At 65.5% G+C, this 53,932-nt stretch carries 60 protein-coding genes (2 of these 60 cut by a window edge); 25 read left to right on the top strand and 35 right to left on the bottom strand.

Annotated elements, in window-relative coordinates; all coding sequences use genetic code 11:
* Together ggt and ACTJI5_RS12220 are read left to right on the top strand one after the other, a co-directional pair.
* Nucleotides 1–1,480 carry the 3' portion of a gamma-glutamyltransferase gene (gene ggt / locus ACTJI5_RS12225; RefSeq protein ID WP_440860529.1) on the top strand. 212 nt of this gene lie to the left of the window's left edge, so 1,480 of the gene's 1,692 nt are visible here — the last part of the coding sequence; its start codon lies beyond the left edge, outside the window; its stop codon occupies nt 1,478–1,480.
* A 49-nt stretch (nt 1,481–1,529) separates the two neighbouring features.
* The gene (locus tag ACTJI5_RS12220) at nt 1,530–3,359 is read left to right on the top strand and encodes an AMP-dependent synthetase/ligase (protein WP_440860503.1); all 1,830 of its coding nucleotides are present in this window, start codon (nt 1,530–1,532) and stop codon (nt 3,357–3,359) included.
* A gap of 209 nt (nt 3,360–3,568) precedes the next feature.
* Here the strand turns inward: ACTJI5_RS12220 and ACTJI5_RS12215 are convergent, their stop codons facing one another.
* From ACTJI5_RS12215 to ACTJI5_RS12165, 11 genes are all read right to left on the bottom strand, one after another.
* Nucleotides 3,569–4,015 (bottom strand): hypothetical protein, encoded by a 447-nt coding sequence (locus ACTJI5_RS12215; RefSeq protein WP_052187219.1) that lies wholly within the window; start codon nt 4,013–4,015, stop codon nt 3,569–3,571.
* Nucleotides 4,016–4,076: 61 nt separating this feature from the next.
* The gene (gene gloB / locus ACTJI5_RS12210; protein ID WP_310252168.1) at nt 4,077–4,805 is read right to left on the bottom strand and encodes a hydroxyacylglutathione hydrolase; all 729 of its coding nucleotides are present in this window, start codon (nt 4,803–4,805) and stop codon (nt 4,077–4,079) included.
* Between the two features lie 67 nt (nt 4,806–4,872).
* Nucleotides 4,873–5,280, bottom strand: a complete 408-nt coding sequence (locus ACTJI5_RS12205; RefSeq protein ID WP_058536588.1) for a VOC family protein — start codon at nt 5,278–5,280, stop codon at nt 4,873–4,875.
* A gap of 10 nt (nt 5,281–5,290) precedes the next feature.
* Nucleotides 5,291–5,728 carry a VOC family protein gene (locus ACTJI5_RS12200; protein WP_058536587.1) on the bottom strand — a complete coding sequence of 146 codons (438 nt, stop codon included), beginning with the start codon at nt 5,726–5,728 and terminating at the stop codon, nt 5,291–5,293.
* A gap of 9 nt (nt 5,729–5,737) precedes the next feature.
* Entirely contained in the window at nt 5,738–6,175 is a 438-nt protein-coding gene (locus ACTJI5_RS12195; protein WP_058536586.1) for an acyl-CoA thioesterase, read from the bottom strand.
* 9 nt (nt 6,176–6,184) lie between these two features.
* Nucleotides 6,185–6,946, bottom strand: a complete 762-nt coding sequence (locus ACTJI5_RS12190; RefSeq protein ID WP_440860502.1) for an alpha/beta hydrolase — start codon at nt 6,944–6,946, stop codon at nt 6,185–6,187.
* A 133-nt stretch (nt 6,947–7,079) separates the two neighbouring features.
* On the bottom strand, nt 7,080–7,334 hold the full coding sequence (locus ACTJI5_RS12185) for a DUF6356 family protein (protein ID WP_037511175.1): 255 nt from the start codon (nt 7,332–7,334) through the stop codon (nt 7,080–7,082).
* 80 nt (nt 7,335–7,414) lie between these two features.
* A complete protein-coding gene (locus ACTJI5_RS12180) occupies nt 7,415–7,609 on the bottom strand; it encodes a helix-turn-helix transcriptional regulator (RefSeq protein WP_248455779.1) in 195 nt (64 codons plus the stop codon).
* Nucleotides 7,606–8,226 (bottom strand): hypothetical protein, encoded by a 621-nt coding sequence (locus ACTJI5_RS12175; protein WP_440860501.1) that lies wholly within the window; start codon nt 8,224–8,226, stop codon nt 7,606–7,608. The genes ACTJI5_RS12180 and ACTJI5_RS12175 overlap by 4 nt, the downstream gene beginning before the upstream one ends.
* A 190-nt stretch (nt 8,227–8,416) precedes the next feature.
* Entirely contained in the window at nt 8,417–8,797 is a 381-nt protein-coding gene (locus tag ACTJI5_RS12170; protein ID WP_440860500.1) for a VOC family protein, read from the bottom strand.
* Nucleotides 8,794–9,216 carry a MerC family mercury resistance protein gene (locus tag ACTJI5_RS12165; RefSeq protein ID WP_440860499.1) on the bottom strand — a complete coding sequence of 141 codons (423 nt, stop codon included), beginning with the start codon at nt 9,214–9,216 and terminating at the stop codon, nt 8,794–8,796. The genes ACTJI5_RS12170 and ACTJI5_RS12165 overlap by 4 nt, the downstream gene beginning before the upstream one ends.
* Nucleotides 9,217–9,362: 146 nt before the next feature.
* On the opposite strand from ACTJI5_RS12165, the gene thrS reads away from it, so the two are divergent.
* The 4 genes from thrS to ACTJI5_RS12145 all read left to right on the top strand — a co-directional run bounded on the left by thrS (nt 9,363) and on the right by ACTJI5_RS12145 (nt 14,098).
* Nucleotides 9,363–11,369 carry a threonine--tRNA ligase gene (gene thrS / locus ACTJI5_RS12160; protein WP_440860498.1) on the top strand — a complete coding sequence of 669 codons (2,007 nt, stop codon included), beginning with the start codon at nt 9,363–9,365 and terminating at the stop codon, nt 11,367–11,369.
* On the top strand, nt 11,366–12,052 hold the full coding sequence (locus tag ACTJI5_RS12155; RefSeq protein ID WP_440860497.1) for a helix-turn-helix domain-containing protein: 687 nt from the start codon (nt 11,366–11,368) through the stop codon (nt 12,050–12,052). Before thrS ends, ACTJI5_RS12155 begins: the two co-directional genes overlap by 4 nt.
* Before the next feature lie 9 nt (nt 12,053–12,061).
* Nucleotides 12,062–13,213 carry a hypothetical protein gene (locus ACTJI5_RS12150; RefSeq protein ID WP_440860496.1) on the top strand — a complete coding sequence of 384 codons (1,152 nt, stop codon included), beginning with the start codon at nt 12,062–12,064 and terminating at the stop codon, nt 13,211–13,213.
* Nucleotides 13,214–13,336: 123 nt separating this feature from the next.
* The gene (locus ACTJI5_RS12145; RefSeq protein ID WP_310252191.1) at nt 13,337–14,098 is read left to right on the top strand and encodes a sulfite exporter TauE/SafE family protein; all 762 of its coding nucleotides are present in this window, start codon (nt 13,337–13,339) and stop codon (nt 14,096–14,098) included.
* On the opposite strand, the gene ACTJI5_RS12140 is transcribed toward ACTJI5_RS12145, so the two are convergent.
* Together ACTJI5_RS12140 and ACTJI5_RS12135 are read right to left on the bottom strand one after the other, a co-directional pair.
* Entirely contained in the window at nt 14,095–16,596 is a 2,502-nt protein-coding gene (locus ACTJI5_RS12140; RefSeq protein WP_440860495.1) for an ABC transporter permease, read from the bottom strand. The genes ACTJI5_RS12145 and ACTJI5_RS12140 overlap by 4 nt on opposite strands.
* Before the next feature lie 154 nt (nt 16,597–16,750).
* Nucleotides 16,751–17,452 (bottom strand): ABC transporter ATP-binding protein, encoded by a 702-nt coding sequence (locus ACTJI5_RS12135; protein WP_440860494.1) that lies wholly within the window; start codon nt 17,450–17,452, stop codon nt 16,751–16,753.
* A 17-nt stretch (nt 17,453–17,469) separates the two neighbouring features.
* Between ACTJI5_RS12135 and ACTJI5_RS12130 the strand changes: the two genes are divergently transcribed.
* Nucleotides 17,470–18,183, top strand: coding sequence for an arylesterase (locus tag ACTJI5_RS12130; protein WP_440860493.1), 714 nt, complete (start codon nt 17,470–17,472; stop codon nt 18,181–18,183).
* A gap of 91 nt (nt 18,184–18,274) precedes the next feature.
* Here ACTJI5_RS12130 and ACTJI5_RS12125 read toward each other — a convergent pair whose 3' ends face one another.
* From ACTJI5_RS12125 to ACTJI5_RS12115, 3 genes are all read right to left on the bottom strand, one after another.
* On the bottom strand, nt 18,275–18,727 hold the full coding sequence (locus ACTJI5_RS12125; RefSeq protein ID WP_137893648.1) for an outer membrane protein: 453 nt from the start codon (nt 18,725–18,727) through the stop codon (nt 18,275–18,277).
* Nucleotides 18,728–18,951: 224 nt separating this feature from the next.
* Nucleotides 18,952–20,196 carry a 23S rRNA (adenine(2503)-C(2))-methyltransferase RlmN gene (gene rlmN / locus ACTJI5_RS12120; RefSeq protein ID WP_440860492.1) on the bottom strand — a complete coding sequence of 415 codons (1,245 nt, stop codon included), beginning with the start codon at nt 20,194–20,196 and terminating at the stop codon, nt 18,952–18,954.
* Between the two features lie 185 nt (nt 20,197–20,381).
* Complete coding sequence (locus ACTJI5_RS12115) at nt 20,382–21,125, bottom strand: SDR family oxidoreductase (protein ID WP_440860491.1); 744 nt, start codon at nt 21,123–21,125, stop codon at nt 20,382–20,384.
* A gap of 113 nt (nt 21,126–21,238) precedes the next feature.
* Between ACTJI5_RS12115 and ACTJI5_RS12110 the strand changes: the two genes are divergently transcribed.
* Nucleotides 21,239–21,631: a winged helix-turn-helix transcriptional regulator gene (locus ACTJI5_RS12110; protein WP_440860490.1), complete on the top strand. Its 393-nt coding sequence runs from the start codon at nt 21,239–21,241 to the stop codon at nt 21,629–21,631.
* A 346-nt stretch (nt 21,632–21,977) separates the two neighbouring features.
* Here ACTJI5_RS12110 and ACTJI5_RS12105 read toward each other — a convergent pair whose 3' ends face one another.
* Nucleotides 21,978–22,307 (bottom strand): UrcA family protein, encoded by a 330-nt coding sequence (locus tag ACTJI5_RS12105; protein WP_440860489.1) that lies wholly within the window; start codon nt 22,305–22,307, stop codon nt 21,978–21,980.
* Between the two features lie 151 nt (nt 22,308–22,458).
* Between ACTJI5_RS12105 and ACTJI5_RS12100 the strand changes: the two genes are divergently transcribed.
* A complete protein-coding gene (locus ACTJI5_RS12100; RefSeq protein WP_058536569.1) occupies nt 22,459–23,340 on the top strand; it encodes a LysR family transcriptional regulator in 882 nt (293 codons plus the stop codon).
* Nucleotides 23,341–23,535: 195 nt separating this feature from the next.
* Here the strand turns inward: ACTJI5_RS12100 and ACTJI5_RS12095 are convergent, their stop codons facing one another.
* Together ACTJI5_RS12095 and ACTJI5_RS12090 are read right to left on the bottom strand one after the other, a co-directional pair.
* Nucleotides 23,536–24,225, bottom strand: a complete 690-nt coding sequence (locus ACTJI5_RS12095) for an aspartate/glutamate racemase family protein (RefSeq protein ID WP_440860488.1) — start codon at nt 24,223–24,225, stop codon at nt 23,536–23,538.
* A gap of 332 nt (nt 24,226–24,557) precedes the next feature.
* Nucleotides 24,558–25,055: a hypothetical protein gene (locus ACTJI5_RS12090; RefSeq protein ID WP_310252215.1), complete on the bottom strand. Its 498-nt coding sequence runs from the start codon at nt 25,053–25,055 to the stop codon at nt 24,558–24,560.
* Between the two features lie 170 nt (nt 25,056–25,225).
* Here ACTJI5_RS12090 and dnaN point away from each other — a divergent pair, with 170 nt between their 5' ends.
* Nucleotides 25,226–26,341: a DNA polymerase III subunit beta gene (gene dnaN, locus ACTJI5_RS12085; protein ID WP_058536567.1), complete on the top strand. Its 1,116-nt coding sequence runs from the start codon at nt 25,226–25,228 to the stop codon at nt 26,339–26,341.
* 52 nt (nt 26,342–26,393) lie between these two features.
* Here dnaN and ACTJI5_RS12080 read toward each other — a convergent pair whose 3' ends face one another.
* Nucleotides 26,394–27,737 (bottom strand): PQQ-dependent sugar dehydrogenase, encoded by a 1,344-nt coding sequence (locus ACTJI5_RS12080; RefSeq protein ID WP_440860487.1) that lies wholly within the window; start codon nt 27,735–27,737, stop codon nt 26,394–26,396.
* 173 nt (nt 27,738–27,910) lie between these two features.
* Here ACTJI5_RS12080 and ACTJI5_RS12075 point away from each other — a divergent pair, with 173 nt between their 5' ends.
* Nucleotides 27,911–28,126: a hypothetical protein gene (locus ACTJI5_RS12075; RefSeq protein ID WP_058536565.1), complete on the top strand. Its 216-nt coding sequence runs from the start codon at nt 27,911–27,913 to the stop codon at nt 28,124–28,126.
* A 4-nt stretch (nt 28,127–28,130) separates the two neighbouring features.
* Here the strand turns inward: ACTJI5_RS12075 and argC are convergent, their stop codons facing one another.
* The 3 genes from argC to ACTJI5_RS12060 form a co-directional block, all read right to left on the bottom strand.
* Entirely contained in the window at nt 28,131–29,057 is a 927-nt protein-coding gene (argC, locus tag ACTJI5_RS12070) for an N-acetyl-gamma-glutamyl-phosphate reductase (protein WP_440860486.1), read from the bottom strand.
* Nucleotides 29,058–29,061: 4 nt separating this feature from the next.
* Nucleotides 29,062–30,006: a C40 family peptidase gene (locus ACTJI5_RS12065; RefSeq protein ID WP_440860485.1), complete on the bottom strand. Its 945-nt coding sequence runs from the start codon at nt 30,004–30,006 to the stop codon at nt 29,062–29,064.
* Between the two features lie 85 nt (nt 30,007–30,091).
* The gene (locus tag ACTJI5_RS12060) at nt 30,092–31,495 is read right to left on the bottom strand and encodes a leucyl aminopeptidase family protein (RefSeq protein ID WP_440860484.1); all 1,404 of its coding nucleotides are present in this window, start codon (nt 31,493–31,495) and stop codon (nt 30,092–30,094) included.
* On the opposite strand from ACTJI5_RS12060, the gene ACTJI5_RS12055 reads away from it, so the two are divergent.
* From ACTJI5_RS12055 to ACTJI5_RS12045, 3 genes are read left to right on the top strand one after another with little or no spacing between them, the layout of a single operon-like run.
* Nucleotides 31,494–32,384, top strand: a complete 891-nt coding sequence (locus ACTJI5_RS12055; RefSeq protein WP_440860483.1) for a DUF4163 domain-containing protein — start codon at nt 31,494–31,496, stop codon at nt 32,382–32,384. The two genes, ACTJI5_RS12060 and ACTJI5_RS12055, sit on opposite strands and share 2 nt — an antisense overlap.
* A 16-nt stretch (nt 32,385–32,400) precedes the next feature.
* Complete coding sequence (locus ACTJI5_RS12050; protein ID WP_440860482.1) at nt 32,401–33,336, top strand: SDR family oxidoreductase; 936 nt, start codon at nt 32,401–32,403, stop codon at nt 33,334–33,336.
* 23 nt (nt 33,337–33,359) lie between these two features.
* Nucleotides 33,360–33,542, top strand: coding sequence for a DUF3008 family protein (locus ACTJI5_RS12045; protein ID WP_440860481.1), 183 nt, complete (start codon nt 33,360–33,362; stop codon nt 33,540–33,542).
* Between the two features lie 3 nt (nt 33,543–33,545).
* On the opposite strand, the gene ACTJI5_RS12040 is transcribed toward ACTJI5_RS12045, so the two are convergent.
* The gene (locus ACTJI5_RS12040) at nt 33,546–35,087 is read right to left on the bottom strand and encodes a flavin-containing monooxygenase (RefSeq protein ID WP_440860480.1); all 1,542 of its coding nucleotides are present in this window, start codon (nt 35,085–35,087) and stop codon (nt 33,546–33,548) included.
* Nucleotides 35,088–35,276: 189 nt separating this feature from the next.
* Between ACTJI5_RS12040 and ACTJI5_RS12035 the strand changes: the two genes are divergently transcribed.
* The 3 genes from ACTJI5_RS12035 to ACTJI5_RS12025 all read left to right on the top strand — a co-directional run bounded on the left by ACTJI5_RS12035 (nt 35,277) and on the right by ACTJI5_RS12025 (nt 37,964).
* Complete coding sequence (locus tag ACTJI5_RS12035; protein WP_197411378.1) at nt 35,277–36,401, top strand: DUF47 family protein; 1,125 nt, start codon at nt 35,277–35,279, stop codon at nt 36,399–36,401.
* Nucleotides 36,402–36,416: 15 nt separating this feature from the next.
* Nucleotides 36,417–37,430 (top strand): anion permease, encoded by a 1,014-nt coding sequence (locus ACTJI5_RS12030; protein WP_440860479.1) that lies wholly within the window; start codon nt 36,417–36,419, stop codon nt 37,428–37,430.
* Nucleotides 37,431–37,502: 72 nt separating this feature from the next.
* Nucleotides 37,503–37,964 (top strand): DUF1579 domain-containing protein, encoded by a 462-nt coding sequence (locus ACTJI5_RS12025; protein ID WP_440860478.1) that lies wholly within the window; start codon nt 37,503–37,505, stop codon nt 37,962–37,964.
* A gap of 4 nt (nt 37,965–37,968) precedes the next feature.
* On the opposite strand, the gene ACTJI5_RS12020 is transcribed toward ACTJI5_RS12025, so the two are convergent.
* From ACTJI5_RS12020 to ACTJI5_RS12010, 3 genes are all read right to left on the bottom strand, one after another.
* Entirely contained in the window at nt 37,969–39,447 is a 1,479-nt protein-coding gene (locus ACTJI5_RS12020) for a DUF4403 family protein (RefSeq protein ID WP_440860477.1), read from the bottom strand.
* A 372-nt stretch (nt 39,448–39,819) separates the two neighbouring features.
* Nucleotides 39,820–41,187 carry a 30S ribosomal protein S12 methylthiotransferase RimO gene (rimO, locus tag ACTJI5_RS12015; RefSeq protein ID WP_440860476.1) on the bottom strand — a complete coding sequence of 456 codons (1,368 nt, stop codon included), beginning with the start codon at nt 41,185–41,187 and terminating at the stop codon, nt 39,820–39,822.
* Between the two features lie 19 nt (nt 41,188–41,206).
* On the bottom strand, nt 41,207–41,926 hold the full coding sequence (locus ACTJI5_RS12010) for an alpha/beta hydrolase (protein WP_440860475.1): 720 nt from the start codon (nt 41,924–41,926) through the stop codon (nt 41,207–41,209).
* A gap of 64 nt (nt 41,927–41,990) precedes the next feature.
* Between ACTJI5_RS12010 and ACTJI5_RS12005 the strand changes: the two genes are divergently transcribed.
* Nucleotides 41,991–42,317: a DUF423 domain-containing protein gene (locus tag ACTJI5_RS12005; RefSeq protein ID WP_058536556.1), complete on the top strand. Its 327-nt coding sequence runs from the start codon at nt 41,991–41,993 to the stop codon at nt 42,315–42,317.
* 263 nt (nt 42,318–42,580) lie between these two features.
* Here ACTJI5_RS12005 and ACTJI5_RS12000 read toward each other — a convergent pair whose 3' ends face one another.
* The 6 genes from ACTJI5_RS12000 to ACTJI5_RS11975 all read right to left on the bottom strand — a co-directional run bounded on the left by ACTJI5_RS12000 (nt 42,581) and on the right by ACTJI5_RS11975 (nt 47,927).
* Nucleotides 42,581–43,636: a potassium channel family protein gene (locus ACTJI5_RS12000; protein WP_440860474.1), complete on the bottom strand. Its 1,056-nt coding sequence runs from the start codon at nt 43,634–43,636 to the stop codon at nt 42,581–42,583.
* The gene (locus ACTJI5_RS11995; RefSeq protein ID WP_440860473.1) at nt 43,633–44,685 is read right to left on the bottom strand and encodes a peptidoglycan DD-metalloendopeptidase family protein; all 1,053 of its coding nucleotides are present in this window, start codon (nt 44,683–44,685) and stop codon (nt 43,633–43,635) included. Before ACTJI5_RS11995 ends, ACTJI5_RS12000 begins: the two co-directional genes overlap by 4 nt.
* 149 nt (nt 44,686–44,834) lie before the next feature.
* On the bottom strand, nt 44,835–45,599 hold the full coding sequence (surE, locus tag ACTJI5_RS11990; protein ID WP_440860472.1) for a 5'/3'-nucleotidase SurE: 765 nt from the start codon (nt 45,597–45,599) through the stop codon (nt 44,835–44,837).
* 95 nt (nt 45,600–45,694) lie between these two features.
* Nucleotides 45,695–46,975: a serine--tRNA ligase gene (serS, locus tag ACTJI5_RS11985; RefSeq protein WP_440860471.1), complete on the bottom strand. Its 1,281-nt coding sequence runs from the start codon at nt 46,973–46,975 to the stop codon at nt 45,695–45,697.
* Nucleotides 46,976–47,118: 143 nt separating this feature from the next.
* Nucleotides 47,119–47,586, bottom strand: coding sequence for an SRPBCC family protein (locus tag ACTJI5_RS11980; RefSeq protein ID WP_440860470.1), 468 nt, complete (start codon nt 47,584–47,586; stop codon nt 47,119–47,121).
* Entirely contained in the window at nt 47,583–47,927 is a 345-nt protein-coding gene (locus tag ACTJI5_RS11975) for an ArsR/SmtB family transcription factor (protein WP_440860469.1), read from the bottom strand. The genes ACTJI5_RS11980 and ACTJI5_RS11975 overlap by 4 nt, the downstream gene beginning before the upstream one ends.
* Before the next feature lie 146 nt (nt 47,928–48,073).
* Here ACTJI5_RS11975 and ACTJI5_RS11970 point away from each other — a divergent pair, with 146 nt between their 5' ends.
* The 3 genes from ACTJI5_RS11970 (at nt 48,074) to ACTJI5_RS11960 (ending at nt 50,568) form a co-directional block, all read left to right on the top strand.
* Nucleotides 48,074–48,919 (top strand): hypothetical protein, encoded by an 846-nt coding sequence (locus ACTJI5_RS11970; RefSeq protein WP_310252284.1) that lies wholly within the window; start codon nt 48,074–48,076, stop codon nt 48,917–48,919.
* 713 nt (nt 48,920–49,632) lie between these two features.
* Nucleotides 49,633–50,094 (top strand): RNA polymerase-binding protein DksA, encoded by a 462-nt coding sequence (gene dksA / locus ACTJI5_RS11965; protein WP_058536549.1) that lies wholly within the window; start codon nt 49,633–49,635, stop codon nt 50,092–50,094.
* An 84-nt stretch (nt 50,095–50,178) separates the two neighbouring features.
* Entirely contained in the window at nt 50,179–50,568 is a 390-nt protein-coding gene (locus ACTJI5_RS11960) for a PilZ domain-containing protein (RefSeq protein WP_058536548.1), read from the top strand.
* A gap of 45 nt (nt 50,569–50,613) precedes the next feature.
* On the opposite strand, the gene ACTJI5_RS11955 is transcribed toward ACTJI5_RS11960, so the two are convergent.
* Complete coding sequence (locus ACTJI5_RS11955; protein ID WP_081940370.1) at nt 50,614–50,772, bottom strand: DUF465 domain-containing protein; 159 nt, start codon at nt 50,770–50,772, stop codon at nt 50,614–50,616.
* Nucleotides 50,773–50,895: 123 nt separating this feature from the next.
* Between ACTJI5_RS11955 and ACTJI5_RS11950 the strand changes: the two genes are divergently transcribed.
* Nucleotides 50,896–51,093: a YdcH family protein gene (locus ACTJI5_RS11950; RefSeq protein ID WP_058536547.1), complete on the top strand. Its 198-nt coding sequence runs from the start codon at nt 50,896–50,898 to the stop codon at nt 51,091–51,093.
* A gap of 162 nt (nt 51,094–51,255) precedes the next feature.
* Entirely contained in the window at nt 51,256–51,702 is a 447-nt protein-coding gene (locus tag ACTJI5_RS11945; protein ID WP_231732806.1) for a DUF1465 family protein, read from the top strand.
* A gap of 204 nt (nt 51,703–51,906) precedes the next feature.
* Here ACTJI5_RS11945 and ACTJI5_RS11940 read toward each other — a convergent pair whose 3' ends face one another.
* Nucleotides 51,907–52,986 (bottom strand): DUF2332 domain-containing protein, encoded by a 1,080-nt coding sequence (locus tag ACTJI5_RS11940; RefSeq protein ID WP_440860468.1) that lies wholly within the window; start codon nt 52,984–52,986, stop codon nt 51,907–51,909.
* 39 nt (nt 52,987–53,025) lie between these two features.
* Between ACTJI5_RS11940 and hisG the strand changes: the two genes are divergently transcribed.
* Entirely contained in the window at nt 53,026–53,688 is a 663-nt protein-coding gene (gene hisG, locus ACTJI5_RS11935; RefSeq protein WP_058536545.1) for an ATP phosphoribosyltransferase, read from the top strand.
* Nucleotides 53,675–53,932: the 5' portion of a histidinol dehydrogenase gene (gene hisD / locus ACTJI5_RS11930; protein ID WP_440860467.1), read on the top strand. 1,035 nt of this gene lie beyond the right edge of the window; only the first 258 of its 1,293 coding nucleotides appear in the window; the start codon lies at nt 53,675–53,677; its stop codon lies beyond the right edge, outside the window. Before hisG ends, hisD begins: the two co-directional genes overlap by 14 nt.

Raw genomic sequence — 53,932 nt, 5'->3', positions numbered from 1 at the left:
CGGCTTCATGGTTCACCACAATGCCAAGGATGGCAGCATCTCGACGATCGACGGGCGCGAAATGGCGCCCGCCGCGGCAAAGCCCGACCGCTTCCTCGGACCCGATGGCAAGGCACGCGGCTATATGGATGTCATTCCGGGCGGGCTGTCGGTCGGCGTCCCCGGCAATGTGCGCCTGATGGAAATGGCGCACAAGAAATGGGGCAAGCTCGAATGGAAGGCGCTGTTCCAGCCCGCGATCAAGCTTGCCGAAGAAGGCTTCATCGTCACCCCGGCGCTCAACAATTGGCTCGTCCAGTTCGAGCCGATGTGGAAGGAATTTCCGGCCCCGCAGGCGATCTATTATGTCGACGGCAAGCCTGCGCCGGTCGGCACGCGGATCAAGAACCCCGCTTATGCCAAGCTGCTGCGCGACATTGCGGCGCGCGGGCCTGACGCATTTTACACCGGTGCCAATGCCAGGGCGATCAGCGACGCCGTCGCCAAGGCGCCGCGCCACCCGAGCCAGCTCACCGTCAAGGATATCGCCGCCTATAAGGCGAAGGAACGCCCCGCGGTCTGCACCACCTACCGCGTTTACAAGGTGTGCGGCATGGGCCCGCCCTCGTCGGGCGCGACCACCGTCTTCGGCATCCTCGGTATGATCGAGGGCTGGGACATGAAAGCGATGGGCAAGGACAATCCGATGAGCTGGCATCTGCTCTCGGAGGCGATGCAGCTCTCCTATGCCGACCGCGCCGCCTATCTCGGCGACGGCGATTTCGTCGACGTGCCGGTGAAGGGATTGCTCGACAAAAGCTATCTCGCCGAGCGCCGCCAGCTCATCTCGCCCTTTGGCGCCGCGGGCAAATATGAACCCGGTGTGCCGCCGGGCGCGAAGCCGCGCGCTGCCGCGCCGCCGGTTGAGGAGCAGGGGACGACGCATTTCGTGACTGCCGACAAGGACGGCAATCTTGTGTCGATGACCTCGACGATCGAAAGCATCTTCGGCAGCCAGCTGATGGCGAACGGCTATTTCCTGAACAACGAACTCACTGATTTCGACCTCGCGCCGACCGAGGGCGGGGTGCCGACCGCGAACCGCGTCGAAGCGGGCAAGCGTCCGCTCTCCTCGATGTCGCCGACGGTCGTCTATGGCCCCGACGGCAAGGTCGTGCTCGCGGTTGGCTCGGCGGGCGGCAAGCGCATCATCATGCATGTGACCAAGGTGCTCGTCGGCGTGCTCGACTGGGGGCTCGACGCCAAACAGGCGATGGAGCTTCCCAACCTTTTCTTCGGCCGCCAGGGTGTGCTGATCGAGAATAACGAGGCGGGCAAGGCGATCGCCGCGAAGATGAAACCTTTTGGCTACAGCTTCACCGCGACCAGCCTCGGGTCGAAGCTCAACGCGGTCGAACACACCAGTGCGGGCTGGCGCGGCGCCGCCGACCCGCGCGGACCCGGCAGCTCGTCGATCGACGGGGCGCCAGCGCAGAATTGATCAACGATAATAATAAGAAAGCAATGAAATCTCCCTGGAGAGAGGCAGAATGAAGCTTGAAAATCCCCATCTCGACCATTTTTCGAGTCTGGTCGCGATGTTCTTCGACCGTGCGGGGCGCGGCGGCGAAGATCCCTTTCTGTGGCGCAAGGCCGACCGCGCCTGGCATCCGCTGAGCTGGCGGCAGGTCGCCAATCAGGTCTCGGCGCTCGCGCACGGCCTGCGCGAACTCGGCCTCAAGGAAGGCGACCGGGTGGTGCTGGTCAGCGAGAACCGGCCCGAATGGTGCATCGCCGACCTCGGCATCATGGCCGCGGGCTGCATCACCGTGCCGACCTATACGACCAACACCGAACGCGACCACCAGCACATCCTCGACAACAGCGGCGCGAAGGCGGTGATCGTCTCGACCGCGAAGCTCGCGCGCACGCTGATGCCCGCGGTGATGCGCTCCGAAGCGCATATCGTGATCACGATGGAGAGTCTGCGCGTCGGCCAGCACGGCGAGGTCGCGGTCCACGACTGGGGTCCGCTCGTGGAGGGCGGCGAGGCGTGGGTGGAAGAAACCAAGGCGCGCGGCGCCGCGATGACGCGCGACGATACCGCGTGCCTCATCTATACCAGCGGCACCGGCGGCGCGCCGCGCGGGGTGATGCAGCATCATGGCGCAATCCTGCACAATGCGGCGGGCGCCGCCGAGGTGCTCGTGAGCGACTTCGGCATCGGCGACGAGGAAGTGTTCCTGTCGTTCCTGCCGCTCAGCCACGCCTATGAACATTCGGGCGGGCAGTTCCTGCCGATCATAGTCGGAGCGCAAATCTATTACAGCGAAGGCCTCGAAAAGCTCGTCTCGAACATCGAGGAAACGCGCCCGACGATCATGGTCGTCGTGCCGCGCCTGTTCGAGGTGATCCGCGCGCGGATGATCAAGTCGGTCGAAAAACAGGGCAGACTCGCGAACTGGATGCTCAACCAGGCGCTGCGCGTCGGCGAAAAGGATTATGAGCGCCGCATGGGGCTGCTCGACCGCCCGGTCGACCTGATCCTCGACCGCTTGTTCCGCCCCAAGATCGGCAAGCGCTTCGGCGGCCGGATGAAGGCGCTCGTGTCGGGCGGCGCGCCATTGAACCCCGAAATCGGCGTCTTCTTCCACTCGATCGGGCTGACCTTGCTGCAGGGCTATGGCCAGACCGAGGCGGGGCCGGTGATCAGCTGCAACCGCCCGAGCGCCGGGATCAAGATGGACACCGTCGGCCCGCCGCTGATGAACACGGAGGTGCGCATCGCCGACGACGGCGAAATCCTCGTGCGCGGCGAGCTCGTGATGAAGGGCTATTGGCGCAACAAGGCCGAAACCGAGCGCGTGCTGGTCCCGGATCCGGCGGAGCCGGACAAAGGCGCCTGGCTCCACACCGGCGACATCGGCCATATCGATGCGCAAGGCCGCATCGTGATCACCGACCGCAAGAAGGATCTGATCGTCAACGACAAGGGCGACAATGTCTCGCCGCAGCGTGTCGAGGGCATGCTGACGCTCCAGCCCGAAATCCTTCAGGCGATGGTCTATGGCGACAAGCGCCCGCACCTCGTCGGCATCCTTGTCCCCGATCCCGAATGGATGGCCGAATGGGCCGAGGCCGAAGGCTTGCCCAAGGATTTGGAGCGGCTGCGCGAGCATGAGAAATTCCGCACCGCGCTGCGCGCCGCGGTCGACCGCGTCAACGGCCAGCTCTCGGTGATCGAAAAGGTCCGCAAATTCGACTTTGCGGACGAGCCCTTCACGATCGAGAATGAGCAGATGACGCCGTCGATGAAGATCCGGCGCCACATATTGAAGCAGGTCTACGAAGACAAGATCGCGGCGCTTTATAAGGCTTAAAGCCCCCTCCCCTTTAGGGGAGGGTTGGGGTGGGGCATGTCGAGGTCGCGTTACCCCGATGAACCCCACCCGCTGCGACTAGGGAACACGTTCCCAAGTCTCGCTGCCCTCCCCTAAAGGGTAGGGGTTCGATTTGAGCATAAGCAGGCGGGGGTGCGACCCGAAGAGCTCGGCGCAAACCGGACCCCGCCCACGACTGAACCTGAGGCTCAGCCTTTGTCCCCCGCCGGTTTGCGATAGGGGACGAATTCGCCAAAAACGCACGTCGGGCCGCGGATTCCGCTCGACCGGTCGACCAGGTGGAAGAAATCGCCTTCGCAGGTCGACGACCCGAACTGGCGCACCACCATGATGTCGCTGTCACGGGCAAGACCCGGGCAACTACTCTTCAAGTCATTACGGTATACCAGATTGCCGCCGGAACGATAGAGCAAGATGCTGTCCGACACGCGGATCGTATCATTACTTCGGTAATTCGGAAGGCAGCGGACGGGTTCGCCCGGAACCTTGCCCGCGAGCTGCTTGTCGAGCCGTTCGGCCTGTTTGGGCGTGAGCGCCGCGGCGCCGGGCTCGCCCGAACCGGCGGGCGCGCAGCTTGCGACCAGCGGCGCGGCCGCGGTCAACAGCGCGGCGGCCATCAGGTTCAGCTTCGCCATGAATATGCTCCTTGAGATCGGCCATTATGGCCCGGACGGATGAATGGGCGCTGAAGCGGCATCATGCCGCATCCTTGAGCGCGCGGATACGGCCGAGTTCGGCCGCGCTCGGCGCGCGCAAAAAGGGGTTGGTCGCGCGCTCTTCGCCGATGCTCGTCGGCACCGTCGCCTCGCCCGCCGCGCGCGCGGACTCGACCGCGGCGAGACGTTCGGCCAGCGCTGCATTGTCGGGCTCGACCGTCACCGCAAAGCGCGCGTTCGACAGCGTATATTCGTGCGCGCAATAAACACGCGTCGCGTCGTCGAGCGTGCCGAGTTTCTGCATGTTCGCGAACATCTGCTCGGCGGTGCCTTCGAACAGGCGGCCGCAGCCCATCGCGAACATCGTGTCGCCGACGAAGATCGCGGCGCCCTCCGCGAAATGATAGGCGATATGCCCCGCGGTGTGCGCGGGAACGTCCCAGACGTCGGCGACATGTTCGCCGAGCCGCACCTTGTCGCCGCCCTTTACCTGCACATCGAGTGTCGGGATGCGCGCATATTCGGCCGCGGGACCAGTGATCTTGCAGCCCGTTGCTTCCTTGATCGCGGCGTTGCCGCCGGTGTGATCGGGGTGCCAGTGCGTGTTCCAGATATCGGTGATCGTCCAGCCGCGCGCGGCGGCGGCTTCGAGCACGGGCTCGGCGACCGCGGGGTCGACGACCATCGTCGCCTTGCTGGCGGGATCGTGGACCAGCCAGACATAATTGTCGCTGAGAACGGGAATACGGACGATGTCCAGCGCAGCCATGATATCTCCTTTCCAGCGTCCCATCCTTCAAGACGGAGCGGCAACGCCGGTACCTTGATCCGCCTGCTCAGGTCAGAAGGGCGTCATAGCCCTGAGCGTTGAACTCGATCAGGCAGAATCCGTTACCGAACGGATCGGCGAACATCGCCTGTCTGCCATAGGGCAGCGCCAATGTCTCGCCTTCCTGTACCGCGCCCGCGGCCAAAGCCTGCGCGACCGCGTCGTCGAGGTTCGCGACGGAAAAGTCGGGATGCACCGGCGTCCAGTGCCGGTTGTAGCGGCGAAAGTCGCCGCCCCCGGGGCCGATCGCCGACCCCGCGGGTTTTACGATCAGATAAATGGGCGCCTCGCACCCGGTCAGTTCGACGATGTCGTCGTCGAACCGCCGCGCCGCGGTCAGTCCGAGCGCCCGCGTATAGAAACGCTCTCCAGCGGCGAGGTCGGGCACGTCGATGTTGATCAACAGGCCCGGCACCGCGCGGCTCCTACCAGGCGCCGGTGTTGGGCATCGAGGCCCAGGGTTCCTGCGGCGGCAGGTGGCCTTCCTGCAGCAGCTCGACCGAAATGCCGTCGGGCGAGCGCACGAACGCCATATGGCCGTCGCGCGGCGGGCGGTTGATCGTCACCCCGGCGTCCATCAGCCGCTGGCAGGTCGCATAGATATCGTCGACGCGGTACGCGAGATGCCCGAAATTGCGGCCGCCCGTATAGTCTTCGGGCGCGCTGCCGTCGGCGGGCGGCCAGTTATAGGTCAGCTCGACCTCGGCCACGTCGCCCTGTCCGGGGGCGGCGAGGAAGATGAGCGTGAAACGGCCGCCCTCATTGTCGAAACGGCGCGTTTCCTCCAGCCCGATCAGCTTGAAGAAATCGACGGTCGCGTCAGGATCCGAAACGCGGATCATCGTGTGAAGATATTTGGTCATGGCACCATATTAGGCGCGAAGGGCGCGCGCTTCAAACGCTTCGAACAGGAATAGGAATTCGTCGGGCACCGGCGCGGGTGCACCCTGCGCCTCGGCGACATGGACATAGATCAGCTGTCCGTCGGCGCGCAGATCGTCTTTCCCCGCGCCGTGCAGTTCGAACAAATATGTCATCGAGCTGGTGCCGACGCGCGAAGCACGCACGCAAATGTCGATTTCCTCGTCGAGCAGGATCGGCGCGCGATAATTGACTTCGGCGCGCGCGACGTGGAATTCGGGACTGCTGTGCGCGGGCCAGCGGTCGTAAACGCCGACACCGCGCCAATATTCGGTGATCCCGATGTCGAAATATTCGAGGTAACGGCTGTTGAACACCACCGCCTGCGCGTCGATCTCGGCATAGCGGACGCGCTTGGTAACGTGGAATTTGAAGTCGCTGCGGGCCATGATGTTCCTCTAGCTCGTCGCGAGCCGCGCGACGGTGTCGATCAGCAGCCCGATGTCGGTATCGCGCGACAGCCGGTGGTCGCCGCCCTTGACCAGCGTCACCTGCACATCTTCGCTCGCGAGCGCCGCCGACAGGCGCAGGCTGACATCGGACGGCACGTCCCCATCCTCTTCGCCGTGGAGCAGGCGGACGGGGCAGGTGAGGGGGATTTGGGCATCGAGCAGGCGGTTCGCCTCGCCCGACTGAAAGAAACCGCGCGTCGTCACATAGGGCTGGTCGCTGTACGGCGTTTCCTCGACCAGCGCGCCCTCGGCAAGGATGATCGCTTTCTCGGCGTCGCTGAAGCCCCAGTCGGTGAAATCGGGCGCCGCGGCGATCCCGACGAGTCCCGCCACCCGGCCGGGCCCGTCGCGCTGCACGAGCGCCAAGGCGGTAAGCAGCATCAGCCACCCGCCCATCGACGATCCGGTGATGACGACCGGGCCCTCGGCCTTCGCGTCGATCAGGTCGAGCACGTCGCCGCGCCAGTCGAGCAGCGTTTGCTCCGCGAACAACCCGTCCGACAGCCCGCATCCGGCATAGTCGAGCAGCAGGCAGGCGTGGCCCTCGGCCGCGGCCCAATCGAACAGCGCGGTCGCCTTGCCGCCCGCCATGTCGGACATATAGCCCGGCAGGAAGACGATCGTGGGCTTGGTGCCGGCCGTATAGCGATAGGCGAGCCGCGGTCGGCCCGAACGGTCGAGATAATCGGGAGCGGCAGGGTCGTTCACGACGCTCGGCCCTCAATTCCCGTTCGTGTCGAGCGAAGTCGAGACACCCATCGAGATGGCGCCAAGCCGAGGGGCATCTCGACTTCGCTCGATGCGGACGGGGAATATAGTGCGTGGATGAAACGCACGCCGATCAGATGACCCAGTCGATCGTGCTCATCTGCATCACGGCCTGCCCCTTGGCGCGCCGCTTCTCGACCATGATATGGTTCAGCCGCTGGATCGTGTCGCTGCCCGTGGTGATGCACCAGCCGGGAACGACCGCGTGGACGAGCGCGCAGAGGCCGCCATAGATCATCGTCACGCCGAATTTCGACGCGACGCCAAAATGCTCGATGTAATTCTCATCGACGCTCTTGGGGTGGTCGACGAACAGGCGCTTGAACATGGGGAAGGCTCCTTTCCGGCTGGTCGTCGCCCTAGCGTGGGAGACCATCTGCCGCAAGGCCGGCGCGCCGATCCGTCGGATTATCCTTCCCGCAGGAAGATATCCTCGATCGGCAGGCCAAAGAGGTCGGCGATGCGAAAGGCGAGCGGCAGCGAGGGGTCATATTTGCCCGTCTCGATCGCATTGACCGACTGACGCGACACTTGAAGCCGCTCGGCGAGGTCGCCCTGGCTCCAGTCGCGTTCGGCGCGCAGGACCTTCAGGCGGTTCTTCACGAGCGGTCCGCGCGCCGTTCGGCCGATGTCATGATCATCTGGCCCAGCCCCAGGCCGATCGCCCAGACTGGCACCACCCACCAGGCGGGCACATGCGGGGCAACGCCGAACGTTTCCAGAAAGCCCCACAATGTTCCGGCCAGGAGGACGAGCGCGAGGCCGATCAGGGCGGCGCTGGTCTGGCGATATCGCAGATATTCATCCTCTTCCTCGACCACATAGCGGGCCAGCGTCCACACGAAGAAAAGCATCGGCACCGACGGCAGGACCGCGATTCCCCATAGCAGGGCGCCTTGCGGGTCGAGATAGTTGCGAACGGTCATTGCCGTTCCCAGGCACAGAACATATCCGACCGACCAGATCAGCATGCGCCGATTATATCGCCGCGTCGCCGGCGACAGCGCGCCTGCAGCGGCTTGCCGATTGTTCGCCGCCTTCGTCAGTGGAATGAGAAGCAGTGTCGCCGCTGCAACAAACGGTAGCGAACGCCAGCCGCCCAGAAAACCGCGATACTCGCAATAGGCGATGGCGGCCAGCGCCGCCGCGAAGGCGATCGCCCACAACGCCGGGTGACGGCCCGAGAAGCCGGTTTCGATCTTCGCAGCCTTCTGGGTCATGTCAAACTTCCTTATCTGATAGACAAGGTTCCTTTACATTTTCTCCAACATTAAGTCAAGTTTCATTGACAGGGCTGCCGGGGCCTAATTCTCTCCGTCATCCCCGCGAAGGCGGGGATCCCGCTTTCTTGATGCGGGTGGGCCCAAAGCGGGATTCCCGCCTTCGCGGGAATGACGGTAATATTAGGATTCAGCCGATCAACCGGCTCGGCCAGCCGATGCGGACCAGCGTTTCGTCGGGGTCGGACAGCGCGAATTCATACATGCCCCACGGCTTGTGCGTCGGCGCCTTTTCGCGTTCGAGGATCGCGTCGCGCACGCTCTCAGCCAATTCTGCGACGCGCTCGGTGTAGAGGTACAGCCCGAACGGGTTCTGGCTGGGGACCAGCCATCCCTCGGGCGACTCGTTGGTCAGGTGAAGCTGCCAGCCCTTGCCATCCTCGAGCAGGCGATAGCTGCCATAGTCGCCGACGACCGACAGGCCGAGCTTTTCATAGAAAGCGGTGCTGGCGTCGAGGTCGGTGCACGGCAGGATCGCGGCGATGCTGTGAAGCGGCGGGGCGTCGGTCATGCCCGCAGTCTATGCGGGCCGCTCCGGTGACGCCAGCGCCAGTTGACGAGATGCGCGGCGGCAAGCATGAGCGCGCCAACCGAGGTCAACAGGCGGTCGGCCGCCTCGGGATCGGCGGCGGCGATCCATCCCTCATGCGCCGACAGGCCGAGCGCGAGCAGGCCCAGCCCTATGGCCGCGAGTATCGCGGGCGTGATCCGTCGATGCCGCCGCCAACCATCCCGCATCGCGATCACGGCAGCGGGCAAAGCCAGCAGCAGGATCGCCGCATGAATCCCCTCGGGCAGCGCGATCCAGCGGCTGAGCGCGGGCGCCAGAAGAAGGACGAGCGGCAGCGCGAGGCAGTGGAGCAGGCAAGTGAACGACAGGACAATCCCCGTCAGGTCGGCAAGGCGCGGGCGCGCGGCGGGGAGGCACATCGGGTTTCTTTCGCGGGAGGGGTTCGCTGTGCAGATAATGATACATTGTATCATTGCAAGCTTTGTTGTGAATCCGCCCCTTGCCGCCCATATCGCATGCTGGCAAAGGGGCGCTGTTCTACCCCGCAAGAAAGGCCGATTTTTCGATGTCCGACATGATCCGCGTCACCCTTCCCGATGGCTCTGCCCGTGAAGTCGTGCGCGGCACTACCGCGCTGCAGATTGCGGCCGACATCGGACCGGGCCTCGCCAAGGCCGCGCTCGCCGCGAAGATCGATGGCGAACTGCGCGACATCATGCGCCCGCTCGAGGAAGACACGAACCTGTCGCTGGTGACGAGCCGCGACGAGGCCGACGCGCTCGAACTCTTCCGCCACGATTATGCGCATGTGCTCGCCGAGGCGGTGCAGAAGCTGTTTCCCGGCACGCAGATCACCTTCGGCCCGTCGACGGGCGACGGCTTCTATTACGACTTCGCGCCCGCCGCCGATCGCGGCCCGTTCCGCGACGACGAACTGCCGCTGATCGAGGAGGAGATGCGCAAGATCATCGCCGCCGACCTTCCGCTGACGCGCGAGGTTTGGGAGCGCGACAAGCTCATCGCCAAATGGGCGGCCGAAGGCGAGACCTTCAAGGCCGAATGGGCCGCCGAGCTGCCGCAGGGCGAGGAACTCACCGTTTATCGGTCGGGCGACGGCTGGATGGACATGTGCCGCGGCCCGCACCTCGCCTCGACGGGCAAGCTCGACCCTGCCGCGTTCAAGCTGACGCGCGTTTCAGGCGCCTATTGGCGCGGCGACCAGAAGAATGCGCAGCTCAGCCGTATCTACGGCACCGGCTGGCTCAACAAGAAACAGCTCGCCGAGCATCTCGTCCGGCTGGAGGAGGCCGCGAAGCGCGACCATCGCAAGATCGGCCGCGAGATGGACCTGTTCCACCTGCAGGAAGAGGCGCACGGCAGCGTCTTCTGGCATCCCAAGGGTTACCGCATCTACCGCGAGCTCGAGGCCTATATGCGCCGCGCGATCGACGGCTCGGGGTATCAGGAGGTCAAGACGCCGCAGGTGATGGACGCGCGCCAGTGGGAGCAATCGGGCCACTGGGGCAAATATCGCGAGAATATGTTCGTCATCCCCGACGAGGTGCCGAACATCGAGGATGACGGCCCGATCGTCTCCGACGGCGCCGAGTGGATGGCGCTCAAGCCGATGAACTGCCCCGCGCACGTCCTGATCTTTCGTCAGGGGATGAAGTCGTACCGCGACCTGCCGCTGCGCATGGCCGAAATGGGCTGCTGCCACCGCAACGAGCCGCACGGTGCGCTCCACGGCATCATGCGCGTGCGCCAGTTCACGCAGGACGACGGCCATATCTTCTGCCGCGAAGACCAGATCGTCGACGAAGTGCGCGATTTCTGCGCCTTGCTCGACCGCGTCTACAAGCAGCTCGGCTTCGAAAAATATGCGGTGAAGCTCGCGCTGCGCCCCGAGATGCGCTTTGGCACCGAGGAAATGTGGGACAAGGCCGAGGCCGAGCTTCGCGAAGCCGTCGAACGCGCCGGCATGGCGACCGAAGAATATGGCTGGGAAGAACTGCCGGGCGAGGGCGCCTTCTATGCCCCCAAGCTCGAATTCCACCTGACCGATGCGATCGGGCGGACGTGGCAGTGCGGGACGATCCAGTCCGACCGCGTGATGCCCGAACGCCTCGATGCGAGCTATATCGGCGAAGATGGCGAGCGCCACCGCCCGGTGATGCTCCACCGCGCGATCCTCGGCACGTACGAACGCTTCATCGGCATCCTGATCGAGCATTTCGCCGGCCGCTTTCCGACCTGGCTCGCGCCGGTGCAGGCGGTGGTCGCGACGATCGTGTCGGACGCCGACGCTTACGCCAAGGACGCGGTGGCGCAGCTCGTCGCCGCGGGCATCCGCGCCGAGATCGATGTCCGCAACGAGAAGATCAACTACAAGGTCCGCGAACACAGCCTTGCGAAAGTCCCCTATCTGCTGGTGGTCGGCAATCGCGAAGCCGAGGAAGGCACCGTCGCGATCCGCACCCTCGGACAGGACGGCCAGCGCATCATGCCGCTCGCCGAGGCGATCGCGATGCTGAAGGGTGAGGCGACCCCGCCGGATCTTCGCGAGCGGTGAGCGGGATCGGCATCGGCCGGCATGCGGCGGGCGAAAGCCTGCCGCGCCACCGCCATGCCTTTGGCTATGTCGCGCTGGTAATCGGCGGCGAATATGAAGAAGCGGGCGATCAGGGCCGGCTCGCGGCCGGCGTTGGAACAGTCGTCGTGCACGGCGACTGGACTGCGCATCAGGACCGTTTTGGCGCGCGCGGGGCGCAGGTGCTCAATCTTCCGGTGGCAAAGGGATTCACGCGGGGGGCGGGGCATATCGCCGACCCCGACACCGCCGCGCGCCTCGCCGAACGCGATCCGCAGGCGGCCGCCGACTATGTCCGCGATCATTTCCGCATAGGCACGGCGCGCCGCGACGATTGGCCCGACCTGCTCGCCGCGGCGCTCGCCGCCGATCCCGACATATTGCTCGCCGACTGGGCCGATCATATGGGGCTCAACCCCGCGTCGATCAGCCGCGGCTTCGCGCGAGCCTATGGTGTCAGCCCCAAGCGTTTCCGGCTCGAGGCGCGAACGCGGCAGGCGCTCACTGCGCTCGATGCTTGGCAGGGCAGTCTTGCCGATCTCGCCGCCGACCAGGGGTTCGCCGACCAGGCGCATATGGCGCGGTCGATCGCCGCGATGACCGGCGCCCCACCGATCCTGCACCGGGCAAAGTCCGTTCAAGCCGGGCGCGCCGATCCCCGCTAGACCGGGTTCATGGATCGCCGCTTCTTCATTGCCGCCTCGCTCGGCACCGCCGCTCTCGCTGTTCCCACCATCGCCTCAGCGCAAAACCAGCGCCCGCCGATGCGCACGCAATGGAAAGTGCGCGCATCCGAAGGCTTCGATGCGCTCGCCTTTCTGGGGCCGCTGGCGGGGGGAGAGCTTTATTTGCCCTATTATCAGGCCGACGTCGACGCCTTCGCGCCGCGCCTTTCGGCTGCGGCGCGCGCCGAAATTCGGGCGCTGTCGCGTGAGGCCAATGATGGGGGTTTCGGGCTGCTCGGCCCGGTCTTGTCGCTCGTCTTTTCGGGCGGCGACGACAGCAGCCTTGCCGCGCTGATCGCCGCCGCCGCCGCGCCCGAAACGCGCTTGCTCCCCGCCTATCGCGCGAGCAGCCATTGGAACGAAAAGGACTGGGCGTGGTTCGCCGCGCACGCCCCGCGCGTGAAAGCGGTGCTCGAAGCGATGCAGGGTGCGGGCTTCGCCGCCTTTCGCGCCGAACGCATCGCCGCGCTCGAAGGGCGGATCACCCAGCTTCAGGCCGATCTCGGCGCCTATGACGTGATCCGCCTGCACGAAAAGCTGACCGGCCGGACGTTCGACCCCGAAATCGAGGTGGTGCTGCTGCAATTTTGCAAGCCGCACGGGATCAAGGTGCAGGGCCAGACCTTCCTGCAGGCGGCGGACTGGAACACTGCGATCACCGTGCGCAACGCGGGCCATGAAATGCTCCACCCGCCGGTGGTGATGGACGGCCCCGCGGCAAAGGCAGCGCTCGCCATCCTCGCCAAAGACCCGCTGGTCCCGAGCGTCGTCGCCGAACATGACCCCAAATGGGGCTATACGACGCTCGAAGGCTTGCTGAACGAGGATCTGGCGCAGGCGCTCGACCAATTGATCGCCGAGGAACTGGGGGTCGCGCGCAATCCGTCCGATCGTTGGCGCAAATCGGACGATGGCATCCATATTCTCGCGGGAGCCTTTTACGGGATGCTGCGCCAGGACAAATGGATTGAAACCGGCGGATCGATCGAAACATGGCTTGCCGACGCGGCAAAGACCGGACGCCTCGCACCGCAAAAATTGCACAGCATCGCCGCGCACGTGCTCGAACGCCCGGTCGACAAGCTTTGGCCGCTGGCTTGAACGGCGGGGGCTAGCCGCCTCGGCGTTCCTGCGGTATCGGCCGGGCCAGTTCGATCCGTTGCCGGGGAAACAAGCGCTGCCCTTCCATCCCGCCTTCCGCCCGCCCGTCGTGGCGCACGCCGCTTGACCGGCCTGTCGCAGCTTGTTGGCATCGCGCCGCTGACGCTCGTCGGCGCGGCGGCGATGACCTTCGCCGCCGCCTATGTCCGCGGCCTCACCGGCTTTGGCATGGCGATCATCCTCGTACCGCTCCTGGGGCTCATCATCGCCCCCGGAGAGGCGGTGGTGCTCGGCATATTGCTGCAACTGCTGATCGGGCCGGTCGGGATCGGGATCATCATGGCCGACGCTGACCGCGCGACCGCGGTGCCGATCGCGCTACTCGCGATGGCGACGACGCCGGTCGGCATGGTCGCGCTCGATGCGACGACGCCCGACATTGCGCGGCTGCTGATTACCTTGGTCGCGGTCGGTGCCTTTGTCGCGGTGCTGCTGCCCAAACAGCCCGAGGGACATCGGCCGGGGCGCGGCGCGATTGCGGGGACGGGGGTCGCATCGGGCATTCTCACCGGCTTTGCCGCGATGCCGGGACCGCCGGTCGTGCCCTTTTACCTCCGCCGCCATCTCGAGCCCAAGGTCGCGCGCGCGTCGATGCTGCTGATCTTCTTTGGCACCGCGATCGCGGGGACACTCGCCGCGCTCTGGGTCGGGATCGCGACATGGCGATTATTCCTGCTCGCGGTGATCCTGTTCGTGCCGATGTGGCTGGGAAACTATGTCGGCGCGCGCCATTTCGGCCGTGTCCCGCCGCATGTTTGGCAGGCGATGGTCGCGATCGTCCTCGGCATCGCGGCGGTGTCGGCGGTGGTGCGGATCCTGAACTAGAGGCTGCGCAGCGCCTGCGCGGGCTTCGCCGACAGCAGAGGCCAGCTTCCCGCAATCCCGATCAGGAAGGACAGGCCGGCGCCGCCGAGCAGGGTCATCCCGACGATCAGCGGGTCGGGCGCGAAGTCGAATTCGAACAGCTGCGTCACGACATACCAGGCGCCCGCAAGCCCCAGCCCGAGTGCGAGCACTGCCAAAATGCCCGCGAGCACCGCATATTCCATGCCCTGCGCGCCGAGTATCTGGCCCCTCGTAGCGCCAAGCAGTTTCAGGATCACGCTGTCGTAAACGCGCCGCTCGCGGCTCGCGGCGATCGCGCCGATCAGCACTGCGATCCCCGCCAGGATCGCGATGCTCGCCGCGGCGGCGATCGCCTGGCTCATTTGCGTCAGCAGCGTCGTCACCTGCGACACGACATCGCGCACCGCGATCAGCGACGCCGACGGAAAGGCGCGCGGAATGCTGCGCGACAGGGCGGCTTCGGCTTCGGGTCCGACGGCGACCGTCGCCACCATATTATGCGGCGCGGCGTCGAAGGTGCCGGGCGAGAAGACGAGCACATAGTTCAGCCCGAAATTGTCCCAGTTGACGGTACGGAAGGAGGCGACCTTCGCCTGCACCTCGACCCCCAGCACATTGACCGACAGCGTGTCGCCGATCTTGAGGCCGAGCGACGTGGCGACCTCCTGCTCGACGCTGACCAGCGGTCGTCCCTTGTAATCGGCGGCCCACCATTGGCCGCCAACGAGTTCGCTGCCGTTCGGCAACACCGGGCTGTAGGTGAGCCCGCGGTCGCCGCGCAGCACCCAGGCACCCTCGGGCAGTTCGGCGAGTTCGTCGACGCGCTGGCCGGCAAATTCGGTGACGCTGCCGCGCAGCGCGGGGATCATATTGATCTCGGCCTTGGGGTCGGCCCCCGCCACCATCGTCTGAAAGCGTCGGGTCTCAGTGCGCGGCACGTCGAGCACGAAGAAGCTCGGCGCGCGCTGCGGCACGGTCGACTGGATTTCGGCGGTGATGCTCGTCTGGATCGCCGCCAGCGTCACGAACAAGGTCAGGCCCAGCCCGAGTGCGACGACGAGCGCGCCGGTGGCGGCGCCGGGGCGGTGGAGATTCGCGAGCGCGAGGCGGAAGAGCGGGCGTTTCGGCCGCGGCAGGCGGCTCGCGGTGCGCCGTACCAGCCAGCCGAGGCCGACGAGGATGAGCAGCAGCCCGATCGCCGCGCCGATGAAACCGAGCGCGAACAGGGGCTCGCGCGCGGTGCCGACCGCGAGCGCGATGATCGCCGCCAGCGCCGCCGCGACCGCGATGACCGTCTGCCGGTCGACCCGCGCCGCGCCGCTCACCGTCGCGCGGTAGAGTCCGGCGGCGGGAACGTGCCGTGTCGCCGCGAGCGGGGGCAGGGCAAAAGCGATGGCGATCAGCAGGCCATAGGCGGCGCTGACCGCAAGCGGCAGCGGATAAATGGCGACGCCTGGTTTGACGGGCAGCACATCGCCCGCAATCGCACCGATGATCGCGGGCGCGAGCGCGCCGACGATCAGGCCGAGGGCGATCGACACCGCCGCGACCGCGAGGATCTGCAGCCCATAGATACGCGCCACCGTGCCGCTATCGGCGCCGAGAACCTTCAGCGTCGCAAGGCCCGGGCGCTTGCCCGCGAGATAGCTCGCGACGCCATTGCCGACGCCGATCCCGGCGATCACCAGCGCCGCGAGGCCGACGAGCGACAGGAACTGCCCCATGCGCTCGATGAAGCGCCGCGTTCCCGGCGCGCCATTGCTGCTGTCGGTGATGTCCCAGCCCGCGTCGGGGAACTCGGCGGTCAGCGCCTTGCCGACCGCTTCGGGGTTCGCGCTTTCGGGCAGGCGGACGCGATATTTGCTCTCATAAAGGCTGCCCGGCTGGATCAGCTGCGTCGCGGGCAGGTCGGCCAGTCCGATGATCGCGACGGGGCCGAGCGTGAAGCCTTCGCCCAGCCGGTCGGGCTCCTCGGCGATCACGCCGTCGATCAGGAAGCTCTTCTCGCCGAACTTCACGCGTTCGCCGACCTTCAGGCCCAGCCGCGAGACGAGATCCTTGCCGATCCAGATACCCCCCGGCGGCGGCGGACCTCGGCGCGCGCCGCTGTCGAGCCGCATCGTGCCATAGAGCGGGTAGACGCCGTCGACCGCCTTCAATTCGGACAGCAAAGCCTCGCCGTCGGGATCGTTCGCCATCGCGCGCAGCCGCACGGTCGCCGAGGGTGTGCCGACGCGGCGGAAGCCCGCCATCTCCTCTGCAGTCGCCTCGCGCTGCGGCAGGCTGAATTCGACGTCGCCGCCGAGGATGGTTTGCCCGCGCACTTCGAGTTCGGAGGTGATGCCGCGCGTCAGGCTGCCGATCGCCGCGAGCGTCGCGACGCCGAGGAACAGGCAGACCGCGAGCAGGCGCAGGCCGCGGATGCGCGTCGCAAGGTCGCGCCGCGCGATCTGCCAGAGCGTGGCGAGCGGCAGCATCAGATCCTCCCTGCCGCGAAGCGGTGGGGAGGGGGACCATCTGCGCAGCAGATGGTGGAGGGGCCGCGACGTCGGCGCCAAGGCCCCTCCGTCAGCGGCTGCGCCGCTGCCACCTCCCCATGGCTGCGCCACAGGGAGGATGACTTTGCCACGCTCACGCCGCCCGCTCTTCGATTTTCCCGTCGTGCATCACGACCACGCGGTCGCAATGCTCGGCGAGTTCGGGGTCGTGGGTGATGATGAGCAAGGTCGCGCCCAATGCGGCGCGGCGCGCGAAGATCAGGTCGATGATCGCGTGGCCGGTCGCGGTGTCGAGATTGCCCGTCGGCTCGTCGGCAAAGATGATCGCGGGCGAGCTTGCCATCGCGCGTGCGATCGCGACGCGCTGCTGCTCGCCGCCCGACAGCTGCGCGGGATAGTGGGTGAGGCGATGGCCGAGCCCGACGGCTTCAAGCTCGGTCGCGGCACGTCCGAACGGATCGGCGATCCCGGCCAATTCCAGCGGCACCGCGACATTTTCGAGCGCGGTCATCGTCGGCAGCAGGTGAAACGCCTGCAACACGATGCCGATCCGGCCGCGTCGCGCCCTCGCGAGGTCATCCTCATCCATCGCCCCAAAATCGAGGCCCGCGACGCGGATGCTGCCGCCGTTCGCGCGTTCCAGCCCGGCCAGCACCGCCATCAGCGAGCTTTTCCCCGACCCCGACGGTCCCAGCAGCGCGACCGAGGCGCCCGCGGGAACCTCCAGATCGACGCCGCGCAAAATTTCAACCGGGGCCTTGTCGCTTCCAAGCGTGAGCGTCACATTGTGGGCGGCGATCGCCACGTCGGGCGATTGTCGTTGGGCGTCGGGCAAGGAGAGGACCCTTTGAAATGAGAACGGCCGGATGGCGCTCTTTCTTGATATATGGTTGCGCAATCGCGCTTTGCCAACCGCTCGCGGCGTGCGGATCGGCGGAAAACCCGTCGGCTTCGACCAACGACAAGGTCGCGGCGAAAGCGGCGCCCGCAATCCCCGCCGACGCGCCGCTCGTGATCGCCTTTGGTGACTCGCTTTACGCGGGTTACCAGCTCGGCCCGAAGGAAGGGCTCGCGCCGCAATTGCAGGCCGCGCTCGCCGACGATGGCGTCGTCGCGCGCGTCCAGAATGCCGGCGTTTCGGGCGACACCACCGCCGCGGGGCGCCAGCGCCTGACCTATGTGCTCGATAATGCGAAGGCGAAGCCCGCGCTCGTCGTGCTCGGGCTGGGCGGCAACGACATGCTGCGCGGGATCGGCCCCGACCAGACGCGCGCCAATCTCGACGCGATGCTCGCCGAACTGAAAAAGCGCGAGATTCCGGTGCTGCTCACCGGCATGATGGCCGCGCCCAATCTCGGCAGCGACTATGCGAAGAAGTTCAACCCCATCTTTCCCGAGCTCGCGTCGAAATATGATGTGAGCTTCTATCCCTTCATCCTCGACAATGTCGTCACCGACAAGGCGCTGATGCTCGGCGACAATATGCATCCCAATGCCAAGGGCGTGACGGTCGTCGCGGAAGGATTGGCGCCGCTGGTTGAACAGGCGCTGCCGAACGCGGAATGAATATCCGCGCGGTCGCTGAGCGACAGGGCAAATAAAAAGGGGCGGCCCGACGGGCCGCCCCTTCTTGTTTCGTTTCGCTGTTCCGAAAGGATCAGAAAGCGAAGCCGACGCCGACCGCGAAGGTGTCGAAATCGCTGAAGTTCTCGATGAACTGGTGGCGATATTCGGCCTTGGCGTAAAGGTTCTGGCCCAGCTTGTGCTGGTAGCCGGCACCGACATAGGGATCGTCGATCTGGCCGAAGGTGTAACCGGCGTTGGCATAGAGCTTGCCGTTGGCGCCGACCTTGGCGCCCGCGCGGCCGCCGGCCGAGAACTGGACCTTGGCGCCGTCGATCAGCACCTTGTCGCCCGCGATTTCGGCACCCGCGAACGCGCTCGAGCCGAGGTCGAAATCATAGCCGGCCGCGGCGCCAAGCGTGGCGTCGTCGAGGCCGCTGCCCGTGACATAGCCGCCGCGCACTTCGACGCGGCCTTCGCCCTGCGCCATGGCGGGGGTTGCAACGATGGCCGTCAGGAGAGCGGCTGCAACTGCGAATTTCTTCATGTTCTTTTCCTTCTGCTTTTAATCGGCCACGCCCTTTGGGTCGCGACGCCCCCTAAATGGGGCTCGCGGCTGTCGCTGCAATGAACGGATCGTTCAGAATGTGACAATTTTCTTACCTGTGTTATTTTTACCACACAGTATAGAATAGGTATGCGGTCGCAATCCCGCATATCCGCGGGTTTCTGACGCTTACGAAGATGGGAAAAAGACGCTGGGAGGCGTCTTTAGCCGAGCGCGGCCTGCTTTTCCTCGGCGATCCGGTCGAGTTCGGCGCGACTCGGCTTGGTCGCCGCGCTCTTCAATTGCCCGCACGCCGCCATGATATCGCGCCCGCGCGGGGTGCGCACTGGCGCCGAAATCCCGGCCTTGAAAATCAGGTTGCTGAACGCGCGCACCCGCTCGGGCGACGAACATTCGTACATCGCGCCGGGCCAGGGGTTGAAGGGGATCAAATTCACCTTCGCGTGCAGGCCATATTCGCGAATCAGCCGGACAAGCTCGCGCGCATCGTCGTCGCTGTCATTCTTGTCCTTCAGCATCACATATTCGAAGGTGATGCGCCGCGAATTACCGGCGCCCGGATAATCGGCGCAGGCCTTCAGCAGTTCGTCGATGCCATATTTGCGGTTGAGCGGGACGATCTCGTCGCGAATTTCCTTCGACACCGCATGGAGCGAGACCGCGAGGTTAACGCCGATCTCTTCGCCCGCGCGCGCCATCATCGGGACGACGCCGCTCGTCGACAGCGTGATGCGGCGGCGCGACAGCGCAAGCCCGTCGCCGTCCATGACGATCTTGAGCGCGCCCTTGACCTCGTCGAAATTATACAGCGGCTCGCCCATGCCCATCATCACGATGTTGGTCAGGATGCGTCCGTCGGCGGTATAGTTCCCGCCCTCGTCGTCCTCGTCATCCTCGGGATCGGGGCCAAAGCCTGCCATCGTCCCCTTGGGCCATTCGCCGAGCTCGTCGCGCGCCAGCATCACCTGTCCGACGATCTCGCCCGCGGCGAGGTTGCGGACGAGGCGCATCGTGCCGGTGTGGCAGAAGCGGCAATTCAATGTGCAGCCGACCTGGCTCGACACGCACAAGGTTCCCCGATCGGCGTCGGGGATGAAGACCATCTCATATTCCTGGCCGTCGGCGGCGGCGAGCAGCCATTTGCGCGTGCCATCGCTCGACACCTGCGCCTCGCGCACCGTCGGGCGGCCGATGATGAAACGGTCGGTCAGCCAGGGGCGCATCGCCTTCGCGATGTCGGTCATCGCCTCGAAATCGGTGACGCCGCGGTGATACATCCAGTGCCAGATCTGCTTGGCGCGCAGCTTCGCGGCCTTGGCGTCGAGGCCCGCCTCGACGAGCACGCCGCCGATCGCGTCGCGCGTCAGCCCGATCAGGTCGATGCGGTTGCCGCCGCGCAAGGGAACGGTGCCCGTCGTGACGGGGTCGATGTGGCCGGGAATCTGCATGATGCGCGGCCATATAGGGGGGAAGGCGCAAAAGCGCAATCTTCCGCCGTTGATCCTCCCTGCGCTGAAAGCGTGGGGAGGGGGACCGCCCGCGAAGCGGGTGGTGGAGGGGCCGCGTTATAGCCCCTCCGTCAGCGCTTCGCGCTGCCACCTCCCCATTGCTGCGCAACAGGGAGGATCGCCAATTAAAGCGACGCCAGCATCCCCAGCACCTGCGGCACCGTCCCGTTCGCCTCGGCATTGCGCAGCGGCAGGACGTTCTGCACCAGGATTTCCTCGGGGGTTGGCTCGACCGCGAACAGCGCCATCACCTCATCGGCGAACTCGTCCAGCGGCATATAGCCCTCGCGCGTCGACTGGCCGGGGGTCAGGTCGGTGCGCACCGCGGGCGGCGTCAGTTCGATCACTTCGACCTTGCCCGCCAACTGGATGCGCAGCGCGACCGAGTAGCTGTGGATCGCCGCCTTGGTCGCTGAATAGGTCGGCGCCTTGGGGAAGGGCACAAAGGCGAGCCCCGACGTCACATTGACGATCGCCGCGCCGTCCTGCGCGGCCAGATGATCGACCAGTGCGTCGATCAGCCGGATGGGACCGAGGATGTTGGTCACGACCGTCGCCTCGGCCTGCGACAAGTCGCGCTTCGTGCTTGCATCCTCGGCGTTCATGATCCCGGCATTGTTGACCAGCACATTGAGGCTCGGGAATCTCGCGACGATCTCCTTCGCGAAAGCCGCGATCGCATCGGCATCGGTGACGTCGAGCGCGACCGCCGCCATGTTCGGCCGCCCCGCGATCGCCGCTTCCAGTTTCGCGGCATTGCGCCCGGTGACGATGACCTTGTTGCCGGCGTCGTGCCAACGCTGCGCGAGCGCCAGCCCGATGCCCGAACCCCCGCCGGTGACGAGGATGGTGTTGCCTGTGGTTTTCATATTTGCCTCCTTAGGGGGTGGTGAGAAGGCAAAGATATCTCTATACTCTCCAAAAGAAAGTAGGCACCCGAAAGTGCCATAGTTACCCAAAAGAGAGATTTGGATTTTCCGCCATGCCCACGCCCGAAAAAATCGCCTATGATCCGAATGCGCCGGTCGATCCGCGCGTCGAAACGCTCGTCAACGAACTCATCGGCCGAGTCGCCGACAAATGGACTCTACTCGTTCTCGAGGAGCTGGAGGATCACGGAACCTGCCGCTTCACTGAATTGTCGCGCCGCGTTCCGGGCATCAGCCAGAAGATGCTGACGCAGACCTTGCGCCAGATGGAACGTGACGGACTACTCGTGCGAACAGTCCACCCGGTCGTCCCGCCGAAGGTCGAATATTGCCTGACCGACCTCGGCCACAGTCTGGGCGAAGCCTTCTGCGGCGTGTGGGTCTGGGCGGAGGCCAATCTGGAAAAGGTGGCAAGAGCGCGGATGGCGTTCGACGCGCGGGGGTGAGGTGCACGAGAATTTGCGCCTGCGGGTTGCGACCCAAAATTACCGTCGTGATCCCCGGCGAAAGCCGGGGCCCAGATCGGGGCATGCATTGCGCATCATGGCCCCAGCTTTCGCCGGGGATCACATAGAGACGGGGAACGACCGAAAACGGACTCTCTATCATCGTCACCCCGGACTTGATCCGGGGTCCCGCTTGAAGACGAGAGCTACCAACGCACAAAAAAGCGGGATCCCGGGTCAAGCCCGGGATGACGATATCTAGAAGTCACCAATAGCAAGCCGGGACCATGATCGTGCCCGAATCATGGCCCCGGCTTTGACGGGCCCTGCAACTTGGATCCGCCGGTCACTTGCGGATCGAGCTGACCTGGATCGGCTCGCCACGCGACGCATTGGCGACCACGACATCGGCTTGCGCCGAGGCGCCGCTCCGCGTGTCGCGGCGGCATTGCCGCACGTCATTCTTGCCCGCGATGTCGAAATCCGGCGCGGTGCCGCACACTTCGACGACGGCGCGCCAGATGCGGCGATCGAGCGCCTTGGTGCCGGCATCGGTGCGCAGGTCGAGGTCTTTGTGCGCCACCGCGACGCTCGGGTTCGCGGGTTCGGTTTGCGCCGATACGGGCTGGCCGATCGATACGGCAGCGAGGGCGGCGAGGATCAGAAGCTTTTGCATCTTGAGTCTCCATCGGCCGGCTGGGGAGGAGGGGAGGAAGCCGGTGAGACAGAAATAATCGATCGCTGCGGCCGAAAGGAGCAACGATGTTGCGCGGCCATTCTGCAAAATTGCAGAATGAGGGCGGGGCGATTATGTCGCACAAGACGGCATGTATGATTGGAACGACCTGAAGGCCTTTCTGGCCGTTGCCGAGACCGGCAGCACCCTGTCGGCGGCGCAATCGATGCGCGTCAGCCAGACGACCGTCGCGCGGCGCATCGCGGCGCTCGAGGAGGCCACGGGACTCAACCTGTTCGAACGGCGGCAGGCGGGTTATGCGCTGACCCCGGTGGGCGAGGCGATGGTGGCGAGCGCCGTCGCGGTGCGCGATGCCGCCGACCGCTTCGGCGACGCGGCGGGCGCGCGCTCGCGCGATGCGGGCGGCACGGTCAGCCTGACGACGATGGAAATCTTCGCGGTCACCGTCCTGCCGCCGATCCTGCGCGACCTTCGCGCGGCGCATCCGGGCATCCATATCCATCTCGACACGTCGGACGAACCGCGCGACCTCGCCGCGGGCGCGGCGGACATCGCGATCCGCAGCAGCAAGCAGCCCGCGGGCGCGGGGCTCGTTGGGCGGCGCATCGCCGACAATCCGTGGACCGTCTATTGCAGCCGGGCCTATGCCGATCTGCACGGCATCCCGCACGGGCGTGCGGAGCTCGCGACGCATCCCTTCATCGGCGGCGGCGGCGGCGTCTGGGAACCCTATCAGGCGTGGCTGCGCCAGCACGGGCTCGAGGAGTCCGTCGTGATGCAATATGACACGGGATCGGGGCTGCTCGCGGGCGTGCGCTCGGGCATGGGGCTCACCATCCTGCCCGCCTTCATCGCCGATCGCGAACCCGACCTGATCCGCTGCATCCCGCCGAAGACCGAGGATACGACGGGGCTGTGGCTGCTGACCCACGAACGGCTGCGCCACGTCCCGCGCGTCCGCCTCGTGCTCGATTTCCTCGCGACCGAGCTGACAAAGCTCGCGCGCAGCTAGGGTCAGCACCTCTCGATTTTTATCTCGCCATTCCCGCGCAGGCGGGAATCCCGCTTTTTCCTTCCTTCTCTTCGCGCCTTTGCTTGAGGCTTTTTCAGCGTTTCGCGCGAAGACGCGAAGACGGTCTGCTAGCGCCAACGGAGTCAAAGCGGGATTCCCGCCTTCGCGGGAATGACGGAATGGCAGAGCCAGAGCCTAGGTGAGCGCGGCCTCGACCGCCGCATCAACATGCAGCGCCAACGTGTCGAACAGCGGCACCGCGCTGTCCGCTTCGCCGATCAGCAGCATGATTTCCGTACAGCCAAGGACGATCGCCTCGGCGCCGTTGGCGATCAGCGCGGCGATGATCCGCCGATATTCGGCGCGCGATGCGTCGCGGACAACGCCCTGCACCAGTTCGTCGTAGATGATGCCGTGGACGATCGCGCGATCGGCGTCGCCGGGGATCAGCGCTTCGATACCCGCCGCCGCCATGCGCGCTGTATAGAAGGGCTTTTCCATCGTGAAGGCGGTGCCGAGCAGCCCGACGCGCGAAAAGCCCGCCGCCTGGACCGCCGCGATCGCGGGGTCGGCGATGTGGAGAAGCGGCACCGGCGTCGCCGCCTCGACGGCCTCGGCGCACAGGTGCATCGTATTCGCACAGATCAAAAGCAGTTCGGCTCCACCCGCCGTCAAGGACCGGGCGGCGTCCGCCATCTGGCGATCGAGCACGTCCCAGTCGCCGCTCGCCTGCAATTGGGCGATGGGCGCGAAATCGAGCGACAACAGCAGGATACGTGCCGAATGCAGCCCGGCCAGCCGCACCCGCACGCCCTCGTTGAGCAGGCGGTAATATTGGGCCGAGCTTTCCCAGCTCAAACCGCCGATCAGGCCGATTGTCTTCATCGTGTCAGCTCCATCCATAAACCGCTGTCCTACAATATTGCGCCGATTTAGCGTGCCGGGCGATGACCAGCGACGCAGCTTTCCTCCTAACAGCGACAGGCATCCTTCCACGCCCTTCAACGCGTGCGATGGAATGCAATTTGCGAGTGAAGTTGGGTAGTTTTCCGCCGTTTCGCGAAAATGCCTTTCCCTATTACTTCGTCACCCCGGACTTGATCCGGGGTCCAGCTTCCGCAGATGCCTCGCATGGATCCCGGATCAAGTCCGGGATGACGAAGATTTGCGAATCGCGAGTGAAGTTGCGCAGAAATCCGCCACTTCTTCAAAGCGCCTCAGCGCAGCTTCGCGCACCCCAGCGCCGCCGCGTCAATCGCGGTTGCGGCGCCGCGCAGCCGGTAGGTGTCGGCGATCGCGCCGCCCGCCGCGGTGCCGCTCTCGATGCTCATGCTCGGCGCCGATCGCATCGCGGCGACGATCGCGGCATCCATGCGCGGGTCGCTGGCCCAGCCGTGCGCCGCATTGCCCGTCAGGATGAAACGGCGGCCGCCGATTGTCAGGCGCAGTTCGCGGTCGGGTGCGCGCTCTTTAGACAGGCGGACGTAAAATTGCCCGCGAATGCGCGACTTCGGCCAATATCCGACGCTCGCATAGGCTTTGACCTTGGGTGTGCCGATCGTCGCCGACGGCGCGGCGAGCGCATAGCAGCGCGGGGTCGCCGGATCGCGAAACGCGCCCCAGCCATCGAAAATGCCGAGCGCCGTAGGGCTGGCCGCCAGCGCCACCGCGGGCATCGCCGTCGCTATCAGGAAAAAGGAGGCCCAGCGCCGCATCGATCCTCGTTTGCGCGATTGGGGGAGCATTGCAAGCATGGCTTGCACGTGCCGCACCGTGCGTTAAGGAAGGTGGACATTTTCAGGGGCCGGAATCGGGGTGCGAATCGCCTCCGATGGTCTGTCCCCAAGGGACTTTTCCCGCGAAACACAGGGATGGCGGATTTAGAATGAAAGCGACGATCGAACGCGCAGTGTTGTTGAAGAGCCTCGGCCACGTCCAGTCGGTGGTCGAACGGCGCAATACCATCCCGATCCTCTCGAACGTGCTGATCGAAGCCGATGCGTCGGGCCAATTGAAACTGATGGCGACCGACCTCGACTTGCAGGTCGTCGAAACGATCGCGGCCAAGGTCGAAACGGCGGGCACGACCACGGTGTCGGCGCACACCCTCTTCGAAATCGCCCGCAAGCTGCCCGAAGGCGCCGAGGTCAGCCTCGCCGCGGCCGAGGGCAAGATGCAGGTCAAGGCCGGCCGCTCGAACTTCAACCTGCCGACGTTGCCGCGCGACGATTTCCCGGTGATCGCCGAGGGCGACCTGCCGACCAATTTCGAGCTGCCCGTCGCCGAGCTGATCCAGATCATCGACAAGACGCGCTTCGCGATCTCGACCGAGGAAACGCGCTATTACCTCAACGGCATCTTCCTGCATGTCGCCGAGGATGCATCGGGCCCGGTGCTCAAGGCCGCGGCGACCGACGGCCATCGCCTAGCGCGCTACACCGTCACGCGCCCCGACGGCGCGTCGTCGATGCCCGACGTCATCGTGCCGCGCAAATGCGTCACCGAAATCCGCAAGCTGCTCGACGAGGCCGAAGGCAATGTCGAAATCAGCCTGTCGGCGTCGAAGGTCCGCTTCCAGCTCGGCAACGCGATCCTGACCTCGAAGCTGATCGACGGAACCTTCCCCGACTACAGCCGCGTCATCCCGACCGCGAACGACAAGCTGCTCAAGGTCGATCCGAAGAGCCTGTACCAGGGCGTCGACCGCGTCTCGACGATCGCCAGCGAAAAGACCCGCGCGGTCAAGGTCGGCCTCGACAAGGACCGCATCACCCTGTCGGTGACCAGCCCCGAAAACGGCACCGCCGCCGAAGAAGTTGCGGCGTCTTATGACAGCGACGCGATGGAGATCGGCTTCAACGCCCGCTACCTCAGCGACATCCTCGGCCAGGTCGACGGCGACACCGTCGAACTCCACCTCGCCGACGCGAACGCCCCGACGCTGATCCGCGAAAGCGAAAAGAGCCCGGCGCTCTACGTACTGATGCCGATGCGGGTGTAGTGACCCTCTAAAGCCCGAAACAAAAAAGGCCCCGCGCTTGCGGGGCCTTTTCTTATCCGGCCTTCGCGACCCGCCAGATCACCCCGCCGGTGTCGTCGGCAACCAGCGCGCTGCCATCCTTCGCGACCTTCACGTCGGCCGGCCGGCCGCGGGTTGTCTTGCCGTCCTTGCCGAGGAACTGGTCGAGCAGCGTGACGGGGAGCGCATCGACGGGCTTGCCGTTGGCGCCGAACTTGACGAACACCACGCTATAGCCCGCGACCGGCTCGCGGTTCCACGACCCGTGTAGCGCGATCAGCGCGCCGTTCGCCCAGCGATCGCCAAGGTCGAGACCTTGCGTAAAGGTGAAGCCGAGTGGCGCGGTATGCGCCCCCAGCCCATATTCGGGGCGCTTGACGTACTGGCGGCGATCTTCGGCCTCGGGTTCGACCCGCGGGTCGATGTAGCCGCCCCAATAATACCAGGGCCAGCCATAGAAATCGCCCTCGGTGACGTCGGTCAGATAGTCGGGGACAAGGTCGCTGCCGAGCATGTCGCGCTCGTTGACGACGGTCCACAGCCGGTCGCTGCCGGGATAGAAATTGAGGCCGACGGGATTGCGGATGCCCGCCGCAAAGGTGCGCATATATTTGTTCTCGGGCCGCACCTCGAGCACGCTGGCACGGCGGAACTCGCGGTTCATGCCCGCTTCGCCGATATTGGAGTCGGCGCCGACGCCGATGTAGAGCCATCCGTTGGGTGCAACCGCGAGGCTCTTGGTCCAATGGCGGTTGGTGCCCTTTGCCGGCAGGTCGACGAGCTTGGCCGGCTTGCCGCTCATCTTCGTCTCGCCCGCCACATAGGGGAAGGCGAGCAGCGCGTCGGTGTTAGCGACATAAAGCGTGCTGCCGACCAGCGCCATGCCATAAGGCGAATTGAGCCCCGTGATGTAAGCCGTCTTCACTTCGGCCTTGCCGTCGCCATCGGCGTCGCGGAGCAGGGTGATACGGTTCGCCGAGGGTTTCCGGCCGGTGCCACCCTTGCCCATCAAATTCTTCATGACCGCGCCTTGCACGCCGCCATCCTTGCGCGGCGGGCTCTGCGATTCCGCCACCAATATGTCACCGTTCGGAAGCACCAGCATCGTGCGCGGATGGTCGAGCCCTTCGGCAAAGCGCGCCACGCTAAGCCCCTGCGCAGCGCGCGGCGCCTGGCCCGCGGGCCAGCTTGTCGCCTCGGGCACGTTCACCGTGGGGAAGCTCTCGGTCTTTTGCGACGCCATCACCGGCACCCGCCCGCTGAGCTCGGCGGTCGAGAAGCGCGCCACATCGGGGCGCGACATGATGTATAATGTGATGCCGCCGACGATCAGCAGCAGCAACAGGGCGAGGGCGGCATATTTCAGGATCTTGCGCATGGCGCCTGTCTACACGGGCAAAGCGCGGCGTCAAAGGGGCTTGAATCGGCACGCGAAGGGTTAACCGTCGAGCCTTTTGAATTAACCTTACCCAATTGTTCATCACGGTTGGGAACGACGCAGTGAGGGGCGTGCGTTAGGAGATGCACTCGACGTAACGGACCAGGAATTCGATGCACCTGCCAGCACCCTTTCTCACCGACCGCGATGCGGTCGAGGATGCCCATGCGCTGATCAGCATGCATGGCGAAGAAGCTGGCTTTGCCGCAGCAGCGCGGGCCGAGCAATATCGCGTGCTCGGCAACCACGTGCATTTCGCGCGCTGGCGCCAGATCGAGCGGCTGATCACCTATTTGTCGATCGAGGACATCCTCGACACGGTGCACTGAGCGGCTAGATTCGCAGGCCCGCGGTTTCGGGCAATCCCGCCATGATGTTGAGATTCTGGACGCACGCGCCGCTCGCGCCCTTGCCCAGATTGTCGAGCCGCGCGACGAGGCGTGCCTGACTGGCATCGGCGTTGGCGAAGACGGACAATTCGATCCGGTCGTCACCCGCATCCGACGCGCGGAGAAGCATCTCGCCGTCAGCCGGCGCCTCGCCCATGACGACGACCGGGCTCGCGCCATAGAAATCGGCGAGCGCCGTGCGCAGCGCGTCAGGCGACGCGGCGGCGGGCATGGCATTCAGCGGCAACGGAACCTCGACCACCATCCCGCGATGCGCCGCGATCACCGCGGGCGAAAACAGCGGACCGATCGCAAGCCCGCACCGAGCCTGCATCTCGGGCACATGTTTGTGGCCGAGTGCCAGCGCATAGCCGCGCCACGCGATGTCCGGATCCCCCTCGAAGCGCTCGATCAGCGCCTTGCCGCCGCCCGAATAGCCGCTGACCGCATGGCAGATATAGGGCCACTCGGCGGGAAGCAGGCCCGCCTGCACGAGCGGTGCGACCAGCGCGATGAAGCCCGTCGAATAGCAGCCCGGGTTCGACACGCGCGCGGCTTCCGCAACGGCGTCGTGCCCGCTGACTTCGGGGAAGCCATAAACCCAGCCCGGCGCGACACGATGCGCGGTCGATGCGTCGATGACCCGGGTGCGATCATTGCCGATCATCGCGACCGCCTCGCGCGCCGCGTCGTCGGGAAGACAGAGGATCACGAAATCGGCGTCGTTCAGCGCCTCGCGCCGCGCCGCCGCATCCTTGCGCCGCGCATCGTCGAGCGCAATCAGCGTGAACTCGTTCCGCCCCGCAAGGCGTTCGGCGATTTCGAGGCCCGTCGTACCCGCCGCGCCGTCGATGAAAACCGTTTTCGTCATAATGTTATCGCAGTCTTTTATATCCGCTCACCGGCGGATCATGATCCTTTGCGGCCGATCGCGCGATGACGTCGGCCAGCGGTTCGCTGTTCACCGCCATCCATCGTCGGCTGGCGTGAATGATCGTCTGGCCGTCCGCCATGATGCCGACGTGGCCGGGGAAAAAGACGAGGTCGCCGCGCGCGAGCGCCGCCGGATCGACATCCTTGTCGGCACCGAGCGACGCAAGCTGGAGGTCGCTGTCGCGCGGCAGCTGGATCCCCGCGGCAGCCCATACGAGCTGGACGAGGCCCGAACAGTCGATCCCCTTCGCGGTGCGGCCGCCCCAGACATAGGGCGTGCCGATCATCTGCTCGGCGAGTTCGGCGGGGTCGTTATCCTCTACGCCGACTTCGACGAGCGACGCGAGCGGCAGATAGCCGTGCGACGTCGCAAGCCATTCGCCCTCGGGCTCGCCCATCACCAGCGCGCCGCGCGGCAGGACGGCGGGGCCGCCGCTCGCGGCATCGGGCGCGCTGTGCAGCATCGCCTCGATCATCGCGACGCGGTGCGTCGGCGCGATCGGCGCGGCGAGCGCCTCGGCGGCGAGATAGCCGACATAATGGTCGGCGAGGCAATAACCCCATGCCCAGCCGCCGGTGAGGTCAAGCAGGGCAAAGCCTTCGCCGAACAGCAACTCGCTCGTCTGGTCGGCGTCGACCGACGGCGATGCGCGCAGCGATGCGCCGGGCAGCACGCCGCTGCGCATCATCGGCGCGGCGTAGTGCGGCGCGAAATGCGTGCCGGCGACGGCGATATCGGCCAGATCGGGACGGATCGCGACGACGCGCGGATCGAAGCTCTGCGACGTGCCGGTCAGGCCAAAGCGATCGCGGCCCGCGCCCGCGGCGCCGGGACGCCCCATGCGCACGCGGTTTGCCGCTGAATTATCGCCACTTTCTGATGTCACTTGCCGTCCTGTAAAAAGCTGGGTTCCGCGGGCCGCGGGCAATCGCGCGCCATTAGACCAGCAGGACCCTCTTGATCAAGAAAGTTCAGGCTTTCCCGCGCCGGTCATAGCGTGCCTGGAGCATCGCCCATGCGGCGCGGAGGCCAAGCGCGGCGCCGCCTTTCGGCCGCCCCGGCTTCGCCGAAGGGCGCCAGGCGAAGGTGTCGAGATGCGCCCATAGGGCGCCCTCGGGGACAAAACGCTTCAGGAACAGCGCCGCGGTGATCGTCCCGGCGAAGGGCGAACTGCCCGCATTGCCCAGGTCGGCGATGTCGGTTTCGAGCAGGTCGGCATAGCCATCCCACAACGGCATCCGCCACAGCGGGTCGTCGCGCTCGATCCCGCCCGCGAGCATCGCTTCCGCAAGCGTGTCGTCATTGGCGAAGAGCGGCGGCAGGTCAGGGCCGAGTGCGACGCGCGCGGCGCCGGTCAGCGTCGCGAAATCGACGATCAGCTCGGGCTTGCCCTCGCCGGCCTTGGCGAGCGCATCGCCCAGAACCAGCCGCCCCTCGGCGTCGGTGTTGCCGATCTCGACCGTCAGCCCCAGGCGGCTCTTCAGCACATCGCCGGGACGGAAAGCATCGGCCGAGATCGCATTTTCGGCCGCGGCGACGAGGCAGTGAAGCCGTACCGGCAGCCCGCTCGCCATCACCAGTTCGGCGAGCGCGAGCACATGCGCCGCGCCGCCCATATCCTTCTTCATGAGCCGCATTCCCGCCGCGGGCTTGATGTCAAGCCCGCCGCTGTCGAAGCTGATCCCCTTGCCGACCAGCGCGACGCGCGGATGGTCGTCCTTGCCCCACTCGATCTCGATCAGCCGCGGCGCGTGATGCTTGGCGGCCGCGCGGCCCACCGCATGGATCATCGGATAGCCCTGTTCGAGCGCCTCGCCCTTGGTGACGGTCAGCTTGCCGCCATGCGCCTTCGCGATGCGTTCGGCCGCCTTTTCGATCGCCGCGGGCCCCATGTCGGCGGCGGGCGTGTTGACGAGATCGCGGACGAGCGCAACCGCGCGCATTTCCGCAACCATCGGCGCGATCGCACCGACATCGGTCGTCAGTAGGACGCGCGGGCCTTTAGTCGGCGGATTCGATTTATAGGTGTCGAAGCGATATTGCGCGCTCATCCACCCGAACAGAGCCTTGCCCGGCTGCTGGCCTTCGAGGCGGTAACGGCCTTCGGGCAGGATTTGCCCCAGCTTGGCGAGGCACCAGGCCGACAGGCTGTCGGCCTTGGCGACTGTGGTGACGACCGCCCATTTTTCGGGATCGTCCCCCGGCAGGATCGCGTGGACAAAGGCATCGGGTTTGAAGCCGACCGCGGCAAGATGCGCGCGTTCGCGGGCGCTGCGGCCCTTCAGCCATTCATCATAGCCCTTCTTGTCGACGAGATGGATCGGGCGCGCGTCCTGTCCCTTGTCGGGCTGGATCAGATCGGAATAGTCGGTCATGGACGCGGTGCTAGGCCGCGCGGGATATTTTGTCGATTCCCGGCGTTATGTCTGGATGACGATCAACGCATCCTGGCGAAATGCCACTTCGATCCTTGTCGGCGCGCTGCTGCTGGCGGGTTGTTCCGACGACAAGCCGACGAAGGCGGAAAAAGTGGCGGCCGCGTCGGTGCCCGGCGCGCCGTCCGGCGCCGCCGCCGACGAAGCGGCGAAGGATGCGCCCGCGTCGAACGTCACCGAAAGCAACGACCTGATCGAGTTCGTTTATGCTTATCCTAAAGAAGCTGCCCAGATCCCCGAACTCGCCAAGGCGCTCGACAGCGACCGGGAGGCGAAGCGTGAGGCGTTGATCGCCGCCGCGCAGCGCGACAAGGCGGCCGCCGAGAAAGGCGACTATCCGTATCGCGCGCATAGCCATCGCCAGACTTGGCAACGCGTGACCAGCACACCGCGTTTCCTCAGCCTGTCGGCCGAGATCGAGACCTATACCGGCGGCGCACACGGCATGCAGACCTTCGACACGCTGATCTGGGATCGCAACCGGCGCAAGCAGCTGAAGCCGCTCGACCTGTTTCAAAGCAGTGAGGCGTTCGACACCGCGATCCGCGAGCCATTCTGCGCCGGCATCAAGCGCGCGAAGGCCGCGAAGGGGATAATGGCCGACGAGGCGCCCGACAGCCCGTTCGGCAAATGCCCGCCGGCGTCGGCACAGACGGTGTGGCTTGGCTCTTCCGACGGCCGCTACCTCGACCGCATGACGATCGCGATCGCGCCCTATGAGGTCGGCCCCTATGCCGAAGGAAGTTACAAGATCAACGTGCCGGTAACGGGTGCGCTCGTCAAAGCCGTGAAGGATGAATATGCGCGCGACTTCCTCCCCATCAACTGACCCGAAGGACAAGCTCATGGCGAAGCAGCCCAAAGCCGGCAAGGTTGGCGAAAGTGCGAAAGAGAAGAAGGGCAAGCGGAGCGCCGCGACGAAACTGCGCCACGCGGTTGGGTCGGGCAAAACGATCGCCAAGCCGCCATCCGACCGCGAAGCCGATCTTGATCGCGCGCCCCAGTGGGAGCCGCGCTATCCGGGCTCGGGCCGGCTCGAGGGCAAGGTTGCGATCGTCACCGGCGGCGACAGCGGGATCGGTCGCGCGGTGTGTGCGCTGTTCGCGCGCGAGGGCGCCGACATTGCGATCGTCTATCTCGACAACAAGGCCGACGCCGTCGAAACCGCGGCGATCGTCGCGGCCGAGGGGCGACGCGCGATCGCGATCAAGGCCGATGTCGGCAAGGCGAAGGCGGGCGAGAAGATCGTCGCACAGACGGTCGGCAAGCTCGGCCGCCTCGACATCCTCGTCAACAACGCCGGCGAACAGCATCCGGCGGCGGATATCCGCGACATCAGCGAGGACCAGCTGCAGCGTACCTTCGCCACCAACATCTTTGGCATGTTCTATCTGGTGCAGGCGGCTTTACCCCACCTCAAAAGGGGCGCGGCGATCGTCAATTGCACCAGCGTCACCATGTATCAGGGGTCAAAGGGTCTGCTCGACTACAGCGCGACCAAGGGAGCCATCACCGCCTTCACTCGCTCGCTCAGCGAGAATCTGGTGGGGAAGGGCATTCGCGTGAACGGCGTTGCACCGGGGCCGATCTGGACCCCGCTCAATCCGCGCGGCGGCGCGCCCGCCGAGAAAGTGGCGACCTTTGGCGAGAGTACCCCGATGAAACGCCCCGGCGAGCCCAATGAAGTTGCGCCCTGCTTCCTGTTCCTCGCGTGCGACGACAGCAGCTATATGTCGGGTCAGGTGCTGCATCCCAACGGCGGTACGATCGTTAATGGCTAGCGGGGCGGGCAAGGAGAATTGCCATGCCAGCCAAATCGAAAGCTCAACAGAAAGCCGCCGGCGCCGCGCTCAGCGCCAGGCGTGGCGACACGCCCAAGTCGAAACTCAAAGGCGCATCGAAAGAGATGGCCGAGAGCATGACCGAAAAGCAGCTCGAGGATTTCGCCAAGGGCTCGACCAAGGGCAAGCCCGAGCATGTCGATTAGCGCTTATTCCGCGGCTTCAAGCTCCGCCGGAGCCGATGCCACGGTCGCTTGCGCGTTGGAGAAGGTCAGCACCCCGTCGGCAATCGCGCCGGTGCGCATGTCGATCCGGTCCTGCACATAATTCTGGCTGAGCCGCCAGGGCAGCGCGACCGTGCTCTTCGGCATGATGTGCAGCGACCGCTGGATATAGCCCGACGAGAAGTCGAAGACATTTTCCTCTTCGAGGCTCGACGGATCGGCGAGCGCGGGGGTCGCGACCGTGGTCCCGGTGTCGCGCATATGGTTGAGCACGCGGCAGACATATTCGGACACGATGTCGGCGCGCAGCGTCCAGCTCGCGTTGAGATAACCGAACACCGCCGAAAAGTTCGGCACGTTCGAGAACATGCACGCCTTGTAATAGAAATGGTCGTGCCAATCGACCGGCGCGCCATCGACGCGCACCGGAATCTTGCCCGCGACCGCGAGCTTCAGGCCCGTCGCGGTGACGATGACGTCGGCGTCGAGATGCTTGCCCGATTTCAGCTGGATGCCGGTCGCATCGAACTTCTCGATATGATCGGTCACGACCGACGCCTTGTCGGCTTTCATCGCCTCGAAGAAATCGGCGTCGGGGACGAGGCAGAGGCGCTGGTCCCACGGGTTATAGGGCGGGGTGAAAGCTTCGGCGTCGTAGCGGTCGCCAAGGCTCTCTTGCAGCTTTTTCGTCAGGAACTCCTTGACCTTCTCGGGCTTCTCGCGCGCACGGCGAAAGGCGATGTCCTGTAGCCGGACATTCTTGAAGCGTGTGATCTTGTACGCGAGCGTCTCGGGCAGGAATTTGCGAAGGAAGTTGGCGAACGCGTCCTTGGCGGGCCGGATGAAATACCAGGTCGGGGTGCGCTGGAGCATCGTGACGTGCGCGGCTTCTTTTAACGACGGGACAATGGTGACCGCGGTCGCGCCCGATCCGATCACGACGACTTTCTTGCCCTTGTAATCGAGATCCTTCGGCCAGAATTGCGGGTGGATGATCTGGCCCTGGAAATCGTCGCGGCCCGCGAACTGCGCGTCGAAGGGCTCGTCATAGTCGTAATAGCCCGAGCCGAGGTAGAGCCAGCGCGCGGTCGTGGTCGACCTCGCGCCTTTGCTGTCCTCCATCGTCACCGTCCAGCGCGCCGCATTGCTGTCCCAGTCGGCGCCCACGACCTTGCTGTCGAAGCGGATGCGCTCGCGGATATGGCGTTCGTCGACGATGCGATTAAGATATTCGAGGATCGAGGGGCCGTCAGCGATCGACTTTTCATGCTTCCACGGTTCGAAGACGAACCCGAGCGTGTGCATGTCGCTGTCCGAACGGATGCCGGGGTAACGGAACAGATCCCAGGTGCCGCCAAGCTGTTCGCGGCGCTCGACAAGGCCGAAGCTGCGGTCGGGAGAATTCATCTGCAAATGCACGGCCATGCCGATGCCCGAAATCCCCGCGCCGACGATCAGCACATCCTGATCGACCGGTGCAGCTTTCGCGTCCGCGGGACGTTCCGTCGTCGCCGTGCCTGCCATCATCCTGTCTCCCGACTATGTTTGATGGGTAGATTACGCACCGCGTTTCATTTTGCAATCGAATTGACGTTTACGGAAAGTGCGGCGGCGATGAAGCGTCCTTGTCGCTGTCATATTATTGTCATAGGGGCGTAACCTCTTTGTCACCCATGGCCTCGCGCGCCCGAAACCGCCGGAAAGGATGAAAGCCTCATGCGTCAGATCGCTGTCCTTCCCTATCGATTCGGCGGACCCGCGCAGGACGGGCCGACCGAAATCCTGCTGATCACGTCGCGCGAGACAAAGCGTTGGGTGGTGCCAAAGGGCAATCCGCTGACCGGCATCACGCGTCACGCCGCCGCCGCGATCGAGGCGGAGGAAGAGGCGGGGGTGATCGGTGCGGTCTGCCCGACGCCGATCGGCAGCTATGAATATCGGAAGCGCCGCGCTAACGGCGCGTCGATCATGTATAATGTCGAAGTCTTCCCGCTCGCGGTGACGAACGAGCTAGAAGACTGGAAGGAAATGGACGAACGCGACCGCAAATGGTTCTCGTTCCGCGACGCCGCGTCGGCGGTCGAGGAACCCGATTTGCAGGCGCTCATCCGCTCGTTCGGCGATGGCGGTTTCCGCGCCGTCGCCCAGCCGCGCGGGGTCGTCGAAAACGTAGCAGACAAGACAGGGGTTAGCTGGATGTTCGCATGGTTTCAGCGTTTGCTGCCGCGACAGGGAAATTTCTTCGAATTGTTCGAAAGCCACGCTGCGACGCTCGTCGCCGGGGCAAATGCCTTGTCGCGCATGTTGCAGGGCGGCGAGGGCATCGCCGACCATATCCAGGAAGTCATCGAGCGCGAGCATGACGCCGACGCGATTACCCGCGAAGTGCTCCAGACCGTGCGCCGCACTTTCCTCACCCCGTTCGACCGCAGCGCGATCACCGACCTGATCGCCTCGATGGACGATGCGATCGACGAGATGCAGAAGACCGCGGGCGCCGTCGACCTGTACGACGTCACCGAATTCGAACCCGAGATGCGCGACATTGCGGGCATCATCGTCGACGCGGCGCGCCTGACCGCAGAAGCCCTGCCGCTGCTCCGCAACATCGGTGCCAACGGCCCGCGGCTCCACGAGCTGACCGAACGGCTGGTGCGGATGGAGGGCCATGCTGACGAGATCCATGCCGCCGGGCTCAAGCGCCTGTTCCGCGAGCATGGCGAATCGAACCCGACCCGCTTCCTGATCACGCGCGAACTCTTCCGCCATCTCGAGCGCGTCACCGACAGCTTCGAGGATGTCGCGAACGAAATCGACGGCCTGGTCATCGACCACGCATAAGCGGGGGCGTCCACCATGCACGAACTCGCTTTTCCCCTCCTCGTCGGCCTCGTCATCCTCGCGCTGGCGTTCGACTTCCTCAACGGCCTGCACGACGCCGCGAACAGCATCGCGACCGTCGTCGCGACGCGGCTGCTGCGGCCGGTGCAGGCGGTGCTGTTCGCCGCCTTCTTCAACTTCGCCGCTTATTTCCTGTCGGTCATCTTTCCCGAACTGCACAAGGTCGCCGAGACGATCGGCAAGGGGATCATCGACAAGGATCTGGTCACGCCAGCGGTCGTCTTCGGCGCGCTCGTCGGCGCGATGTTCTGGAACGTCGTGACCTGGCTCAAGGGAATTCCGTCGTCGTCGAGCCACGCGCTGGTCGGCGGGATCGTCGGCGCGGGCGTCGCGCATGCGGGGTTCGAGGGGATCGAATGGACCGGGCTCAACAAGACCGTCATCGCGATCTTCCTGTCGCCGCTGCTCGGCATGATGCTCGCGATGCTCGTGATGCTGGTCAGCAGCTGGGCGCTCCGCCGGTCGACCGCCAGCTTCGCCGAGAAGACCTTCCGCCGCCTGCACCTATTGTCCTCAGCCGCCTATTCGATCAGCCACGGGCTGAACGACGCGCAAAAGACGATGGGGATCATCACCGTGCTCCTCTATTCGACCGGCTATCTCGGCGGCGAATTTCATGTGCCGCACTGGGTGGCGTTCAGCTGCTACATCGCGATCGCGCTCGGCACGCTGTCGGGTGGGTGGAAGATCATCGAGACGATGGGCGGCCGCATCACCAAGCTGTCGCACCATCAGGGCTTTGCCGCGTCGACCGGCGGGTCGATCATGGTGTTCACCGCCAGCCTGCTCGGCATCCCGGTGTCGACGACGCACACGATCACCGGCAGCATCATCGGCGCCGGCGTTGCGCGCCGGACGACCGCGGTGCGCTGGGGCGTCGCGGGCAATGTCATTGCGGCGTGGTTCATCACCATTCCGGCGAGCGCGGCGGTGGCGGCGGTCTTTTATGCGATCACCCGCCTGTTTTAAGCGGGGCGGGGTTGCGTTTGAATGAGAACGTAATAAGAACGCTCCGCTTGATAAATAAGGGGAGCGTCCGTCATGGCCGGTGATTTCGATTTCCAGATTGGCAGCTGGCAGGTGAAGCACCGCCGCCTGAAAGAGCGGCTTGCCGGTTGCGACGATTGGGAGGAATTCGACGGGACCTCCGACATGCGGCCGATCCTGGGCGGCGACGGCAATGTCGAGGACAATGTCCTCCATATCCCCGGCGGAACCTACCGCGCGATCGCGCTGCGATCCTATGATCCGGTGCAAGGCAACTGGGCAATCTGGTGGCTCGATGCGCGCAGCCCGCATGCGCTCGACGTTCCGGTGATCGGCCGGTTCGAGGATGGCGTCGGCCATTTCTATGCCGACGACGTGCTGGGCGATCGGCCGATCCGGTTGCGCTTCATCTGGAGCCGCACCGACACCGCGACGCCGCGCTGGGAGCAGGCGATGTCGGCCGACGGCGGGGAAAGCTGGGAAGTGAACTGGACGATGGACTTTACCCGCCGCTGACCGATCACCGCGCCGGGCGATAATCGACGCTGGCGCCGCCGACCATCCGCACCGGCAGGTAGAGGCCGTTGCCATAAGCCTTGATCTCGCCGGTTTCGAAACGGTCGACGCGGGTGCGGATGACAAAGGCGCCTTCGCGCCGCTGGTCGACCGCCCGCTTGATCTTGCCTTGCAGCTTGCCGAGGTCGTTCGTGAAATTCTGGGTCAGCGCGTCGGCGATCAATGGCGCGAAACCCTCGCTGCGGCCAAGGAGGATGAGGAGGTCGCCGCCGACCCCGTTGGTGTCGCCGTTGATGACAAGGTCGGTGAAATGAACCTCGGCCGATCCCGGCTTGTTGGCCGGGATGGCGGTCATCCAGATGCGCCCGCGCGTCGGGGCGCCCGATCGCATCTCCAGCTTCGCCTCCACGTCGACGCCCACCGCGACCCGGCCGCCCTCCGCGCCGTAGATCGTCGACTTGCCGAATTTGACCATCATCGAGCCGAGTTTCGGCAGCACGAAAGGCCGCTGCGACCGCTTGGCGAGCGCGCGGTCGACCACCGGTTGAAGCTGCGCATAATCGGCGATCACCGGCACGCGCACGTCGAGATGCGGCTTGGGGATTTCGCGGACCAGCCGCGGCAGCGGGGTCGGCGCGGGGTCGTTCGGCCGCCCCGAGACGAAGGTTTCGGTGATCGCCTCGAGTCCGAGGTTGAGGTTCAAGCGATCCCCCTCGATCCGGTAGCCGCCGTAGAGGATGCGCTGCGGCGTGACGCGCATCCACACCGGCGGATTCTCGCGGTTGAGTTCGAGCGATGTGAAGCTCTGCCGCCACACGTCGGCCGCCTGTTTGCGGATGTCGATCTTCGCGATCTCGCGCGTCACCTCGCGCTCGACACCCGCCACGACGGGTTTCAGCTTCGCGTCGGCCTGATCGGTGAAGGTGATCCGGCGCCCGAGAAAATCGATGCCCGGCGCCTTGGTCCAGCCATAGCTGATGCGCGCCTTGCCCTCTGTGCGCCAGTCGGGGGTGAGTTCGATGCGGATCCGCGCATGCGCCATCGCCGCGCCCGTCGCGGTCTCGCCCTTCAGCACGCCGCCAACGTCGCGCGCGGCAATTGTCGCTCGAAGCGGTACGTCGACGACGATCTCGCTCCCTTCGCCGCGCAATCGCAGCGGCCCGCGCGTCACCTGGCCGACGATCGTGCAGGCGATCGGCGGGGTGACCTTGACCTTCTTGCCGAAGACTTTCACCCGCTGCGGCTGGACGCAGGCGCGCTCACGCTGGTTGATCGTCCACAGCGTCTTGGGCACCGCGCGTTCGAGCGCCTGCTTGAGCGAGGCGGTGTTGGCGTTGATCGGCACCGCGATCAGCGATTTCTGCGTCGGGGAGGGCGCTTTGTCGGTCGCGCGCGGCGGCGCTTCGACGTCGGTGCGGCGGTCGCAGCCGGTGAGCGCGGTGGACAGCAGCAATGTGGCGGTCGCCAGCTGGACTATTCGCATGCGGTGCCCCCTGATGCGGTATCTGCTCTTTATAACATCGGGATGTGTTAAGCCGTTCCTTGCGAAAAAGCCTGGAACGAAAAATGGCGGAAAACTGCGCAACTTCACACTGAATTCACCTTCGGTGCAAATTCTGTACTACCAAGCCTCGTCACCCCGGACTTGATCCGGGGTCCCGCTGAGCGACGTTGAAAAGCGGGACCCCGGATCAAGTCCGGGGTGACGAAGGAGGGGGAGCGGGGGCTTGTCGCCGAAAGCGCAGAAAACTGCGCAACTTTACGCTGGATTCGCTGTATGGTGCGGCGTCCCGAGGTCATTCCGCAAGGCTATGCGAGCCAAATAATGTAGGACAGCGATTTTTCGCAGGTGTCGCTACGCGACCACCCCGAACAGATCATGCTCGTCAGCATCCTCGATTGTGACATCGACGATGTCGCCGGCCTTCAGCGTCGCCGCGACGTCGCGGAGGTAGACGTGGCCATCGATCTCCGGCGCATCCGCCTGTGAGCGCCCCGTTGCGCCGATGCTACCGTCCTCGTCGGCCTCGCCGACCTCGTCGATGATCACCGGCAGCGTGCGGCCGATCTTGGCTTCGAGTTTCGCGGCGCTGATCGCGGCGGTCTTGTCCATGATGCGCTGGTAGCGCTCTTCCTTGACCTCTTCGGGGACCTGATCGTCGAGGGCGTTGGCCTGCGCGCCCGCAACGGGTTCAAAGCGGAAGGCGCCGACGCGGTCGAGCTGCGCTTCGTCGAGCCAGTCGAGGAGATATTGGAAATCGGCTTCGGTCTCGCCGGGGAAGCCGACGACGAAGCTCGAGCGGATCGAAATGTCGGGGGCGATCGCGCGCCAGCTTTTCAGCCGTTCGAGCACCTTCGCTTCGTTCGCGGGGCGCTTCATGCGCTTGAGGACGCTCGGCGCCGCGTGCTGGAAGGGGATGTCGAGATAGGGCGTGAGCAGCCCTTCGGCCATCAGCGGGATCACCGCGTCGACGTGCGGATAGGGGTAGACATAATGGAGGCGCACCCACGGCGCGCGGCCTTCGCTGGTCTGGAGCTGGCCGAGTTCGCGGGCGAGGTCGGTCATATGCGCGCGCACTTCGCGGCCGTGCCACGGACGCGGGTCGTGGCGAATGTCGACGCCGTAAGCCGAGGTGTCCTGGCTGATCACCAGCAGCTCCTTGGTCCCCGCGGCGACCAGTTTTTCGGCCTCGCGCAGCACCGCGTCGATGCGGCGGCTGACGAGTTTGCCGCGAAGGTCGGGGATGATGCAGAAGGAGCAGCTGTGGTTGCAGCCTTCCGAGATCTTCAGATAGCTGTAGTGGCGCGGGGTCAGCTTCAGCCCGCCTTCGGGGACGAGGTCGACGAACGGACCCTGCGTCGGCGGCGCGGCGTCGTGGACCGCGTCGACGACCTGCTCATATTGATGCGCGCCGGTGACCGCGAGGACGTTCGGGAAACGCGCGCGGATGACCTCGGCCTCGTTGCCCATGCAGCCGGTGACGATGACGCGGCCATTCTCGGCCATCGCCTCGCCGATCGCCTCGAGGCTTTCTTCCTTCGCCGAGTCGAGGAAGCCGCAGGTGTTGACGAGCACGACGTCGGCGCCCGCGTAATCGGGCGACAGGCCATAGCCGTCGGCGCGGAGCTTGGTCAGAATCCGTTCGCTGTCGACGAGTGCCTTGGGGCAGCCGAGCGAAACCATGCCGACCTTCGGCTGGGTGGGGAGGGTTTTGACTGTCATGATTGGCGGCGCCCCTAGTCTATTTTTCGGGGTTTGTCACGCCTGCCAATGTGTCGGCGATGATTCGCCACACGCGCGGGTTGATGCCGAGGCCCAGATGCGTGCTGTCGACCTTTATGTTCCGCGCCTGCGAGTTGTAGGTGTCGACCGCGATGTCGGGGCCGACGATGCCGTCGCGGTCGGAGTAGATGATGGTGAGCGGCTGCGTCAGCCCTTTGACGTTGCGGGCGTGGATTTCGCGTTCAATCGCGTCGACGTCGCGGCCGGCGAAGCGCTGTGCGAGCGCGGTATATTTGGGGCCGCCGATGATCGGCGTGCCCATCGTGATGATCTCGCGGACGAGGTGCGGGTAGGCGCGCCCGGTTTCGCGGGCGATGACGCCGCCGAGGCTCCAGCCGATCAGGGTGAGCGGCGCGCCGTCGGCCTTGACCCATGCGGCGGCTTGGCTCGCGAAGCGTTCGACGTCGGCGGCGACGCGGCCCTGGTTGCGGCCCATGCCCCAGTCGCGGACATGATAGCCGAGGTGGCGGAGATACGCCTCCAGGGGCCGCATCGAGAGTTCGCTCGCGCCATAGCCGGGGAGGAGGGCGATCGCGCGCCCGTCGCCGCGCGGCGCTCCAATCAGGTGATAGCCAGACAGGCCATAGCGCAGCATGTCGAGCGGCAGGGCCAACTCGCCGAGCGTCGCAAGGCGGCTCGGCGGCTTCAAATCCGTGGGAAGCGGGGTGTCGCGGGGCATCGCCTTCTCCCTCCTGTCGCCCTATAGCTCGCCGCATCGGCACGGCATTGCAAGGGTGGTGAACATGATTGGCGTATTTGCGGCGATTTCGGCGGCGGTGGCCGTGGCGGCGGGCGCGTTCGGCGCGCATGGTGCGGCGGGGCCGCAGGAGGCCGAATGGCTGCGCACCGGCGGGCTGTACCAGCTGATCCATGCGGTCGCGGCGATCGCGATCATGGGCACCGCGCGCGGACCCGCGATCATGCTGCTCGTCGGCGCGGCGCTGTTTGCGGTCACGCTTTATGCGATGGCGCTTGGCGGGCCGCGGTGGCTGGGGGCGGTGACGCCGATTGGCGGGACGTTGCTGATTGTCGGCTGGCTCTGGGCCGGCTGGCTTTACTGGCGGGGTTAGGGTCAGAACCGGCTAAAAGCGCGAACGAGGCGTCGAAATGGCGAAGATATCGGGTTCGGGTGGCCGCCGCGGGTAGCACCGCTACCCGCAAGGCCGCACGGGCCTGAGATCGAAGCCATTTCGGCGTCCCTTCGGGATTTGACCGATTTTGTCCATTGCGTCGTCGGCAAGTCTGGAAATATCGACATATTCCTGCGCCTTGCCTCCTCGCACTGAACAAAATCGATTCAAACCTCGAACGCACTTTTAGCCGGTTCTGACCCTTAGTCGGCTTCGCAGGTTTCGCTGTTGACGACCTCGACGATCATGTCGCCCGCCTGCAGCTTGCTCGCTTCGTCTTCCCAGAAACCATAGGGTTTGCCGCCGCGGTAGATGCGCAGGCCGCGCCCGCCGCTCGCGAGTTGATCGAGGCTTTTGCCGATTTCTTCGCCGCGGACCGGGCGTTCGCGCAGCTGCACCTTGCCGCCGATCGCGGCAAGGTCGGCCATATAGTCGGCGACATGTTCGCCCTGCGCCGAACCCGCGAGGAGCAGGCCGGTGAAGCTGACCGGGTTGATGACGTTCGCCGCCCCCGCCTGGCGTGCGAGCAACTCATTGTCCTGCGCGCGGATGACGACACTGATCGGCACATTCGGGGCGAGATGGCGGACGGTGAGCACGATGAGGATCGAACTGTCGTCGCGTCCCGCCGAAACAAGGACGGTGTGCGCCTTGGCGATCTGGACGTCGATCAGCGTGTCGTCGTTCGACGCGTCGCCCTGAAGCACGTTACAGCCGACTGCCTCGGCCGCCTGGATGCGCGGGCCCGACTGGTCGATCACGACGATGCACGCGGGGTCGGTGCCGCGCGCGATGAGTTCGCGAACCGCCTCCGCGCCGCTGGTGCCGTAACCGAGCACGACATAATGATCGGTGAGCTTTGCCTGGATGCGGGCCATACGCCATTTTTCCCATGTGCGCTTGAGGACGAAATTATAGGCGGTGCCGACGAAGATGAAGAGCACCATGATGCGGATCGGGGTGACGATCACCGCCTCGATCAGGCGCGAGCGGTCGGACACCGGCGCGATATCGCCAAAGCCCGTCGTGGTGACCGAGATCATCGTGAAATAAACGACGTCGAGGAAGCTGATCTGGCCGTCGTGGCTGTCCTTCAGCCCCGCGCGGTCGACCCAGTGGACAAGCACGACGATCGCGATCAGGGAGAAGGCGACGCCGAGCCGTGTGATGACATCGGCCCAGATCGGCCATTTGCTCGCGCGCTTCAGCGGGCGAAAGATGTGCGGCATTTTCAGCTTGTCGGAAGGCCGACGGCTCATCGGGGCGGCAACTGCTTCATCGGATCGACTGGTATGCGATTTTTGCGCAGCTGGAAATGGAGTTGCGACGTCTGGACCTGTCCGGTCGCGCCGGCGCGGCCGATGACGTCGCCCATGCGCACGCTCTGGCCGCGCTTGACGTCGATCCGGCCCGCGTGGCCATAGGCGCTGACCCAGCCGCCGCCGTGGTTGATCAGGATCAGCCCGCCATAGATGCCGACCTGGTCGCCGGCATAGGCGACGACGCCGCCCGCGGTCGCGCGGATTGGAGTGCCCGCCGCGGCGGCGATGTTGATGCCGTCACTGACCCTGCCCGGTGCGATCGGGCCGAAGCGCGCGAGGATCGGCCCATTGAGCGGCCATTCGAAGCGGCCGGCGAAATAGGCGGGCTCGGCGATCGCGGTGGTGACGGGCGGGCGCGGGGTGGCGCTGCCAGCGGTCGGTCGGGCCGCTTCGGCGAGCGCGGGCTGGCTGCCCGTCAGGATGTCATCGATGTTGAGGCGGAAAGCGGCGGCGCGCGCGCCGACATCGACCGGACCGCGCGGAAGGACGCGCGCGTCGGAGGGCAGGCGCAGGCGCTGGCCGACGCGCAATATATAGGGTTCGGACAGCGCGTTGACCGTGATGATCTCACCCCAGTCGGCGTCATAAGCCGCGGCGATGCCGATCCCCGTCTCGCCCGCGCCGACGCGGTGATAGAGGCCGGCGGGGATGCGGAGTTCCTGCCCGAAGCGCAGCGCATAGGGCGGCCGGAGGTCATTCTCGATCGCGAGCGCCTCGGAACCCGCCCCGGTTTTCTCGCCGACCGCGCGGAGCGTGTCGCCGGGGCGGACCGAATAGACGCCTGCATTCACGCGGACAGCGTTGGTTGTGACCGACTTGAGCGTCCAGGTCGGGCGCTCATAGACACCAGTCGCTTCGCCGATCGGGCGGCGTTCGAAGTCTGGTGCCGGAACGGGCGGCGAAGGCGGAGCGGGTGTCGCCGGAATGCAGCCGGCGAGCGATGCAGCGCACAGTAAGGCCGCGATATGATGTCTGAAATCCCCCATGCGCTCCCTTTGCCAAAGCAAAGCGGCGGTGGCTAGACTTCTGTCTCGGGATGAGACGGAATTCCCACTTTCGTCATTCCCGCGAAAGCGGGAACCCAGTCCGGCGTTGCTGCTGGGTTCCCGCTTTCGCGGGAATGACGAATGGTCTTTTACGCGCCGTACGCACCGCGCAACGCGGCGAGCGAGGCGTCGTGGGTCAGGTCGAGCTGGAGCGGGGTGACCGAGATATAGTTGTCGTCGATCGCCTCGAGGTCGCTGTCGTGGCCGAGGCTGTGTTCGATACCGTGAAGCCCGAACCAGAAATAGCGATAGCCGCGCGGGTCGGTGCCCTCGACGATCGAGCCGCGGCCATAGTCATGGAAGCCCTGCCGCGTGACGCGGATGCCCTTCACCTCTTCGGCGGGGATCGCGGGGAAATTGATGTTGATCAGCGTGCGCGGCGCCATCTCCATGGCGAGCAGCGGGCGCAGCGCTTTCGCGCCCCACGCGGCGGCGGCTTCGAAGGGCACGCTGTCGCCCATGCCTTCCCTGGCGTACACCTGGCTGAGCGCGATCGAAGGGATGCCCGCGAGCGCGCCCTCGATCGCCGCCGAGACGGTGCCCGAATAAGTGACGTCGTCGCCAAGGTTGGCGCCGCGGTTGACGCCCGACAGGATCAGGTCAGGCTTTTCGGGCAACAGCTTGCCGATCGCCATCATCACCGAATCGGTCGGCGTGCCGCTGCACGACCAGCGGCGCTCTTCGTGCTGGCGGATGCGCACGGGGCGCGAGAGGGTGAGCGAGTGGCCGGCGCCCGATTGTTCCTCGGCAGGCGCGCAGACCCAGATGTCGTCCGAAAGCTCGCGCGCGATCGCTTCGAGCACCGCCATGCCGGGGGCGTGATAGCCGTCGTCGTTGGTGAGGAGGATGCGCACGTCAGTTCTCTCTTTCTTCGTCATCCCGGGCTTGACCCGGGATCCATTCGGCGGTGGCGTCATGGACCCCGGATCAAGTCCGGGGTGACGACGGTTTAGTTGGCCGGCGTGAGCTTCGTTATGCCGCCCATGTACGGGAGCAGCGCCTGCGGAATATCGACGCTGCCGTCGGCTTGCTGGTAATTTTCGAGGATCGCGACGAGCGTTCGGCCCACGGCAAGCCCCGAGCCGTTGAGCGTATGGACGAACTCGTTGCTCTTCGCGCCCTCGCGGCGGAAGCGCGCGTTCATGCGCCGCGCCTGAAAGTCGCCGCAGGTCGAGCAGCTCGAAATTTCGCGATAGGCGTTCTGGCCGGGCAACCAGACTTCGAGGTCATAGGTCTTGCGTGCCGAAAAGCCCATGTCGCCGCTGCACAGCAGCATCTTGCGATAGGGGAGTTCGAGCGCCTCAAGGATCACCTCGGCGGCGCGCGTCTTGCGTTCGAGTTCGGCGTCCGAGTCCTCGGGGCGGACGATCGAGACGAGCTCGACCTTCCAGAACTGGTGCTGACGGATATAGCCGCGCGTGTCGCGCCCCGCCGACCCGGCTTCGGAGCGGAAGCAGGGGGTGAGCGCGGTCATGCGGATCGGCAGCTCGGCTTCGGGCAGGATTTCCTCGCGCACCGCGTTGGTCAGGCTCATCTCCGAGGTCGAGATCAGCCAGCGGCCGTCGGTGGTCTGGAACAGGTCCTCGCGGAACTTCGGGAGCTGCGTCGTGCCATACGCAGCTTCGTCGCGAACCATCAATGGGGTCGCGCATTCGGTATAGCCCGCCTCAGTGGTCTGCTTGTCGATCATGAACTGGCCGAGCGCGCGTTCCAGCCGGGCCATCTGGCCCTTCAGGAAGGCGAAGCGCGCGCCCGACATCTTTGCCGCGGTCTCGAAGTCGAGGCCGAGCGCGGGGGCGAAATCGGCATGTTCCTGCGGCGTGAAATCAAACGTGCGCGGCGTGCCCCAGCGCGCGATCTCGACATTGCCGTCCTCGTCCTCGCCCGCGGGGACGTCGGCGAGCGGGATGTTCGGGATCGCGGCGAGGATATCCTGCAGCGCGGCGAGTTGTTCGCGCTCGGCGTCTTCCTTGGCGGGGAGGGCGGTCTTGAGGTCGGCGACCTCTGCCTTCAGCGCCTCGGCCTTGTCCTTGTCGCCGCTGGCCATCGCCTGGCCGATCAGCTTCGACGCCTCGTTACGGCGTGCGAGCGATGTCTGGATTTCGGTCTGCAACGCGCGCAGCGACGCGTCGGCCGCCACGATCTGGGCGGACAGGGGTTCGAGGCCGCGGCGCGCGAGGCCGGCGTCGAACGCTTCGGGATTTTCCCGGATCAGGCGGATATCGTGCATGCGCCGCGCTATGGCGTTGCGGGTTGCAAGGCGCAAGCCCGTCCTTGCACGTCCGTCATTCCCGCGAAGGCGAGAATCCCGCTCTTTCTTGCACCGTCGAAAGCGGGATTCCCGCCTTCGCGGGAAGGACGAAGTAAAAAAATCTAGCCGCGGTGCTCCAGCAGCTCAGCGAGTTGGCCGAGCACCGTGCCCCAGCCGTCGTGGAAACCCATCTCTTCATGCTTCGCACTGTCCTCGGGAGTCTTGTGCAGCACCCGCGCCGAATAGAGCGTGCCACCATCCTTGGCCTCGAAGGTCAGAATCGCCGTCATCGCCAGCCATGGTTCGGCGGGCTGCCAGCCTTCGGTCAGCACGGTGGTGAAGACGAGGCGCTGTTCGGGGATAGCTTCCAGAAAGCAACCGTCGACATGCGGCTGGAAATCGGCCGCGGCTTCCTCGCGCATCTGCGTCACGAATCCGCCGCCGGGCCGGAGGTCGAGCGTAACGACGCGGCATTCGATGGGTGCCGGAATCCACCACCGCGCGAGTTTCGCGGGGTCGCTCCATGCGTCCCATACCGCCGATGGCGGCGCGGCGATGTGGCGGGAAATGGTGAGTTCGCTTTTGCTCATGCGTTTTGCTCCGGGGGATTTTGCGATTCGACGAAGTCGGCGAGGCGGTCGGTGCGGCCCTGCCAGATCGCGCGTTGCTGCGAGAGCCAGCCTTCCGCCGCCGCGAGCCGCTCGGCATCGACGCGGCAGGTGCGGACGCGGCCGTGCTTTTCGGTGCGGATCAGGCCCGACAGCTCGAGCACCGACAGATGTTTGAGGAAGGCGGGGAGGCCCATCTCGAAGGGCTCGGACAGCCGCTTTACCGGCGCGGCGCCTTTGAGCAGGCGGCTGACGACCGCGCGGCGCGTCGGGTCGGCGAGCGCGTGGAAGAGCGAATCGAGCGCAGCTTGTTGGTTCACCATGTGGCGAACTATATAAATAGTTTCCCATATGGCAAACTGATTCTCGTTGCGCATAAAAAAGGGCCGCCCCCGAGGGGGCAGCCCTTAGTTCGGTGGTCTGGGTTAGCCCCCCGGACCGCCAGTGGATTTCTCAAGCCGCGTTGGCGTTGTCGTCGTTGCGGTTCGCCGCGCGGCGCCGCGCGACAAGCGCAGCGGCTGCAGCGCCGAACAATAGCATCATCGGCGGTGCAGGAACAGGGGTCGGGTCGCCCGACGAGCTACCATGGCTGCTGCTGCCGCCCGAGCTCGACGAAGACGACGAACTGCTGCTCGACGAGGATGACGAGCTCGTGCTGCCGGTCGAACCAAAGCTGCTGGTGCTGCCGGTCGCGCCCGACGAGGTTGCGCCGCTCGACGTGCTGCTGGACGACGACGAGGACGAGCTGGACGACGAGCTGCTGGAGCCGCCCGAACTGCCGTGCGACGAACTGCCCCAACCCGAGCTGCCCTTCGAAGAGCTGCCGCCCGAAGAGGACGAGCTCGACGACGAAGAGGAAGAGGACGAGCTCGACGACGAGCTGCTGCTCGACGAGGAGGTGCTGACGTTGCCCGAAGAGGTCGAAACATTGCCCGACGAGGTCGAAGTGCTGACGCTGCCGGTCGAGGTCGAGACACCGCCCGTCGACGTCGAAGTCGAAACACCGCCCGTCGAGGTCGACACGCCGCCCGTGGACGTCGAGACACCGCCCGTCGAGGTCGACACCCCGCCGGTGGACGTCGAGACGCCGCCGGTCGAGGTCGAGACACCCGATGAGGTGCTGGACGTCGTGCTGAGGCCGCCGGTCGTCGTCGAGGTGACGACGATGCTGCCGCTGCTGCCGCCGCCGCTGCTGCCACCGAAGAAACCGCCGAAGAAGCCGCCGCCGAAACCGCCGCCAAAGCCGCCGCCGATCACGGTCACGCCGCCGCCGCTGCTGCCGCCTTCGAAGCCCCCGCGCGGGAAGGGCGCGTAGGGGATGGGGGGCAGCGGGATCGTCTGCGTCACGACCTGCGTCTGCGGGGTCGCGGTGCGAATGATGCGCTTCGTCGTAACGACGCGGCGCACGCGCTTTACGGGCTTGCGGGCGGCATGGCGCTTGCGCACCACCTTCTTGCCGGCGCACGGCGAGCAGGACTGGACTGTCTGGGCGCGCGCCTTCGGCACGTCGGCGATCTGCATCGCGCCGCTACCGATGATCGCCCCGCCGCAGGTGCAGGCGCAAAGCTTGGCAAGGGCCATTCGGACAGACATAGGCTTTTCTTTCTTTCCCGTTGCAGGTGCGAAGCGCCATCGACCAGCACCCCCGTCACCTTCGCTATAACTCAAAAGGCCAAAGCTTTATGAACGCGGCAATTGCGTTAACCGCGTTCACCTGTCCGAGAGCGGGAAATGCCATGCGGAATCAACAAAAATCCCGGTATCTGTCCCAAAACAGAACGGATTATGTAACAATTCTATGCAATTGGTTAACCTTCGGACCTAAATCGCGTCGCGCTATGGCGTCCGGCGGGTCGCCGTCGGGCGGCAGAATCGCCCCCGACACGATGCCGGTTCATCGCCGCTTCACGGGTCGTCGCTATCGGCAGCTTGGCGCTTGTATCGTTGCCAGCGGCTGGGTATAGGCGCGCCACTCCCCGAGCTGTTTAACAGCCCGTAAGGTGACAGGAAAGGACGCGAGAGCCCCTCATGCCGACCAAGATTGCCGACGTTGGCGCTGACGCGCTTCGCGAAGCCAAATCCAATCTCGATTCGGATTATGTCCCCAGCGACGACGAAGAGTTTATGAACGAGCGGCAGCAGGATTATTTCCGCGGTCTGCTGCGCGCCTGGAAAAAATCGATCCTCTCCGAATCCGAATCGACGCTGGCGCATCTTCAGGACGGCCCGCTGCGCGAACCCGACCTCGCCGACCGCGCGTCGAGCGAAACCGACTGGGCGATCGAACTTCGCACCCGCGACCGCCAGCGCAAGCTGATCGCCAAGATCGATTCGGCGATTCGCCGCATCGACGAAGGCGAATATGGCTATTGCGCGGTCACTGGCGAGCCGATCTCGCTCGCGCGCCTGCAGGCCCGCCCGATCGCGACGATGACGCTGGAGGCGCAGGAGCGCCACGAGCGCAACGAACGGATTTCACGCGAAGATTAGTCGTAGAGGACCGCGGTCCATTTACGATTCCGCAACGACCCGGCCCTAGATTCCGCTCCTCAATCACAAGAGGAACGGGGCGCAATGGATTCACTAGGACCCAGATCGGTCGACGAGGAAGTCGCGGCGCTGTCGCGCGGTGCCGATCGCGACAGCCTGTTCCTGCAGGCCGGCCTGATCCTGCCCGGCAGCCCGGACCCCGTTACCGTGCGCGTGCGCAACCTGTCGCCCGGCGGCATGCTGGCCGAGGCGAACGTCAAGGTCGCGCAGGGCGCGGCGGTCGAGGTCGACCTGCGCAATGTCGGTCCGGTCGCGGGCCGCGTGATCTGGGTGGGTGAGGGCAAGTTCGGCATTGCGTTCGACCGTCAGGTCGACCCGCAGGCTGTGCGTCGTCAGGTGGTTTCGCAGTCCGATTTGCCGCCGCATCTTCGGCGCACGGGCCTCGAGAAAGGGCCCCTCTATCGCCGGCGCTGATGCGTCCTTCACAGGGTGGCATCAGCGGGGCGATAGCGCTGGCGATCAGGCGATCGTCAGCATTTCCTCCTTGAGTTTCAGTTTCTGCTTCTTGAGCTGCGCGACGACTCCGGTATCGGGGGCGGGACGGCGCTCTTCATTCGCAATTTTCGCATCGAGGTCCGCGTGACGGGACTTCAGGGTGGAAAGGTGCGACGTGCTCATTGGCATTCTCCTTTTCGACTCGATGGGCAAGGCGAATTAAATCACGAAACCTCCCCGATGTCGTGCCGATTCGGCCAAGCGGTCCCCGTTGCGGACCAGTGGTGAACGTGGCAGGGAGGCGATGTGAACCCCGAGGAAATTACCCAGCGCCTGGAACTGCTTCGCATCGAGCATCGCGACCTCGATGCGGCGATCATTGCGCTCGGCACCGCGGCGGTTCCCGACCAGCTGCAGCTTGCGCGCCTGAAAAAACGCAAGCTGCGCCTCCGCGACGAGATCTCCTGGTGCGAGGACCAGCTGCTTCCCGACATCATCGCCTAGGACCGGCCGACATTCGGCCCATGCCGGCCTGCAAATGTCGACCGATCCTAAACGCCTGAATCAAAACGGGACGGCCGGCGCCCGTATTTTCATGGTTACCGACGTTGCGGACCCGATGGTCGGCATGGCATCTCGCGCGTCATGGTCGGTGGGCGAACGAACATGATGGCAATCGATGTGCCGGTGCAACGCGCACAGGTCGAAAATCTCTATGTCGAGGCGATGCTGCTCGCCGATGAGGCGCACGCCGCTTTTGCCGTGCAGCGCGACCTCGGGCGGGCCGGCGGCGACGCGGCGGCGCAGATCGGCCTTGCGTGCGAATCGTTGAAGACGACGACGCGGCTGATGCACGTCATCGCCTGGCTGCTCCATCGCCGCGCGATGTTCGCGGGCGACCCGGGGGCGGGGCCGCACGACAGCGCGGCGCGGATCGGCGAGGCCGTCGCGGCCGACTGGGATATCTGCGCAAGCTTCGATGTGTCGGTGCGCCGGATTGTTTCGGCGAGCGAGCGATTGTTCGAGCGGATCGCGATGCTGGAGGCCGGCTGGGAAGCGCCGGCCGTGACCCCGGTGCAGCAATTGCTGGCGCGGTTGGAGGCGCGGCTTTGAACCGGTAGCCGCCGGTCAACGATACAGCGCTTTCGATTGGAAGCAGACTCTTCATTCATCGTCACCCCGGACTTGATCCGGGGTCCCGCTTGATATCAGAGCCGGTCGATCCCTCAAAAAAGCGGGATCCCGGATCAAGTCCGGGATGACGAAGGAAAATGAGCAACGCTGCTTCCCACCCCTAAGTGGACGTCAGCTATCCAGCTAACCCAGCCACTCGATCCACGCGCCATGTGCGTGCGCTTGCCCGATTTTCCTCGGCGCCTCGCCGCCCGGCCAATAGCGCACGACCAGTTCATGATGATGCACCGTGCGGTTCGCCTCGAGCGCCACCCACGCGAGAGGGCGGTCGGGGGTCGCGCGCTTGCCGGCGTCCTCCATCGCGGCGGTGACGCGCGCTTGCTGGTCGGTGGGGACATATTGCCAGACGACCGAATGCATCAGGACGCGGGTCGTCCCTTTTGTTTGCGGTTTCGCGAGTTCGGCCTCGACGAAATCTGCAGCGGTCGCACGGATCAGTTGCGGTGGATCCTCGGTCGCCGCCGCAATCGCCGCCTCGATGCGCGCGAAGCGGATATGATGCTCGGGCCAGATATAGGCTTTGAGCCGGAGCGCCTGCGCAGGATCGGTCAGGTCGACGGGGGCGACGTCGCAGCCCTTGAGGCCGGCGAATTCGATCGCATGCTGCGGCGGATGGTCGCCGCGCCATTGGGGGGTGAAGGCGATCGCGCCGGGCTGCGGCCCGACATGCACGCCGCCAAGGTCGTAATGATAGCGGTCGATCATCAGGTTGATCCCGCCGCTCGACCCGATTTCGCGGCAGTCGAAAAGCGGCGGCAGGCCGCGGTCGGCGAGCCAGAGCATCGCGGCGATGAAGTTCGACGAGCGTCCGGCCTCGTTCGTTTGCGGCGGGCCGTCGAGCCAGGGCAGCAGCGCCGCCTCATGCCGCGCGACAACCGCGGCGATGATTGTGGCGTCGTTGATATCCTCCGAATCGGCATAGATGGGGGCGAGTTCGTGCGCGGTTCCCGTCAGGTGCAGCGCGTGGATGCCGCCGGCGGCGCGCAGCGGCAGCGCGTCGGCGAGCGGCGGACCCTGCCAGCCGGCGATGCGGCGCGCGAATTCGCTTGCGGGCTTGCCGAGCAACGCGCCGAGCGCGGCGACGACGCGCGCGGTGACGCGGGCATCGTTGGCGCGGCAATAGGCGACCTGATTGGCGAAAGCGGTGCGGACGGCCTTCGGGCCGGTCTCGGCCATGTCGATGAACTCGTAGCGCTCGCTCATTGCCCTTTTTCCTCTCGCCGCTTATGGGCGCGCAAGCTTATGCCCGAACCGATCATCTTTGCCATCCCGAAGGGGCGCATCCTCGACGAGGCGCTGCCCCTGCTTGCGCGCGTCGGGATAGAGCCGTCGGACGAGTTTTTCGATAAGAAAAGCAGGGCGTTAGTTTTTGGGACAAATCAGCCGCACATCTCGCTGATCCGCGTGCGCGCGTTCGACGTTGCGACCTTCGTCGCGCATGGCGCGGCGCAGCTCGGCATCGTCGGGTCGGACGTCGTCGACGAGTTCGATTATAGCGAGCTTTACGCGCCGGTGGACCTTGGCATCGGCCACTGCCGCCTGTCGCTCGCCGGGCCGGAAGGCAGCGCGCCGCCAGGGCTGGGCGAAAGCCATATCCGCGTCGCGACCAAATATCCCGGAACGACGCGCCGCTGGTTCGAGGCGCAGGGCATCCAGGCCGAATGCATCAAGCTGAACGGCGCGATGGAAATCGCGCCGAAGCTGGGGCTTGCCTCGCACATCGTCGATCTGGTTTCGACGGGGCGGACGCTCGTCGAAAATGCGCTCGCCGAACAGAAGATCATCAGCGAGGTGTCGGCGCGGCTGATCGTCAACCGCGCAGCGTTCAAGCTGCGTTCGGCCGAGGTGCCGGCACTCGTCGAACGCTTCCGTCAGGCAGTAGGGCAGGGCGATGCGGCGGCTTGATGCTTCCGAACCCGGCTTCGCCGCCGAGTTCGACGCGCTGGTCAACGATCGGCGCGAGAGCGATTCCGACGTTTCCGCCGACGTCGCCGCGATCATCGCGCGGGTGAAGGCCGAGGGCGACGTCGCGCTCGCCGATTATACCGCGAAGTTCGACCGCTTCGATTTGGACGCGAGCGGGTGGAGCATTTCGAAGGAGGAATGCGCCGCGGCCTATGAGGCGCTGGCGCCCGAGCTTCGCGATGCG

This window comes from Sphingopyxis sp. 22461 (assembly GCF_052044915.1).
GTDB lineage: Bacteria > Pseudomonadota > Alphaproteobacteria > Sphingomonadales > Sphingomonadaceae > Sphingopyxis.
Note: the sequence above shows the minus strand (reverse complement) of the source record. Positions and strands in the feature narration are given on the sequence as shown.

Excerpts from the sequence above, each read along its gene's own strand:
- ACTJI5_RS12220 (WP_440860503.1), top strand. The coding sequence starts at position 1,530 with ATGAAGCTTGAAAATCCCCATCTCGACCATTTTTCGAGTCTGGTCGCG.
- ACTJI5_RS12215 (WP_052187219.1), bottom strand. The coding sequence starts at position 4,015 with ATGGCGAAGCTGAACCTGATGGCCGCCGCGCTGTTGACCGCGGCCGCG.
- gloB (WP_310252168.1), bottom strand. The coding sequence starts at position 4,805 with ATGGCTGCGCTGGACATCGTCCGTATTCCCGTTCTCAGCGACAATTAT.
- ACTJI5_RS12200 (WP_058536587.1), bottom strand. The coding sequence starts at position 5,728 with ATGACCAAATATCTTCACACGATGATCCGCGTTTCGGATCCTGACGCG.
- ACTJI5_RS12195 (WP_058536586.1), bottom strand. The coding sequence starts at position 6,175 with ATGGCCCGCAGCGACTTCAAATTCCACGTTACCAAGCGCGTCCGCTAT.
- ACTJI5_RS12185 (WP_037511175.1), bottom strand. The coding sequence starts at position 7,334 with ATGTTCAAGCGCCTGTTCGTCGACCACCCCAAGAGCGTCGATGAGAAT.
- ACTJI5_RS12175 (WP_440860501.1), bottom strand. The coding sequence starts at position 8,226 with ATGACCCAGAAGGCTGCGAAGATCGAAACCGGCTTCTCGGGCCGTCAC.
- ACTJI5_RS12170 (WP_440860500.1), bottom strand. The coding sequence starts at position 8,797 with ATGACCGACGCCCCGCCGCTTCACAGCATCGCCGCGATCCTGCCGTGC.
- ACTJI5_RS12165 (WP_440860499.1), bottom strand. The coding sequence starts at position 9,216 with ATGTGCCTCCCCGCCGCGCGCCCGCGCCTTGCCGACCTGACGGGGATT.
- thrS (WP_440860498.1), top strand. The coding sequence starts at position 9,363 with ATGTCCGACATGATCCGCGTCACCCTTCCCGATGGCTCTGCCCGTGAA.
- ACTJI5_RS12150 (WP_440860496.1), top strand. The coding sequence starts at position 12,062 with ATGGATCGCCGCTTCTTCATTGCCGCCTCGCTCGGCACCGCCGCTCTC.
- ACTJI5_RS12140 (WP_440860495.1), bottom strand. The coding sequence starts at position 16,596 with ATGCTGCCGCTCGCCACGCTCTGGCAGATCGCGCGGCGCGACCTTGCG.
- ACTJI5_RS12130 (WP_440860493.1), top strand. The coding sequence starts at position 17,470 with ATGAGAACGGCCGGATGGCGCTCTTTCTTGATATATGGTTGCGCAATC.
- ACTJI5_RS12125 (WP_137893648.1), bottom strand. The coding sequence starts at position 18,727 with ATGAAGAAATTCGCAGTTGCAGCCGCTCTCCTGACGGCCATCGTTGCA.
- rlmN (WP_440860492.1), bottom strand. The coding sequence starts at position 20,196 with ATGCAGATTCCCGGCCACATCGACCCCGTCACGACGGGCACCGTTCCC.
- ACTJI5_RS12115 (WP_440860491.1), bottom strand. The coding sequence starts at position 21,125 with ATGAAAACCACAGGCAACACCATCCTCGTCACCGGCGGGGGTTCGGGC.
- ACTJI5_RS12110 (WP_440860490.1), top strand. The coding sequence starts at position 21,239 with ATGCCCACGCCCGAAAAAATCGCCTATGATCCGAATGCGCCGGTCGAT.
- ACTJI5_RS12105 (WP_440860489.1), bottom strand. The coding sequence starts at position 22,307 with ATGCAAAAGCTTCTGATCCTCGCCGCCCTCGCTGCCGTATCGATCGGC.
- ACTJI5_RS12100 (WP_058536569.1), top strand. The coding sequence starts at position 22,459 with ATGTATGATTGGAACGACCTGAAGGCCTTTCTGGCCGTTGCCGAGACC.
- ACTJI5_RS12095 (WP_440860488.1), bottom strand. The coding sequence starts at position 24,225 with ATGAAGACAATCGGCCTGATCGGCGGTTTGAGCTGGGAAAGCTCGGCC.
- ACTJI5_RS12090 (WP_310252215.1), bottom strand. The coding sequence starts at position 25,055 with ATGCGGCGCTGGGCCTCCTTTTTCCTGATAGCGACGGCGATGCCCGCG.
- dnaN (WP_058536567.1), top strand. The coding sequence starts at position 25,226 with ATGAAAGCGACGATCGAACGCGCAGTGTTGTTGAAGAGCCTCGGCCAC.
- ACTJI5_RS12080 (WP_440860487.1), bottom strand. The coding sequence starts at position 27,737 with ATGCGCAAGATCCTGAAATATGCCGCCCTCGCCCTGTTGCTGCTGCTG.
- ACTJI5_RS12075 (WP_058536565.1), top strand. The coding sequence starts at position 27,911 with ATGCACCTGCCAGCACCCTTTCTCACCGACCGCGATGCGGTCGAGGAT.
- argC (WP_440860486.1), bottom strand. The coding sequence starts at position 29,057 with ATGACGAAAACGGTTTTCATCGACGGCGCGGCGGGTACGACGGGCCTC.
- ACTJI5_RS12055 (WP_440860483.1), top strand. The coding sequence starts at position 31,494 with ATGGACGCGGTGCTAGGCCGCGCGGGATATTTTGTCGATTCCCGGCGT.
- ACTJI5_RS12060 (WP_440860484.1), bottom strand. The coding sequence starts at position 31,495 with ATGACCGACTATTCCGATCTGATCCAGCCCGACAAGGGACAGGACGCG.
- ACTJI5_RS12050 (WP_440860482.1), top strand. The coding sequence starts at position 32,401 with ATGGCGAAGCAGCCCAAAGCCGGCAAGGTTGGCGAAAGTGCGAAAGAG.
- ACTJI5_RS12045 (WP_440860481.1), top strand. The coding sequence starts at position 33,360 with ATGCCAGCCAAATCGAAAGCTCAACAGAAAGCCGCCGGCGCCGCGCTC.
- ACTJI5_RS12040 (WP_440860480.1), bottom strand. The coding sequence starts at position 35,087 with ATGATGGCAGGCACGGCGACGACGGAACGTCCCGCGGACGCGAAAGCT.
- ACTJI5_RS12035 (WP_197411378.1), top strand. The coding sequence starts at position 35,277 with ATGCGTCAGATCGCTGTCCTTCCCTATCGATTCGGCGGACCCGCGCAG.
- ACTJI5_RS12030 (WP_440860479.1), top strand. The coding sequence starts at position 36,417 with ATGCACGAACTCGCTTTTCCCCTCCTCGTCGGCCTCGTCATCCTCGCG.
- ACTJI5_RS12025 (WP_440860478.1), top strand. The coding sequence starts at position 37,503 with ATGGCCGGTGATTTCGATTTCCAGATTGGCAGCTGGCAGGTGAAGCAC.
- ACTJI5_RS12020 (WP_440860477.1), bottom strand. The coding sequence starts at position 39,447 with ATGCGAATAGTCCAGCTGGCGACCGCCACATTGCTGCTGTCCACCGCG.
- rimO (WP_440860476.1), bottom strand. The coding sequence starts at position 41,187 with ATGACAGTCAAAACCCTCCCCACCCAGCCGAAGGTCGGCATGGTTTCG.
- ACTJI5_RS12010 (WP_440860475.1), bottom strand. The coding sequence starts at position 41,926 with ATGCCCCGCGACACCCCGCTTCCCACGGATTTGAAGCCGCCGAGCCGC.
- ACTJI5_RS12005 (WP_058536556.1), top strand. The coding sequence starts at position 41,991 with ATGATTGGCGTATTTGCGGCGATTTCGGCGGCGGTGGCCGTGGCGGCG.
- ACTJI5_RS12000 (WP_440860474.1), bottom strand. The coding sequence starts at position 43,636 with ATGAGCCGTCGGCCTTCCGACAAGCTGAAAATGCCGCACATCTTTCGC.
- ACTJI5_RS11995 (WP_440860473.1), bottom strand. The coding sequence starts at position 44,685 with ATGGGGGATTTCAGACATCATATCGCGGCCTTACTGTGCGCTGCATCG.
- serS (WP_440860471.1), bottom strand. The coding sequence starts at position 46,975 with ATGCACGATATCCGCCTGATCCGGGAAAATCCCGAAGCGTTCGACGCC.
- ACTJI5_RS11980 (WP_440860470.1), bottom strand. The coding sequence starts at position 47,586 with ATGAGCAAAAGCGAACTCACCATTTCCCGCCACATCGCCGCGCCGCCA.
- ACTJI5_RS11975 (WP_440860469.1), bottom strand. The coding sequence starts at position 47,927 with ATGGTGAACCAACAAGCTGCGCTCGATTCGCTCTTCCACGCGCTCGCC.
- dksA (WP_058536549.1), top strand. The coding sequence starts at position 49,633 with ATGCCGACCAAGATTGCCGACGTTGGCGCTGACGCGCTTCGCGAAGCC.
- ACTJI5_RS11960 (WP_058536548.1), top strand. The coding sequence starts at position 50,179 with ATGGATTCACTAGGACCCAGATCGGTCGACGAGGAAGTCGCGGCGCTG.
- ACTJI5_RS11955 (WP_081940370.1), bottom strand. The coding sequence starts at position 50,772 with ATGAGCACGTCGCACCTTTCCACCCTGAAGTCCCGTCACGCGGACCTC.
- ACTJI5_RS11945 (WP_231732806.1), top strand. The coding sequence starts at position 51,256 with ATGATGGCAATCGATGTGCCGGTGCAACGCGCACAGGTCGAAAATCTC.
- ACTJI5_RS11940 (WP_440860468.1), bottom strand. The coding sequence starts at position 52,986 with ATGAGCGAGCGCTACGAGTTCATCGACATGGCCGAGACCGGCCCGAAG.
- hisG (WP_058536545.1), top strand. The coding sequence starts at position 53,026 with ATGCCCGAACCGATCATCTTTGCCATCCCGAAGGGGCGCATCCTCGAC.